Origin of the sequence: Mesorhizobium sp. M0815 (assembly GCF_040319995.1) — a bacterium.
GTDB lineage: Bacteria > Pseudomonadota > Alphaproteobacteria > Rhizobiales > Rhizobiaceae > Mesorhizobium.
Genome location: NZ_JAMYOU010000033.1, coordinates 1 through 54143, shown reverse-complemented (window position 1 = coordinate 54143; position 54143 = coordinate 1). Strand labels below are relative to the sequence as shown.

The window sequence follows — 54143 nt, the reverse complement described above, 5'->3', positions numbered from 1 at the left end:
TTGGCCACGAGATCCTGCACGATCTGCACCTGCTCGTCGCCGCCGCCATGTTCGCCGGGGCCGATATACATGCACTCCACAGCGCCTTTGGATTCGGCTTCGGCCTTCTTGCAGCCGTCGCGTGCCTGGTCGAAGAAAGGATTGTTCATGTTCTTCGGCACGAGGGCGAAGGTGTATTTCGCCTGGGCGCCGGAAACGGCGAGCACCATTGCGCCAAGCGCGACGGCGGCCGTGAGCAGATGTTTTTTCATGTGACGTTCTCCTCCTTGGTGTGATGTCCCGCAGGCCTCCCGCCGGCGGGTTTCTAGCGGCGTTTTTTGGGCATCAAGACTGCCAGCGACGCGGCGAGAATCGATTTGCCGCCGGTTTGCATGCCCAAGAGAACCGCAAGAACGATGAAGGCGCCGACGAAGGCACCCTGCCAGTTTGAATCGATGCCGGCCATCAGCAGCGCATTCCTGATCACCTCGAGAAAGGCCGAACCGATGATTGCACCGAAGGCCGTGCCGGCGCCGCCCATGAGGCTGGCGCCGCCAATGACTGTCGCAGCGATCACCCGCAGCTCATAGCCTTGGCCCATGGCATTGATGGCCGAGCCGTTATAGCCGAGGAGCAGGAGCGAGGCGAGCGCGGCGGTGAAAGCCGAGAAGACATAGGCCTGGAATTTAATCCAGTTGACCGGAACGCCGGTGAGCCGTGCCGCCTCCTCATTGCCGCCGATGGCGAAGAGATGCCGGGCCCAGGCTGTGAAGTTGAATACGAAGCCGACAATCAGGGCCAAGATCACCATGGTCCAGAATTGCGACGACAGTTCTGGTATCCAATGCGGTGCCCAGTCGTTCGGACCATGCCGCGGCCATTTCCACTGACCGATCGCCTTCACGATCGGAGCATCGGGCCCGAACTGGTAGAGCATCTGGTTGGCCGAGAATACGACCGCCAGCGAGCGCGCGACGGACAGCATGCCGAGGGTGACCACAAAGGACGGCATCCCGACATAGGCGACAAAGAATCCGTTGACCGCGCCGCAGGCCAGACCGGAGAAAAGGCCCATGGCGAAGGCGACGTACCAGGGGTAATGCCAGGTGAGGAACAGGCCGGCGACGATGACCACGAGGCCCATGACGGAGCCGACCGACAGGTCGATACCGCCGGTTATGATGACGATCGTCATGCCGAGCGCCATGATACCGAAAGGTGCGAAGTTGCGCGTTACATTGGCGACGTTTTCAGAGGTGCCGAAGCTCGGCTCCATCGCAGTCATCAACATGACGAGCGCGATGAGCGCGATCGTCACCCAGAAGGGCTGACTTGAAATCACACGTTGGAGAACTGTTTTTTCCTTGGTCGGGACGAAATCCGATATGGCCGGCCTGCCATGTTCTTCGACTGAGCCCTGAACGCCAACTGACTCCTGAACACTATTCGCCACGGATGGCCCCCGTTATCAGTCCAGTGATTTCCTCGGGCGATGTTTTGTCGGCTGGCTTGTCGGCAACTTTCGAGCCCCGCCTGAGGACGATAATACGATCTGCCACGGCGAACACGTCAGGCATTCGGTGACTGATCAGCATGACGCCGACTCCTTGTGCTTTGAGGCGTCGGATCAGTTCGAGTACTTCCGCCACCTGACGCACTGAGATGGCGGCCGTTGGTTCGTCCATCAGCACCAGCTTGGCATTTGAAAGCCGGGTCCGCGCAATGGCGACCGCCTGGCGCTGCCCACCCGACATCTTCCTGACGAGGTCGCGCGGCCGGGTTTCCGATTTGAGTTCCTTGAACAGTGCTGCCGAGCGATCGATCATCGCCTGCTTGTCAAGAATCCTGATCGGCCAGAAGCCTTTCTTGATCTCGCGCCCCAGAAAGACGTTCTGCGCGGCCGTCAGATTATCGGCGAGCGCCAGGTCTTGATAAACGACTTCGATCCCCTTGGCGCGGGCCTGCACGGGCTGGTGGAAGTGGCACACCTCGCCTTCGACTACAATTTCGCCGTCGCTCGGAGGAAAATTCCCGGCCACGGTCTTGACTATCGTCGACTTGCCGGCGCCGTTATCCCCCATCAGACCTACGACCTCGCCTCGTTCCACCTGGAAGCTGACGTCGGTCAGGGCCTGGATGGCCCCGAAATTCTTGGAGACGTGGCGAACCTCAAGCACCGGCATCGCGGTCCTCCCGGGACAACATTTGTCTGTCTTGTCCCTGGTCTATGCACAGCAGCTAATCAGCGAAACGTATTCAACACAATCATTTATTAGGTCCGGCATTTATCAGGTCAGGCCTCCCGGCAGTGACACGCGTCGTCTTAGACCGCGACCTTGTAGCTGCTGCAGAACAGCGAGGCGCTCGGCCGGGCCTTAAGACAATCACCAGGCGATCCTCAGGCTTGCGCCGCTTCATATCCGTTTCGGGTGAAATGAGTGGGCATTTTGCGAGCGGTGCCAACGCCTCGGGTATGGAGCGCGGCAGAACACGTCATTCAAACACACGAGGACAGTGGCCAAGCCTGTCCCTAGCGTGCGTCGGCCAGAGCGCATGTCAGGAGATGAACCCGCATCCGGGGGAGGCGAGGATCAAGTGTTGAAAGTCCGCTCCTTACCGGCGCTGCACGAGAGGGATATCCGGTCATGAATTTCAAAGGTTTGATCAAGCGTGCCGAGACTGTGGAGAAAGCGTTCAAGGAGCTCGAAACCGATTTGGCGGATGCGTTCAGCGAATGTCTCAACGTGGACGATCAGTCGCCGTTGAACGACCTCACCGTGCCGGACGAGAATCTCGCAGCAACGGATGACAGCTCGCAGATCGAGGACAATGCGGACGCTTTCGAGACCGCGCGACGGCTGACACCCCATACGCAAACCCGGCTCGCTGCCTTAAGTGCGGTCGATGGGCTCTTTCACGACGCGCAGGAGTATCTTGGGGAGATCCATGCGAAACTGTCGGAGATTGCGACCTCGCATCATCTGACAGGCGAATTCCTGAAACTCCTCCACGGCGACATTCTTCGCGCCAACGAATTGGAGCTGGCAAATACCAGCTTGACCGCGCAACAAAGAGCACTATCCGAACAGCTCCACGATGCAACCAGAAAGCAGCGCGAGCGCGACAGCGCTATCGAGGCGCTGCAGCAGCATGAGGCGAGCCTGGTCGAGGACAAGGAAGCACTTCGCGGCGCGCTGGCTGCAGCAAGGCTGGAACTCGTCGTGGCAGGCAATGCGAGCGCAAAACGCGAGGCCGAGTTCGGCGAGCTTGTCAAAACGCTCTCGGCCAGAGCGGTCGAGGCCAACAGACGCTCGCGCGAGAACGAGATGCTGCGGGAGAAACATGTTAGCCTGTCGATCGACCTCGACAAGGCGCTGAAACGGGAGGCCGAGGCCCGGCACAGGCTGGACGAACTCTCGACTGTCCACGCCAATGACGCCGCACAGGTTTCGGAACTGCTGGCCGCGCTTGGCAAGAGCGAGAAAGAGGAAATGCGGCTGCAGAAATCGCTCGACATGGCGCAGGCCAAGCTGTCGGAAATGACGGAAGCGGCCCGCATCAGGGACGGGGACAGGGAAGCCGAACTTGCACGCGGTGTCGCGGAGATGACCGGCCTGCGTTCTGAGATCGAGGATCTCCGATCGCGACTGGAAGCCGCCTCGAACCACAACAGCGAAGCCGTCAGCGAGATCGCCAGGCTCAAGGCTCAAGCGAGCGACGCGGTGGCCGAAAAGCAAATCGCCGAGGAAAAATTGTCTGCTCTCATGAAGGAGAGCGAAAGCGACAAGATGAACCTTTCCGCGGTCAGCGCGAATTTTTCGCAGCTTTCCCTGCAGCAGGCATCCGAACAGATACAGTTCGACGTTCAGCGGCAGGAATGCGAGGATCTGCGTGCCGAAGTCGCGTCGCTTCAAGCCCGGGTCAAGGAACTGTTGCCCTATGAGCGGCTCCACAAGGTCACCAACGCCAGACCGCGTGAAGACGGCGTGGTCGAGATCACCGCTGCGGTGGCGGAGAAGGCCCGCGCCAGCAGGCGGCGCCTTCGCCTGCGCGCGGCATCCTAGCTCAGGCGCGGCTGTCTGAATTTCGACTGGTGCGAAACCGACATCCGTCAATGGATGGCGGGTCGAGCGTGAGGCTGGCCTTCCCTGCGTCGGCCTGCAATAGTGCACGCCGGTGAAGCGGAGGGGGCTGAGCATGCGGCTATTCATAAAGCGGAACCACCTCCGTTGGAGGATGTTGGCCTTCATCGCTATCATGGTGCTTTTGCCGAAAGCGGCGTCGGCCGATACCATCCCACCCGACAGGATCGCCGCGGCCCTTGCGAAGCTCGAACTACTTGCCGAAGGCGTCGTCGCGGATGGTAGCGTGCCCGGTCTGGCCATCGGCGTCGTGCATGGCGACGAGGTGATCTTCCTCAAGGGGTTCGGGCATCGCGAAGCCGGAAAACCGGAGACCGTCGATGCGGACACGGTCTTCCAGATCGCCTCCCTCTCCAAGCCGGTCTCCGCCACCGTCGTGGCGGCGCTGGTCAGCAACGGGGTCGCTTCCTGGGATTCGAAGATCGCCGACCTCGATCCGGCTTTCCGGCTCGCCGAGCCCTATCCGACCAGCGAACTCACGGTCCGCGACCTGTTTGCGCACCGCAGCGGGCTTCCCGGCACGGCGGGCGACGACCTCGAGGACATTGGCTATGACCGCGGGGAGATCCTGCGCCGCCTGCGGTTCGTGTCGCCGTCGTCGAGCTTTCGTGCCGGCTATTCCTACAGTAATTTCGGACTGACCGAGGGTGCCGTCGCCGCCGCGAAGCCGACGGGCAAGCCCTGGGAAGAGGTCGCCGAAGAGAAGCTCTATCGTCCGCTTGGAATGGCCTCGACCAGTTCGCGTCATTCGGACTTCATCAAGCACGCCAACCGCGCCGAACTCCACGCCAAGATCGATGGCGCCTGGGCCGCGAAGGTCCAGCGCTATCCGGATGCGCAGGCGCCAGCAGGCGGCGTCAGTTCCACCGCACGCGATCTCTCTCAATGGATGCGCCTTGTGCTCGGCAACGGGGCCTACGCCGGCAAGAGACTCATTGCCGCCGATGCGCTGGACCAGACACATATTCCCTTGATGGTTCGCGGCAAGAACCCCGTCTCCGGAGGCGAGGCCTTCTACGGCCTCGGCTGGAATGTCGAATTCGGCCGGCACGGGCTGGTCTGGGGTCATGCGGGCGCCTTCAGCACCGGCGCACGCAGTCTGGTGATGCTCTTCCCCGAGGAGAAGCTTGGCATCGTCGTCATCGCCAACGCCTTTCCGACAGGCGTGCCGGAGGGACTGTCCGACAGCTTCGCCGATCTCGTCTTCGACGGAACGCTGGGGAAAGATAAGGTAAAGGCATGGAATGATATCTATGCAGGCATGTTCGGGCCGGTGATTGCGGCGGCCAAGGCCACCTATGCCGTGCCGCCCTCTCCGGCAAGTCCGGCCGGGCCAGCCAGTGCCTATGCCGGCCGTTACTTCAACGACTTCATCGGCGATGCTATTGTGTCGGGCGAAGGAGAGGCTCTTGTCCTCAAGGTCGGGCCCGCCGGTGCGCGGTCCTATCCACTGAAGCATTTCGACCGCGACCTCTTCGTGACCTTCCCCGATGCCGAGATGCCGGACAGGCCCTCGGCCGTCAGCTTTGTCATCGACCCCGACGGCAAGGCGTCGGCCGTGACCATCGAGTTTCTCAACGACAATCATCTCGGCACGCTGCAGCGCGAGGGTGATTAGCCGTCGCGGGGCGGGCGAGCCTTTGCCGGTTCAGGATGCCGGGCCGAACTGGAGCAATTTGAAGCAATCGCCGCTGCCCGGCGTCGCTTGCGTCAGGAAGGGTTTCGACCGGTCGATCCATTCTTGGTGCGACCTGGCATCGGCTTCGATCTCATTGGCCGGTGCAAGCTTGACGAAACCGCGCCCCTTGCTGAACAGCCAGCATGCGCGGCCGAGAAACCGCCTGCTGCGCTGGCGCAGGAGGTCGGCATCATAAAAAATGTCGAGCACCTCCTGCTTGATCTTCCGCTCCTTTTCGGGATTGGCGATCGCAACCTCGATCGCCTCGCCGCCGATCGCATCCTGCAGGTCCTTGTAATCCAGGGCGATCTGAGTGGTGGCATATTTGATGTCGCTCTCGTCCCGGACGATGTTGAACCATAGCGTTGGGTTGAGCTCGTTGACGACGAACGATGCTTCGAAATCGCGTGATAAATTCAGGGTATCGAACCCCTGAACATCGACGTCGCGTTCGACCAGAAGGATCTGCGAAACCTGCTTGGCGAGCGCCGTCCCGTGGGCGCTGACCGCGGCATTGTTGCCGCCGAGTTCCGGACTGACATAGGCGCCGCCATCATCCAGCAGCGCATCGAATTCGCCAAGGGCCTCCACGACGGCGCCGCCGCGGGCAATACGCGCCGCCAGTTTGGCGAGAACCTGCTGGAGCTCCGTTTCGCGTTTACGCTGGTCCTGATAGTTCTGCTGGAAAAAGAAGATGAACAGGGACACGCCAATGCCGATCAGGATCACACCCAGCTGCGAAAAGATGTTGCGATAATATTCCAGCAGCTTTTCACGATGGCGTACGTCGTCACGCACACTGTGCGCCACACGGAGATTGACGATCAGCGAAACGACCAGGAGCCCGGCACCGACCAGGATCAGGCCGCCGATCAGCAGGTAGCCGTAGCCAGAGTTCAAATCCATTCTTTGCCGCGCTCCCGAAACCCCAGACAGCGCAGACTAATACCGTTCGGCTTCAACACCTACGTTTTCATAGGAGCGCCGGCGAAGGATTCCCACCATTCGGCCGCTGTTCTTACAGCCAGGTCTATGCTCGCCGTCCGCCTCGTTTCGTAGCGGTCTTCTCGCAGCCGAATTCAGGCCGCGTGCTTGGAACCAATGACGGGCGAGACTGTTCAGCTATGACTTTGATACGACGCCGAAGTGCCCGGCCGGCTGGGCATGCGGCGATCTTGAGGAGTTCTCATCATGAAGATTTCGTCCAGATTTCGTTCAGTCGCGGTTGCCGTCATCGCCGCCGCGGCAGTTAGCTTTGCCAGCGTCGCGCATGCCGACAGCGGTACGATCCGCTTCGCCATCTACAAGGCGGCCTTTTTCATCGGCGGCTCCGGAGGCGAGGGCACACTGACCTTCCATGGTCGCCGATATCCCATCTCGGTCGGCGGCATCTCGGGCGGCCTCGCCTTCGGCGCCTCCAAGACCTATTTCAAAGGTACCGTGCGCCACCTACGCCGCGCCCGGGATGTGACGGGGGTGTACGGTGCAGCGGGCGGTGGCGGCGCGCTTGGCAAAGGAGCCCAGGTGATCGTCATGACCAATGACAAGGGTGCCCAACTCGAACTCACAGGCAGGCAGGTAGGTCTGCAAGTCAACGCCGATCTCAGCGGTATGAGCATCTCGCTGAAATAAGGGCAGTCATTGCATTCGTCATTCCCTGGATGGGCCGGATTTGGCCGCTCCAAACCGCAGCCCATCCATCAGCAGCGACACCAATCGGCGCGAGCGGTCGCGCCAGTCCTTGGTGTCCGGGGCCGAATAGATGCCGCCCAGCGCATGCAGCACGTCGGAGGCATCGACGTCGCTGCGGATCGAGCCGTTGGCGACCGCGGCATCGATCAGCCGCCGCAAAGCCAGCGTCACCCTGCCCGAAACGTCGGAGAACAGGGTGGAGTTGGTTGTGAGCAGGATGCGCAGGCTTGTCGACAGCCCGCGCTTGGTGGCGATGTAGTCGACGAAGCGCTGCATCCATTGTTCGAGCGCGACGTCGGGCACATGATCGTGGGCGAGTTCGTCGGCCGCCTGGCACAGTCCTTCCACTTCGCGCCGATAAACCACCTCGACCAGATGCTCGCGCGTTGGGAAATGCCGGTAGAGCGTGCCGATGCCGACGCCGGCCTGACGCGCAATCTCCTCCAGCGAGGCATCGACGCCATGCGCGGCAAAGGCTTTCGCCGCGACCTCGATCAGTGCGTCGCGGTTGCGCTGCGCGTCGGCGCGCAGCGGTTTTGCAGCGGCGGCTTCGGCCTTGTCTCCAGATATGACGGGCGGCTCTGCGGCCAATTTTTTCTCCAGTGTTGATCCGAATAGGGCAGGCCCCGTTTCAACAACGGAGACGCCTCCAACTTCGTTACGCCTCCGACAAATATAATCGCAAGTAAATACAATCACAGGATCGAGTCTGGGCCGGCGTTCCGCATCTTGCCTGTCCCGGTGGATGACGACGGAGGATATTTCCTGGCGCGGCCGGCACTCCTCATCTGTTCGGCCGATGCCCTGAGGCAAAAATGAGCCGACATTGAGCACGATCCCCTCAGGATCATTGGACTGTCCTGCCCCTACAGACAGTCCAGAGAGCACCACCGGCTTGGGCCGGTGGTGCTTTTTTACCACCCCCCTTCGGCGCCCCAATGGTCCGCTCGTTGCTCTGTTTCGAGTGTTGCGGCTGAATCCGAGCGATTGTCGGCGCGCGAGCGGTTGCCGCGGCGGCTTCAGGCTTGGCATGACGGCTGCTGCCCTGCCAATTTTTTCAATTTCGATCGATTTCGATCCGGGGCTTGAACAGGGCAGAGCAGGTCCCTACGTAGTAAACGGAGGCGCCTCCGATTTGTGGAGCGCCTTTATCATGTAATCACGGGATCGGGTATGTCACGTCTTTCGACCTCGCAAGCTGCAGCCTTCCCAGGGTCGCGCCAAGTCGAACCGAGCCCTTCCGCCCTGCCGGGCATCTGCCCCGCAAGGGGGAGATTAGCCTTCACCTAGCCATAAGCTGACCTTGCCGCTCGCCGGCCGGGCACCAGATCATCCCCTCCCGCGTCAAGCAACTGGAGCCAGACGCCCCATGACAAGCATAACCCGAACTCCAATCCAACTTCAAATCAATGGACATCGACGTGAACTGGAGGTCGAGCCGCGCGTTACGCTGCTCGACGTCTTGCGCGACCATCTCGGCCTGACCGGGACCAAGAAGGGATGTGACCAGGGCCAGTGTGGCGCCTGCACGGTCCATATCGACGGCCAGCGCGTGCTGGCCTGCCTGACGCTTGCCACTCAGGCTGAAGGCAGGGACATCACCACCATCGAAGGGCTTGCCGGGGAGGATGGCACGCTGCATGCGGTGCAGGCCGCCTTCCTCGAACAGGACGCCTTCCAGTGCGGCTATTGCACGCCGGGCCAGATCATGTCGGCGGTCGCCTGCATTCGCGAGGGCCATGCCGGTTCCGACGAGGAGATCCGCGAATACATGGCCGGCAATCTCTGCCGCTGCGGCGCCTATCCGCATATCGTCGCCGCCGTGCGCCAGGCGGCAATGGAGGCCGCATCATGAGGGACTTTTCGTATCTCCGCGCCGGCTCCGTCGATGCAGCCCGCCAGGCAGCGGCGCTACCGGGCGCCATGCTTTTGGCCGGCGGCACGACGCTTGTCGATCTCGCCAAATGCGGCGTTGCCGAACCCGAGACCGTGGTCGACATCACCCATCTCAGGGGACTGGATACGATTGCCGTCGATGACCGGGGCGCCACGATCGGCGCGCTGGCCAGGATGAGCCAAGTCGCCGACCACGCCGATATCAAGAGCCGGTTCCCCGCCGTCTCGGAAGCATTGTGGCAGGCCGCATCGGCGCAGTTGCGCAACATGGCGACGATCGGCGGCAATTTGATGCAGCGTACGCGCTGCCCCTATTTCCGCGATCCGGCGAATTTCCCCGCTTGCAACAAGCGCTCGCCCGGCAGCAGCTGCTCGGCGATCGGCGGCGTCACCCGTGGCCATGCCGTGCTCGGCACCAGCGAAGCCTGCATCGCCACCTATCCCGGCGACCTGGCGGTTGCGCTCGTCGCCTTCGACGCGATCCTCCATCTCGGCGACCGTCAGGTCGCCGTCGATGATTTTTTCCTGCCGCCGGGCAGCACGCCCGAACGGGAACATGCGATCGAACCCGGCGAGATGATCACCGCGATCGGCATTCCCGCTTCGGCCGCCGCCCGCCGCTCGACCTATCTCAAGGTCCGCGACCGCCAGTCCTATGAATTCGCCGCGGCAAGTGCCGCGGTCGGTATCGAGTTCGAGGCCGACGGAAGGACGATCCGCGATCTGCGCGTCGCGCTTGGCGGCGTCGCCACCAAGCCATGGCGCGCCCGCGCCGTCGAAGAGGCGCTGAAAGGCAAGGTGCTCGAGCCGGAGGTCGTCAGGCAAGCCAGCCTGCTCGCCGTCGAGGGCGCCGTCGACCATGGCGCCAACCACTACAAGATCGAACTGGCGCCGCGCGTCGTCGCCCGCGCCATCCTCAAAATGGGAGAAACGGCATGACCGTTCACGAGTTGAGAACAAGACCTGGCGATGCCAAACGCGGCGACGCTTCGGACGGCGCCGTCCTCGCGGATCAGGTCGGCGGCCGGCTGTCGCGCGTCGACGGACCGGCCAAGATCACCGGTGCCGCCAAATACGCCGTCGAGCAGCAGCTCGAGGGGCTCACCTATGCGGTGCTGGTCGAGAGTACCATTGCCGCCGGCCGGGTGCAGTCGATCGACACGGCAGCGGCCGAAGCCGCGCCGGGCGTGCTGCTGGTGCTGACGCCCGACAATTTCCTGCCGCTGAGAACCGCCACGGACTGGCTGGGCACGCCGCCGCCGAATGTTGCCTATTGCCCGCTGGCGCGCAGCATCACCTTCAGCGGCCAGCATATCGCGGCGGTGGTGGCCGAGAGCTTCGAACAGGCGGTCGCAGCCGCGGCGCTGGTCAAGATCGCCTATGACGAGGCGCCGGCGATCGTCGACCTCAGCGATCCGAAAGCCGGCGACGGCATTGCGGTCGATGCGATGACCAAGGAGTGGGGTGAGGCGGAGACCGCGTTCGCCTCGGCTCCGGTCAGGATCTGCAACGCCTACAACACGCCGCGCGAATACCAGGCGCCGATGGAGCCGCATGGCCTGATCGCAAAGTGGCAGGACGACCAACTCACGGTCTGGGAGCCGAGCCAGTGGCTCGACGGCATGGCGCGGACCTATGCCGAATGGTTCGGCGTGCCGTTCGAGAATGTGCGACTGGTCTCGCCCTATATTGGCGGCGGCTTCGGCTCCAAGGCGTTCGCCTATGGCTACGGCGCGGTGGCGGCAGTCGCCGCGAAAATGCTGGGACGGCCGGTGAAGCTGGCGGTCAGCAGGCCGCAGACCTTCACCGCCTATGGCGGACGGGCGGCGACGCGCCAGACCGTGGCGCTCGGCGCCAACGCAGAGGGTCAGATCCAGTCGATCGTGCATCGCGGCGTCAACGAGACCTCGGTCGACGGCATGTGGGTCGAGCCGCTCGGCTCGGTCACCTCGGTCATGTACGCGACGCCGAATTTCTCGTCGCGGCAGAACGTCGTGCGGGTCAACACGGTGGTGCCGGGGGCATTGCGCGCGCCGGGCGAGAACCCGAGCGCCTTCGGCATCGAAAGCGCGATCGACGAGCTCGCCTATGAGGTCGGTATCGACCCGCTGGAAATCCGTCTCAGGAACTATGCCGAGCAGGATCCGCATGCGAAGAAGCCGTGGTCGACACGGCAGCTGCGCGAGGCGTTCGCGGCCGGCGCTGAAGCCTTTGGCTGGTCGAAGCGGACGCCCCAGCCGCGTTCGATGCGCGACGGCAACCAGTTGATCGGCTGGGGCGTCGCCGCCGGCACCTACCCGGTGCGGCGCGCCTATGGCGAGGCGGTCGTGCGCATTCTCGCCGACGGCTCGGTTGAGGTCGAAAGCTCGTCGATCGACATGGGGCAGGGCACCTACACGATCTTGGCGCAGACCGCCGCCGAGGTGCTGGGCGTGCCGGCGGAAAACGTCATCGTCAAGCTCGGCGATTCCCGCTATGCCCGTGCCGGCGTCACCGGCGGTTCGCGGCTGGCCGGGGTGATGACCGGCGCCGTCCACAAGGCGGCGAGTGCCGCGCTCGACCAGTTGGTCGGGCTCGCCATCAGTGATCCGGCTTCGCCGTTCCATACGCTGCAGGCCAACACGCTCGTCGTCGCCAATGGCCGCATTTCGTCGCCGCGCGGCAACGGCCCTGAAGTTTCCATCGCCGAACTGCTCAGCAGCGTCGGGCGCCAGCATATCGAGGCCAAGGGCGACACGATGCCGGCCAATTCGACGGTCGAGGACCGCTACAAGAACTACACCACCATAGCCATGGCGCTGCCGCACACCGAGGGCGACTATTCCCGCCACAGCTGGTGCGCGCATTTCATCGAAGTGCGCGTCGACGAGGACTTTGGCACGGTTCGTGTGTCGCGCGTGGTATCGGCGCTGGATTCGGGCCGGCTCTATAACCCCAAGCTCGCCGAAAGCCAGTGGAAGGGCGGCATCATCATGGGCATCGGCCAGGCGCTGCTCGAGGAAGGCATCGTCGACCGCCGCCACGGCCGCATCGTCAACAACAACCTCGCCGACTATCTCATCGCCACCAATGCCGACATTCCCGACATCGAGGTGATCTCGGTCGGTATTCCCGACCCGCATTCCTCGGTGCTTGGCGGCAAGGGGGTCGGCGAGCTAGGCATCGTCGGCGTGGCGCCGGCGATCGCCAACGCGGTATTCCACGCCACCGGGAAACGGGTGCGGGATCTGCCGATCACGCTGGAGAAGCTGATTTAGGCGGACGCGGTGGAACTGCCAATCTCCCCCCTCGTGGGGGAGATGCCCGGCAGGGCAGAGGGGGGCGTGAAGGATCGCCAGCGTTCAGTTCAACTTTGATGAGCTGAGAACCTTACGTGGGTGCGCGAACTGCTTGATAGGCTGGAGGGACAGCGCCCCTCTCTGTCCTGCCGGACATCTCCCCCACGAGGGGGGAGATCGGCAGCTTGAACGCCCTGCCTTTTCAGGCTCACCACGACAGACTGAACGCAAGCTTGCCGAAATGCCGGCCGCCGGCCGCCATGTGGGCGTAGGCCTCGGTCGCCTGGTGCTGGCTGTAGATTGTGTCGATGACCGGATCGATACGGGCGGCGCCGATAGCGCGCGCAGCGTCGCGCAGGTCGGATACCGAACCGGTGTTGTTGCCCACTACCTTGAGCGCCTTGATGATGATCGGCAGCAGGTTCGTGGTGGCCTCGGCGCCGGTGACGAAGCCGATCGCGAACACCGTGCCGCCGGGCGCCGCGGCATTGATTGAGCGGGCGAAGGTGGCCGAGCCGCCGGTCTCGACGATCAGATCGGCGCCGAGGCCGTCGGTCAGCTCGAGCACCTTGGCGTCCCAGTCCGGTGTCTCACGATAATTGATGAGATGATCCGCACCCAGGGCCTTGGCGCGGGCCAGCTTTTCGTCCGACGACGAGGTGATGATGACCGTGGCGCCGGCTGCCTTTGCCAGCTGCAGGGTCAAGATCGACACACCGCCGGTGCCGAGCAGGACGACGACTGATCCGGGCCCGGCATCGGCGGCGCGGATCGCGTTCCAGGCGGTGGTGCCAGCGATCGGCAGCGTTGCTGCCGCTTCGAAGGACAAGTGAGCCGGCATCGGCACGACGGCATTGGCCGGCAGCACGACATATTCGGCGAGCGAGCCGGGCAGCGTCAGGCCGCGCATCTCTCTGGTCTCATAAGGCCGCGGACGGCCGCCGATCCAACGCGGTTTTGCATGGGCGATGACGCGGTCGTTGACGGCGAGCCTCGACACACCCTCGCCGATGCCGACGATCTCACCGGCGCCGTCGACGACGGGAATGAGCGGAAAGCTCGGACCTGGGTAGTTGCCGCTCGCGATCGCGACGTCGACAAAGTTGAGGCTTGCGGCGCGCAGGCGGATCAGCACTTCGCCGCGCTGCGGTTCAGGCGTGGGAACGGTGGCCGCGCGAAACGCGTCCAGTCTCGGGGCAGTCAGTTCGATCGCTTTCATGTCTCACTCCGGTTGATGGGCCGATTGACGGGCCGGGATTGAGTGAAACTAGCTGCTGCGCTATTGGTATATAATCCTTGGCTTTTACATTTGAGCTCTGCGCCAGATGCAGCAATCGCACGAACCGGCAGCATTGGCCGAAATGGCCGCCTTCGCGGCAATCGCCGAAGCACGCTCCTTCACCAAGGCGGCGGCTCGCATCGGCCGCGACGCAACGATCCTGTCGCGGCGCCTTGCCTCGCTGGAAGAGCGGTTGGGCGTGCGCCTGCTGCACCGGACGACGCGAAGCGTGTCGCTGACCGAGGCGGGTTCGGAGTTCCTCGTCCGCATCCGCGCTATCCTGGCCGCCGTCGACGAGGCCGAGGCTGTCGCGTCGGCGCATGCCGGCGGCGGGCCGCGCGGCGTGCTGCGGCTGGCGCTGCCCGGCTCGTTCGGGCGCATGTGGATCGGCCCCCTGCTGCCACAGTTTCTCGCCGAATTTCCCGACGTCCGTATCGAGGCCGAGTTCTCCAACCGCTTCGTCGATCTCGTCGCCGAGAATTTCGATGTTGCCGTTCGTCTCGGCGCGCTGGAGGATTCGCGGCTGGTGGCGCGCAAGGTCGCGACACGGCGGCGGCTGCTGTGCGCCGCGCCGTCCTACCTCGCCCGCCGGGGCACGCCGGCTGCGCCGGAAGCGCTGCTGGAACACAGCTGTCTCGGCTTCTCAGGCTTCCAGACCTTTCCGGCCTGGGAGATGACCGACACCACGGGCCGCCGCGTCAGTATCGAGGTCTCCGGCCCGCTGGTCACCGACGACGCCGAGGTCCTGGTCGAAGCCGCCGTGCAAGGCGTCGGGCTGATGATGAGCACGGATTGGCTGGTCGGACGCGAGCTCGCCGACGGCCGGCTGGTGCCAGTGCTGGAGGACTGGACCCTTGCCGACGAAGGGGCCGTCTATGTCGTCATGCCTTCGGCCAAGGGGCAAGCCGCCAAGACACGTGCCTTCGCCGACTGGATCGGCAAACGCTTTGCGCCGGTCCCGCCGTGGCAGAGGTGAGGGTGCTGATCTCCCCACGAGGGAGATTATGCGCTCCTCCCTCACTTCCCGCCCTGCTTGATGAAATGACCGAGCAGATCCATTGGCACCGGAAACACGACCGTCGACGAGCGCTCGCCGGCGATGTCATGGAGAGCCTCGAAATAGCGTAGCTGCATGGCTTGCGGTGCTTCGGCCAGCATCTTGCCAGCCTCGACGAGCTTTGCCGCCGCCTGTTGTTCGCCGTCGGCATTGATCACTTTCGCACGCCGCAGCCGTTCCGCCTCGGCCTGCTTGGCGATGGCGCGGACCATGTTCTCGTTGAGGTCGACATGCTTGATCTCGACATCGGAGACCTTGATGCCCCAGGCATCGGTGCGCTGGTCGAGAATCTCCTGGATATCGCTGTTGAGCTTGTCACGTTCGGCCAGCATTTCATCGAGCTCATGCTTGCCGAGCACCGAGCGCAGCGTGGTCTGTGCCAGCTGGTTGGTGGCGGTCATGAAGTCTTCGACCTGGATCACCGCCCGCTCGGCGTCGACGATACGAAAATACAGCACCGCGTTGACCTTCACCGAGACGTTGTCGCGCGAGATCACGTCCTGCGGCGGCACGTCCTGGACCACCACTCGCAGGTCGACCTTCACCATCTGCTGCACGAAGGGGATGAGGATGATAAGGCCGGGGCCCTTGACCCCGGTGAAGCGGCCGAGCGTGAAGACCACCCCGCGTTGATATTCCCTCAGGACGCGAATGGCCGCGGATAAGAACATGACCACGACGAGCGCTGCTGCCAGATAGGCCACATAACCGATGATCATTGCCTTGCTCCATCGCTTCCCACATTGCGGCGCCGTATCGTCAGCACAAGACCCCTGACATCAGCCACCTCGACGCTGTCGCCCACCGCAAGCGGTTCGTCGGCTTTTGCCCGCCAGCGCTCGCCCCGGGCGAGCACGTGGCCCTCGCTGCCCTGCCAGTCGAGAATCTCCGCCGGCAGCCCCTGCATGGCCTGTGCGCCAACACGCGGAACGTTCTTGCGGGCCGCCCACAGATAGCTGCCGGTCAACAGCGCCAGGCCGAGCGTCAGGACGGCGGCGGTGCCGATAACGGCCCACGACATCTCGAAGCCGGGCCCCTCGATCTTGAGCAGCATGGCAGCGCCCAGCAGAAACGCAGCCACGCCTCCCAGCCCAAGGACCACTGTCGGGTTCAAGGCTTCGACGACGAGAAAGATGATGCCAAGCAGCATCAAGGCAAGGCCGGCATAGCTGATCGGCAGGAGATTGAGCGCATAGAGGCCGAGCAGAAGGCAAATCGTGCCGATCACGCCAGGCGCGACCGCGCCCGGGCTCGTGAATTCGAAGACGAGGCCATAGACGCCGACCAGCATCAGGATGACGGCGATGTTTGGGTCCGTGATGACGGCGAGAAGCCGGATGAGCCAGCCTGGTTCGAGCGTTTCAACCGGCAGCCCTTTCGTCGCCAATGCCTCTTTCTTGCCGGCGATCTCGACGTCCCGGCCGTCGGCCAGTTGAAGCAACTCGGTGGTGTCGCGGGCGACGAAGTCGATGACATGCTCCTGCAGCGCCGCGCCGGCCGACAGGCTGGCCGCCTCGCGCACGGCCTTTTCACCCCATTCGGCATTGCGCCCGCGCAATTCAGCCAGGCTGCGGATCAGGGCAACGGCGTCGTTCGTCGCCTTGGCGATCATCGCATCGCCCGCGGGTGCGTTCTTCTTGTCCTTGTCCGCCTCCGGGCCATCGTTCTTGTCGCCGGGAAACGATGGCAGCGGCCCGCCCATCTCGATCGGCGTTGCCGCGCCAAGATTGGTGCCGGGCGCCATCGCCGCTACATGGGTAGCGTAGAGGATGTAGGTTCCGGCGCTCGCCGCGTGCCCGCCGGCGGGCGCGACATAGCCGATGACGGGAACCGGCGAGGCGAGGATAGCGGCGATCATCTCGCGCATGCTGGTAACCAGCCCGCCGGGCGTGTCCATCTGCAGGATGAGAGCCTGGGCGTTTCGGTCCGCGGCCACCGCCAGCGCTTCCTCGAGCTGCCTGGCACTCGCCGGACCGATGGCGCCGTCGATCTCGACGCGCAACACAATTTTCTCCCGGCCGTTCGCCTCTCCGGTTGCGGAAGAGGGACAAACGGCCGCAGCAGCCACGAAAGCCGCGGCAAGCAGGACCGCACGCGCGAGTTTCACGCTCAAAGCTCCATATCTAGGATATGGGCTGGATTTTGCCGAAATCCATGAGAACGCTCATCAAACCGGCCTGGGTGCGGGGTGATGCTTCGCTCTGTCCTTCAGGCCCGAAGCAGCGCCAGCTCTTCGGCGGTCAGATGGCGTGTCTTGCCCTTGGCGAGGTCGCCGAGCTGCAATGGGCCGATCGCAACGCGCACCAGGCGCAGCACCTCGATATCGTGGGCGCCGAGCAGCCTTCGGATATGGCGGTTGCGGCCCTCGTCGAGCACGATCTCCAGCCAAGCGGTGCTGGTGCCGCCGCGCAGCAGCTCGATCGACCGGGCCGTCAGCAAGTCGCCATCGACTGTCGCGCCGGCGCGCAGCCGCGCCAACATGGCCTCGTCGGGCAGGGCGCCGATCTGCACGTGATAGGTCTTGGCGACATGCGAGGCGGGGTCGAGCAGGCGCTGCGCGAAGCGCGTGTCGTTGGTCATCACGAGCAGGCCCTCGCTCGCCTTGTCGAGGCGGCCGACCGGCGAGACGAAGGGCAGGTCGAGCCCTGCCAGGCAATCATAGACGGTGCCGCGGTCCTGCGGGTCGTCGCGGGTGGTGACCAGCCCGCGCGGCTTGTTGAGCATCAGATAGACCTTGCGCTCGGCAGCGACGCGGTGGCCGTCGACCTCGATGCGGTCGCGGCCGGGATCGACGCGCATCGAGCCGTTGCGCACGATCTTGCCGGCAACCCGCACGCGCCCCTCGGCAACCAGAAGCTCGGCCTGCTTACGCGAGCACAGGCCAAGCTTCGACAGGGCGCGGCACAGGCTGACGCCGGGAGGCTGGGTCCCGGGGGCAGGGCGTTGCCGGGCAATGTTCGGTCGCGGCGACATGGCGTTGCCTGTGGATTCTTGTATACGAGCATCCCACTATAGCCGGCCGCAGGCTATGTCCACGGAAGGGAACTGCATGTCTTTTGCATCGTGCGCAGCGGCTGCGAGGACTTGCATGAAAACAGCCATTCGCCTTTGCCTGCTGCTCGCCTCTCTGCCGGCATCGCCGGCGCATGCCGGCTGGCAGGCAGTCGAGAAGGTCGAGACCTATGCCGTCTCAGGGCAATCCGGGCCGGAGCTCTATGCCTCGATCGGCGGGCGCGGGCCGCTGCTCGGCGAGCGCCGCGTCATCGCGCATACCAATTTCAAGCTGACCTGGGTGAGGGACTACCAGCCGCAAGGCGACGCCTGCGTGCTGGTGTCGGCGCGGCCGAAGCTGATCATCACCTACACCTTGCCGAAGCCGGCCGCGCGGCTGCCGGGCGCCATCCAGAAGAACTGGGAGGTTTTCGCAACCGGCCTCGCCGCCCACGAGAAGGTGCACGGCGCCAGCATCATCGACATGGTGCACAAGATCGAGGCGGCCACCATCGGCCTGACCGTCCCCGACGACCGCGGCTGCAGCAAGATCAGGACCGAAGTGACGAGACGGCTCGCCGGAATTTCGCAGGCACAGCGGCAGGCGAGCCGCGATTTCGACCGGGTCGAATTCGGCCCGGGCGGCAAGCTGCGGCAGCTTGTGTTCACGCTGATGACCGGGGGATGATGCTGCGGGGCGGCGCAGGGCACCATATCTGTCGGCCAAGCTCATGCCTGCTCGGTCGGATAGAGCGTCAGGATGTTGACGTTGACCCGTGGCGGCTGCGTCACCGCATACTGGATGGCGGCGGCGATGTCCTCGCTTTCCAGCTGCTCCATGTCGCCAAGCCTTAGCTCGACCGCCTGGCGCACATCGGCGCGCATATTCTGGGTGAACTCGGTCTTGACGGCGCCAGGCTCGATGCAGGTCACGCGGATGCCGTCCTTGCCGATCTCGCGGCGAAGCGATTCCGCCATCGCGCTTACCGCGTGCTTGGTGCCGGAATAGACCACCGAAGGGTGGATATAACGGCCGGTGCCGGAAGAAACGACGACGATGTGGCCGGCGCCTTGCCGTTGCATCGACGGCAGCGCCGCATGGATCGGATAAAGCAGGCCCAGAATGTTGACGTCGACCATCCGGCGGTATTCTTCCGGCGTCGTATTGCGGAACGGCGCGGCGACGCCGACGCCGGCAACCGCAAGCAGAATGTCGAGCCGGCCGTACTCCTGCAGGACCCGTTCGACCATCGCCGTGGCTTGCGCTTCGTCGGTGACGTCGACGGCAATCGGCAGCGCGGTGCTGCCGGTCTCACGGATCCGCCTCGCCAGATCGTCCAGGCGCTCAGTGCGCCGCGCGGCAATCGCCAGCGTGGCGCCCTCGGCCGCCAGCGCCAAGGCGGTGGCCTCGCCGATGCCGGAGGAGGCGCCCGTCACCAAGGCGATCTTGCCGCTCAGTTTTCCTGTCTGCATCGTTTTCTCCTGACGCTTTGAACACGCCCTGAAGCTAGGGCGCAGACATTCTGGGAACAATGCTGGGAGTTCTTGGGCATGATACTCCGCAGCGCCGCATCCCGCGGAGTACCTCAAGGCATGCGGGACAGCGCCCTCCAGCAAGCCCATGTCTGCGCAATTTTCCTTGAGCGAACGAGCGGGGCTTGACGCGACTGGAGGTGTTGCGTCTTGATATGGGGCTGCGGGGCTTCGCATGAAAACAGCTGATCGACTATGTCTGCGGGTGGCTTGTTTGCATGCGACGCGCTTGCATGCAGCACCGCGATCCTCTGGCGACCGACCGGGCTGAGCGCAAGATGAAGGTCCTCGTCGTCTATTGCCATCCCTGCACCGACAGCTTCAACGGCGCCGTGCGCGATACGGTGCTGGAGACGCTTGCCGAAAGGGGGCATCAGGTCCACCTGCTCGATCTCCATGCGACCGGCTTCGATCCAGTCATGCGCACGCAGGAATGGCGCGGTTACCACGACAAGGCGGCGAACCTGCAACCGGTGCACGAACATGCGCAGGAGCTGATCTGGGCCGAGGCGGTCGTCTTCATTTACCCGACCTGGTGGTATGGCGTGCCGGCGATGCTGAAAGGCTGGCTGGAGCGTGTGCTGGTGCCGGGCTTCGCTTTCGAGATGCCGACCGCACGACGCGGTCCGCGGCCCAAATTGCGGCACATACGCCGGGTGGTGGCGATGACCACATGCGGTGCCACGCCGCTGATGTCGTGGATCATGGGACAGCCCGGCCGGCGAACCCTGCTGCGCGGCTTCCGCTCCGTCTGCCATCCGCTGTGCCGGACCAAATTCCTGGCGCTCTACCGGATGGACAGCGTCTCGGCCGCCGGACGCCAGGCGCATCTGCAGCGGGTCAGGAAAGCGGTTGCCGGTCTTGGCCGCGCTGATGCCATTGCCGCCACGGTGCCTGGCTGATTTGGTCGAGCGAGCCGCCGAGGGCTGCTGGCATCGCTTCGATGTGTCGGATACGATCAGTTGTACAAGTCGGCGCCGCCCCTCATCGCCCTGCCGGGCACTTCTCCCGTATAGTGACGGGGAGAAGGGGCTGGCCGCAGCGTTGGCGTCGTTTCTGCACCGCCGATGTTTGGCGAAATCACCGATGACGAGGCCCCTCTCCCCGTCACTATACGGGGAGAGGATGCCGGCAGGCAGGTGAGGGGCAACGCAAACGCTTAGAGGGCGAATTCAAAACTGAGAGATTGCCTTGGGTCGCTGGCAGAGGCGCGTTGACTCTCTTCGCCATTTCTGGAATCCTGGAATTATGGACAAGACACTCGCCCTTTCGGCGCTTGCCGCGCTCGGCCAGGAAACCCGGCTGGACGTTTTTCGCCTTTTGGTGCGGGCTGGAGCCGACGGCGTGCCGGCGGGCGAGATCGCTTCGCGGCTCGCCGCGTTCCCGAATACGATGTCGGCCCATCTCAAGATCCTGTCGCATGCCGGCCTGGTGCGGACCGAACGGGAGGGCCGCAGCGTGCGCTATTTCGCCGATATGACCGGCTTTCGCGATCTGCTGGCCTACCTGATGGAGGACTGCTGCAATGGCGCGCCGGAACTTTGCCAGCCTGTGATCCAGGCTGTGACCTGCAACTGCTAGAAGGGAGGTGCGCGATGAGCGAGCCATACAATGTTCTTTTTCTCTGCACCGGCAATTCGGCAAGGTCGATTCTCGCCGAGGCGATCCTGAACCGCGTCGGCGCAGGCAAGTTCAAGGCCTATTCGGCTGGATCGCATCCGAAGGGAGAGGTTCATCCCTATGCCCTTCAGCTTTTGAAAAGCCTCAACTACGACACGTCGTTCGCCCGTTCGAAAGACTGGCAAGAGTTTGCGGAGCGGGGTGCCTCAGAGATGAATTTCGTCTTCACGGTCTGCGACAATGCCGCCAACGAATCATGTCCGGTCTGGCCCGGGCAACCGATGACGGCGCATTGGGGCGTACCTGATCCTGCAGCCGTCGAAGGCACCGAGGCGGAAAAGCATCTCGCCTTCGCCGAAGCCTACCGCATGCTCAACAACCGAATTTCGATCTTTGTCAGCCTGCCGATCAATGCGGTCGACAGACTTGCGCTGCAGAAGCGCCTCGACGAGATCGGCCGCAATCTGCCGAAGGCCGGCTGAGGTGGTTCAGCTTTCCCGGCGCCTTGTTGCCGAGGCCCTCGGCACGGCTCTGCTGGTCGCCACCGTGGTCGGTTCCGGCATCATGGCTGACAGGCTGAGCAACGATGTCGCCGTCTCGCTGCTCGGCAACACCTTGCCGACCGGGGCGATCCTGGTCGTGCTCATCACCATATTCGGGCCGATCTCCGGAGCGCACTTCAACCCGGCGGTGACGCTGGTGTTCGCGCTTCGGCGTGAAATCGAAACGAACGCAGCGCTGGCCTACGTCGCCGCCCAGATTGCCGGCGGCATCGCTGGAACGTTCCTGGCGCATGCAATGTTCGAATTGCCGATCCTGGAAGTGTCGGCGACGGTGCGGACCGGAGGCGGCCAATGGATTGCGGAGCTGGTCGCCGCCTTCGGGCTGGTCTTCACCATTCTTGCCGGCCTGCGTTCCCGCCCGGATTCTATCCCTTGGCTGGTTGGGCTCTATATCACCGCCGCCTATTGGTTCACCGCGTCGACATCCTTTGCCAATCCGGCCGTCGCCATCGCGCGTGCGTTCTCCAACACTTTTGCCGGGATCCGCCCCACCGATCTGCCGGGCTTCATCGCCGCCGAGCTTTTGGGCGCGTTGCTCGCCGTGGCATTGGCAGGGTGGCTGTTCGCCCAACCGAAACCAGTCGGACAGATGAAAGCTGCGCAATGACCGTCACCATCTACCACAACCCCGATTGCGGCACCTCGCGCAACACGCTGGCCATGATCAGGCAGTTCGGCGAGGGGCCTGGGGTGATCGAATATCTGAAAACCCCGCCGTCGCGCGAAAAGCTCGTCGAACTGATCGCAGCGATGGGCATGACGCCGCGCCAATTGCTGCGCGAAATGGGCACGCCTTATGCCGAGCTTGGCCTGGGCGACCCGAAGTGGAGCGACGACGAGATCCTCGATTTCATGCTGGCGCATCCGATCCTGATCAACCGGCCGATCGTGGTGACGCCGCTCGGCACCATGCTCGCCCGACCCTCCGAAGCGGTGCTCGATATCCTGCCCAATCCGGATATCGGCCCCTTCACCAAGGAGGACGGCGAGGTCGTCGTCGACGCCAGCGGCAAGCGCGTCGCCTAGAGTATTTCGACATTTCTCGAAATTTGCTTTGACGCCACGACGTATCACGCCTATCTATTTCGATGAAACTCGAAATAAGAAAGCTTTGAAGCCATGAAACCAGTCGATCACGCAGGGTCCCTGCCAAACATAGATATGGAGCAACTCCCGGCAATCGATGCATCTGCGCTGTTCGATGTGGCCGCGTCGGTCCACAAGCCTCGGATCTTGATGCTCTACGGCTCCTTGCGGGAGCGTTCCTATTCCCGCATGGCCACTGAGGAAGCGGCACGTATCTTGACCTGGCTTGGCGCTGAAGTCCGTATCTTCAACCCTGCCGGTCTGCCGCTGCCGGATTCGGCGCCCGCCGATCACCCCAAGGTGAGAGAGCTGCGTGAGCTCTCGCTCTGGTCCGAAGGTCAGGTCTGGTGTTCGCCCGAACGTCACGGTTCAATGACCGGTATCATGAAATCGCAGATCGACTGGCTGCCATTGTCGTTGGGCTCGGTGCGTCCCACCCAGGGCCGGACGCTTGCCGTCATGCAGGTTTCCGGCGGCTCACAAAGCTTCAATGCCATCAACCAACTGCGTATCCTGGGCCGCTGGATGCGCATGTTTACGATCCCCAACCAATCGTCGGTGGCAAAGGCATTCAACGAATTCGATGCGGCCGGGCGCATGAAGCCCTCGCCCTACTACAACCGCATCGTCGACGTGATGGAGGAGCTGATGAAATTCACGCTTCTTCTGCGCGACCGGTCGGCCTATCTCACCAACCGATATTCCGAACGCGTCGAAAGCGCGGAAGAGCTTGCCAGACGGGTAAATCAGCGGTCGATTTGAGGCGGGCGGTTGGCGCAAACGAGACGGCGATTGTCCGGTTATTCGAGAATGTTCGAAATAAGCGTTGACGTCGTGGGCTCTCGGAGCTAAGGTGTTTCCATGATACTCGAAAAAGCAGCCTCGCAACTGGAAGCCCTCGGCAGCCCGACGCGGTTGCAGCTCTATCGGACGCTTGTGCGGGCGGGCGATGAAGGGCTGCCGGTCGGGCGCATCCAGGACAGGCTCGGCATCGCGGCCTCGACGCTGTCGCATCACCTCAAGCGGCTGGTCGACACCGGCCTGGTGACACAGGAGCGGCAGGCGACGACGCTGATCTGCCGGGCCAACTATCCCGCCATGAACGGGCTCATCGGATACCTCGCGGACGAATGCTGCGCCGACGCCACCTGTGCGCCGGCTTCGGTGGAAGCGACGGCCAAGACGGCGGCGTAATTTTTTGGCATTGTAATTCGAAACTACCGGAAGGATGGAAGATATGGAGATGATCGAAAGGCTTCCCGTCGCGGTGATCGGCGCCGGGCCGGTCGGCCTGGCGGCAGCGGTCCACCTCATCGCGCAAGGTATTCCTGTCAAAGTCTACGAAGCCGGCAATAGGGTTGCATCCAACCTCAGGGATTGGGGCCATGTCCGGGTGTTCACGCCTTGGCGCTATTGCGTCGATCAGGCGTCTAGAAGCCTGCTCGAGGCGCGTGGCTGGCGGATGCCGGAGCCTGAGGCATTCCCGACCGCGAACGACCTCGTCGCGGATTACCTCGAGCCGCTTGCAAAGCTTCCGCAATTGTCGCCGTCGATCGAAACCGGTGCCCGGGTCGTCGGCATCTCGCGCTGGGGCGCCGACAAGGTGCTGAGCAAGGAACGCGAAAACCGGCCGTTCATGCTGGTGATCGAAACCGCCAGTGGCACGCGGCGCGACAGCGCCCGCGCCGTCATCGATGCTTCGGGAACCTGGCAGATGCCGAACCCGCTCGGCGCCGGCGGAATTCATGCCGTAGGCGAAGCGCAATTTGCCGATCGCATCGCCTACGGCATCCCCGACATCCTCGGCCGCGACCGCCGCCTTTATGCCGGCAAGACGACGCTGGTCGCCGGCTCCGGCCATTCAGCCGCCAACGCCTTGCTAGATCTCGCCAGGCTGGCGGATATGGAGCCCGGCACGGCCTTCATCTGGACAACGCGCGGCACCGACCTGGTGCGCATCTATGGCGGCGGCGATGCCGACCAATTGCCGGCACGCGGCGAACTCGGCGCCGAAGTGCGCGAACTCGCCGAGAGCGGCGGCGTCAGACTGGTGACGGGCTTTGCAGCCGTTTCGATCCGCGATGCCGACGGCCGGCTGGTCGTCGAAGGCCAGACCAAGGACGGCTTGCAGCGGATTGGCCCGGTCGACCGCATCATCGCCGCGACCGGACAGCGCCCCGATCTGTCGCTGACGCGCGAGCTTCGGCTCGAGCTCGATCCGTGGTTGGAAAGCGTCAAGGCACTGGGACCGCTGATCGATCCCAACGAACATTCCTGCGGCGACGTGCCGCCGCACGGTCACCGCGAGCTCAGCCATCCCGAGCATGGGTTCTATACGGTCGGCATCAAGAGCTATGGCCGTGCGCCGACCTTCCTGCTGCTGACCGGGTATGAGCAGGTCCGCTCCGTCGCCGCGGCGATCGCCGGCGACATGGTGGCCGCCGACAATGTCCAGCTCGTGTTGCCGGAGACCGGCGTCTGCACCGTGCCGCGGATCGGCATTGCCGACACGGGCTGCTGCGGCGGTCCGGCGCCGGTAGCGGTGGATGCCTGCTGTGTCGCCGATGCCGAAGCAAAGGCGATCGGCAAAAGCGGCTGTGGCTGCGGCGTCGCGGCATGAGCCTTCTGGCGCCTTCGCCCACCATCCTGCGCAGCCGCGGCGCAATCATCACCGCGCTTGGCCTGACGCAGATCATGGCGTGGGGATCTTCCTACTATCTTCCAGCGGTCATTGCGCCGGCGGTCTCCTCCGATACCGGCTGGCCGCTGGCATGGGTTGTCGGCGGCCTGTCTCTCGGCTTGCTCACGGCAGGATTGATCTCGCCGCGCGTCGGGTCGTCGATCGAGCGGCATGGCGGCCGCAGCATTCTGGCGTTCAGCGCCGCATGCATCGGGCTCGGCCAGATCGGGCTGGCTCTCGCCCCTAATCTTGCGGCCTATATCGCAGCCTGGCTGGTCATCGGACTGGGCATGGGGGCTGGGCTCTACGATGCCGCTTTCGCGACGCTTGGGCGCCACTACGGCCACGGCGCGCGCTCCGCCATTACCACGCTGACGCTGTTCGGCGGTTTTGCCAGTACGATCTGCTGGCCGATTTCGGCCTGGCTTCTTGGGGAGGTCGGCTGGCGCGGCACCTGCCTGGCCTACGCTGTCTTTCAGCTGGTGATTGCGCTTCCGCTCTATCTCGTGATCCTGCCCCGCGAGGCGCCGCAACCGGCAGTCGGGCCAGGATTGCCGGTCGGGCCAGGATTGAAAGAGGTGACGCCGGCCGGCGAAGGCAATCCCGATCCGTCGATCATCATCGTTCTGGCCGCCACCCTTACGCTTGCGGCGGTGATCTCCTCGACGGTGTCGGTGCATCTGCTCACCATCCTGCAAGGCAGCGGCATGGCGCTGGCCGCGGCCGTCGGGCTCGGCGCGCTGGTCGGCCCGTCCCAGGTGGCGGCGCGCGCGATCGAGATGACCATCGCGCGCTACCACCATCCGATCCTGACCAAGTTCGCCTCGGTTACGTTTGTGGCGATCGGCGTTTCGGCGCTCTGGGCCGGCATGCCAATCATCCCGCTGGCGCTCGGCTTCTATGGCGCGGGCATCGGCCTGGAATCCATCGCGCGGGGGACGTTGCCGCTCGCGCTGTTCGGCTCGAACGGCTACGCGAAGCTGATGGGCCGCCTCGCCATGCCGAGCCTGATCGCCCAGGCGGCGGCACCCTCGGCCGGCGCATTGCTGCTGGAGCGCTTCGGCCCGCATGGGACGTTGGCCGCGCTTTCTGGTCTGGCGCTGGCCAACGTCATCCTCGCATGCGGCCTGGGCTGGCGGATGCTCCGCTGGCGGCAATCGCAGGTTCAAACCCGATAGGATTTCGACCCGCGTTCAGCCCCGTCAACTGGAGAGCGGGAGATCTTCCACGGGATCGACAAGGAAGGATGCGGCAATCAGATCGTCCGCATCGAGGCGCAGTGAGCCTTTGGCGCCGCCCATAATGGCGGCAACCTTTTGAAACGTCTTGATTTCGTGCTCGGTAATCTGGGCAGTTTGCATTCTGGATTTGAGGTCAGCGACGCGCAGCCCCAAACTGTGGGACATTCCGATTTTACGGTTCGACATGGTAAGATGCTCCTCCCCGGCCCATGTTTGTTTTGCCACCCGCCCTTATTCGCATATCCTCCGCCTGCCTAAATATGAGGCAGCGCGAATACAGCGCCCGAACGCCCGATGCAAGGGAAGGTTCCGGCGCGCAGCGGTCACGAAATAATAATACGAAGGAAGCACGGCCGATGGTCCGGCCGGAGATAGGACTTAGGTAGGACGCCCCCCGGACAGAGGGCTCCGGTGGCTTATCGGCTGGCGAGGACCATGCGGTTGCCTTCGCTGTCGCGAAACTCCGCCACCGTGCGCCCCGGCTGCCACGGCGCCTCATGCGGATCGGTGATGATTTCGACGCCGCCCGCCTTCAACGCCGCGCTCATTGCCCCGACATTTTCGTCGACCAGCACCAATACGGGCTCCGCGCCGGGGGCGTCGTCGGCGCGCCTGATGAAATGCAGGTTCGTCACGGCATGCGGAAATGCCAGCTCGATCCAGCGCCAGCCGCCATCGCCCATCTTCTGGTCGGCCAGGACCTGACAGGCGAGATGCCTGGTGTAGAACGCCTTGGCGCGGTCCTGGTCGAATACCGGAAGCTCGGCAAACTGGATATGCATGATCGTCGCTCCTGCTTGATGGCTGCCGCGCAGCCGCCCACGCGGGAAAGACGATGCGGGCAACCGAAAAGATTCTTCCACAAGGAGAATCTTTTCAGCGCAGCCGGTCGTCCTTCGTTCATACCAACCAGTCAGGAGACGACAATGGACTACGCGCTCATTCGATACGGTGTGAACCAAGCCGACCTGGAAGATAACCGCGCGCTGGTCGAAAAAGTGTTCGAAGCGCTGGGCGAGGCGGCACCGCCGACGGTGCGCTATCTCGTGCTCGAGCTGGACGACGGCTCGTTCGTCCACATCGTCGGCCAGAACGGCGATTCGTCGGCGCTGACCGGGCTTGCCGCCTTCAAGGCATTTGCGGAAAACCACGCCGAACGCCGTTCGACCCCGGCAATGCGATCGCCTGTCAAAGTCATCGGCAATTACCGTATGCTGGCGGATCAGGAAGCCGGGTAGCGCCTGCCATGCCGCTCGCGCAGAAACGGGATGCTACGCCGAAAATGAACAGGGCGACGTTGGAGGCGATGCTCGTCGGGTTGCGGCCAAGGCTGCATCGCTACTGCGCGCGCATGGCCGGCTCGGTGATCGACGGCGAGGACATCGTCCAGGAGATGCTGATCAACGCGCTGCAGGCGATCGACGGCGGTGCGATGGTCGAACGGCCGGAGCAATGGCTGTTTCGCATCGCCCACAATGCCGCGCAGGATCATCTGCGGCGGCGCAATCGGGAAAGGTCGCGCATGACCGAGGCCGACATGAGCGTCATCGAGGATCCCTCCGGCAGCGCCGACAGCCGGCTCGCCGCCCAGACCGGCCTGCGCTCCTTCATGCAGCTTTCGGTGCCGCAGCGCAGCGCCGTGATCCTGGTCGACGTGCTCGGCCTCAGCCTGCATGAGACCTGCGAGGTGACCGGCGCGACGCTCGCCGCCACCAAGGCCGCGCTGCATCGCGGGCGGGCGCAGCTCAAGCTGCTGGCGCTGCAGCCCGAGCAGGCGCTCGCGCCGAGGCTCGACGCCGATGACGAGCGCCGGCTGCGGCGCTATGTCGACCTGTTCAACGCGCGCGACTTCGACGCGGTCAGGGCACTGATCGCAGAGGACGTCCGGCTCGATGTCGTCAACCGCGTCCGCCTGCGCGGCAAGGCCCAGGCGTCGACCTATTTCGGCAATTACGATCGTATCAGCGACTGGACATTGTCGCTCGGCTTCGTCGACGGCAGGCCGGCGATCCTCATCCGCGACCCGCAAGCGGCCGACGGCGCCGTGCGCGGCTTCGTGCTGGTTGAATGGGCGGGCGAGGAGGTCATCCAGATCCGCGACTTCCGCTATGCGCCCTGGTGCCTGGTCGACGCGGAGATCAGGGCCGTGGAGAGGTGAGCAGAAGGCTGGAAATGGTGCGGAAATGGCGCGCGAAGGCGACATGGCCAAGGTTGCGCCACCGGACAAGTCTGCCATCGCCTCGATCACTAAGCTGAAGGGCTCCGCCCCCGATTTCGGGGACCGGTATCGTCGCGAAGAGGATCTACGGCCTACACCCGTCATGCTCGATACAGAGCGGTGCCAGCTTTCGGATCAGGCAGCCTCCTCCTGGGTGACCCAAACGCAAATTGTCACACGGCAGCAAGTTCTTAGACTGGTTCCGGTTCTCTGGAACCGGTAACCCGCTCTAACTATCTGTTTTGCCGCATTTATGCGGACGCCAAATGATTCCATTTGGCTGCAAAATGCGCTAGCCGATACGCACGCGGCGCGTCACCTGGCCATTGCTTTCCCAGTATGTGTGTTTCTTGGCAATCAAGGGATCGTCCATCGCCGGTTGAATTTGTCCCGTGGTGCTGACCGCGCGCGAGGTCACCGTGTGTTCTCCAGGAGAGGGATTTGCCCAATCCAGGGACCAAATTTTCCAGGCGTGTTCTGCCTCCTCACTGTGGTCAATGGTCGCTGGTGCCCAAGGCCCCTGATCGATTTGCACTTCGACCCGTTCGATCGGCGCCCCCCAGCCTGCTCCAATGATGGAGTAATCTGAATCTTTCCGGGTAACCTTCGCGGGCGCGGACTTTATCAGCGCTCGCCCGACCGAAGTCTCGGCCCATACGGTCTCGCCGTTGTGGTCCTCCTCCCGGATGGTGACATAGTCACGGGCCATCAGAAGGCTCATGAACCGCGTATCGCGAACCTCGATGCGTTTTAGCCACTTGACGTTGGCGATCCCGTACCAGCCTGGAGCAATGAGCCGTACCGGGAAGCCATTGGCCGCCGGCAAGGCGGCTCCATTCATTTCATAGCAGAGGAGATTGTCGGGGTTCATCGCGTCGGCGAGCGACATGCTACGAGCGAAGTTCTGCTTCATTTTTACGTCGCGTATCGGGATCTCGCCTGTGTCGGTACCGAAAAAGACGACCTCGATGCCCTTCTCCAGAACACCGGCTTCCTCGAGGATCGGGGCGAGCGGCGTCCCTGCCCAACGGGCATTGCCGATGCCGCCGGTGAAAAAGGGAAACCCGTGATTGCCCGAGCACTCCACTGTGAAAACGACCTCCTGCCGCGGTCGCGCCCTGATGTCGGCGAGCGTTAACTCCAAGGGCTTCTTGACCAGGCCTCCGATCTCCATCGACCATGTCTTCTCGTCGATCGTTGGTCGGTTGAAATGCGAGATGCTGAAGAACTTGTCGTTTGGCGTTATCCAGCTGTCCAAATCCTCCCAGACAAGCTGCTTCTGGATACCCACCGGATCGGGATTTTCGGCCGGCTGATCCAGCCACGGAATAACTTCCTCGCTCGGCCGTGTTGGAAAAGCGTAAGCCCGACGCGAGGTATAGAGAGCAGCAATTGCGGCAAGAGCCGCGCTTCCTTGAACAAGAAGTTCTCTGCGCTGAAAATCAGGCATGTTGTTTACCTCCCAGTTGATCCGGAACGGGCTGCAACGTGCCTTAGGCCGTAGCCTGATCACGGATAGGCGACACAATGTGAGGTCTGCCCATCCGGAAGTATCCGGATAGGTCAGACAATCACCGACGCAAGTCAGGCATGTGAAGCGTTGGACGAAACTCTGGCTCGCGTTTCGCATGCCAAGAGTGCGCCTTTGAGAAGGAAGTGTCCACAACTTGGACGGGACATGATGATGATTGCGGCATTCCATGCCGATTTCCGGTCCTGCCAAATCCTTGCTGCTCGGATCGCTGCCGAACGCCCCTTCTGGGGTCATTTCCGGACCTTGGCGGGTTGCGCTCGGAAACGCTTGTTTCGACCCACGTCTGCCGTTCCGATATCGCCCCGCCATCTCCGGGGGGTATGTTCACCCAAATTCGACAAGAAACCGCATTGGCCTGCCGCCTCTTGTCGCGATCACTCTTGGCGCCACAGGATGGCGGCACGGCCGGCGCAGGTGTATGATGATGGTCTAATACTTCGCATCAGGGAGGACAGCATGACGTCTTGGGAAATCAAGGGACGGGAACTCGTCAATTGCACCTGCGAATATGGCTGCAACTGTCAATTCAATGCGCTGCCCGACAAAGGCCATTGCCATGCGGTGGCGGGCATCCAGATTGACGAAGGTCATCATGGCGAAACCGCTCTCGACGGCCTGCGGATCGCCGCGATCTTCAAATGGCCTGGCGCGATCCACGAAGGCAATGGCGAAGCCATCGCTTTCGTCGACGAGAATGCAACCGACCGGCAGCGTCAAGCGCTGCTGCGCATCATGACCGGCCAGGACACCGACCCGTTCGCGACGATGTTCGCCGTCTACGCCTCAACCGTGACAAAAATGAATGAGCCGGTTTTCACCAAGATCGATCTCGACCTCGATATCGACGGCCGCAGGGGCCGCATCTTCGTCAAGGACTACATCGAAACGGTCGGCGAACCAATTCGCAACAAGGTGACGGGCGCGGACTCGCGCGCTCAGATCGTGTTGCCGAACGGCTTCGAATATGCGGTCGCCGAGATCGGCAGCGCTTCAAGCACAACCAGCGGGCCGGTTCAGGTGAATATGAAGGACAGTTACGGCCAGTTCGCCCGGCTGCATCTCAACAATCACGGGGTGGTGCGGGCCTGACGCGCCGCATGGACGGTGGGTCGCCACTGGAACGGCTGCTCAGACGCGACCGCGTCATCACGATTGCGGGCGTGGCGGCGCTGTGCCTGCTGGGCTGGCTTTATATCGTCGCCGGTGCAGGGCTCGGCATGAATGCGTGGGAGATGACGAGGGTCGCGCTATTCCCCCACCAGCAAACCGCCGACATGACCTCCGATATGTCTGGCATGGACATGCCCGGCATGGACATGAGCGCAATGGCCACGGCGACGGAACCGCGGGTCTGGGGGGCGGCGAACTGGGCGCTGATGATCGCCATGTGGTGGGTCATGATGATCGCCATGATGTCTCCGAGCGCGGCGCCGACTGTCCTGCTCTATGCGCGCGTGCATCGCCATGCGCTCGCACAAGGGCAGATCCAGGACAAGCTCGCGCCCACCGGCGTATTCATGGCAGGCTATCTCCTGGTCTGGCTGGGGTTCTCCGTCGCGGCAGCTGCGTTGCATTGGCTGCTCGAACGCGAGGCATTCGTTACCGCGGCGACGATGAGTTCGCAGAGCCGCTGGCTTTCAGGCATCGTCCTGATCGCCGCGGGCCTGTATCAGCTCTCGCCGCTCAAGAACGCCTGCCTGTCGCATTGCAGGAAGCCGACGGCGTTCCTTTCCCGCCACTGGCGTCCCCACACACTTGGCGCGCTGCGTTTGGGCGCGCTGCACGGGGCGTTCTGTGTCGGATGCTGCTGGATGCTGATGGCGTTATTGTTCGTGGGTGGCATCATGAACCTGGTGTGGGTTGCCGGGCTCGCCATTCTGGTGCTGGTTGAAAAGGCGTTTCCTGCCGGCCAGTGGGTCGGCCGGGCAGCCGGCATCGCCCTGATCGCCTGGGGCAGCGCAACGCTTTTGGTGTGACGGCCACGTAAAGTGCATCGCACCGCCCCAGCCAGGCCGGCTCACAACGCGTCGGGGCGGACCGGCGGTGACGTCAAGCTTACGCAGGCATTCAGGCGTCAAGGAACTTTGAATCCTGGCGTCCGTTTATCCGAATGTCGGGTATGAAGGGCTCCGCCATGAATGTCGGCGACGAAAGGACTGTATCCGTTTGGGCGAGAACCGAAGTCGCGCCTGATGCGGTTCCGCTCGAGCGGAGTGAACAGGTCGATGTCGTGGTCGTCGGATCTGGCATTGTCGGACTGTCGGTCGCCTACGAACTGGCCATCGCCGGGCAAAAGGTGGCGGTGCTCGATCGCGGCCGGATCGGAAGCGGCATGACGGCCCGCACCACCGCGCACCTGTCATCGATCTGCGATGACTATTTTTCGGAACTGATCAAATTGCGCGGCGAGGAACTGGCGCGGATTTACTATCAAAGCCAGTCGGCCGCTATTGACCGTATCCAATCGATCCTGGAGGCGGAGGGTATGGCGTGTGATTTCCGCCGCCTCGACGGTTTTCTGTTTCCGGCGTCGGGCAGGAAGGAATCCGTCATCGAGCGCGAACTGGACGCCGCTCTGAAGATCGGGGTCGACGTCGAGAAAACCGCAGGCGTGCCGTTTGCAGGCTTTTCGGATGGACCGATCCTTCGCTACGCCAATCAGGCGACATTCCACCCGCTCAAATATCTCCGCGGGCTGGCTGCCGGCATCCGCGCGCACGGCGGCGCGCTTTATGCGGAGACCATCGTCGATAAGGTCGAGGAGACCGACGGCGGCGTGCGCGTAAGCACGGTCTCGGGCTTTGCCGTGTCTGCCAGGTCGGCCGTTGTCGCCACCAACTCGCCGATCAACGATCGGGTCGCGCTCCATACCAAGCAGGCGCCGTATCGGACCTACGCCATGTCGTTCGAGATCGCGCGCGACGTTTTGCCGGATGCACTCTATTGGGACACGCTGGACCCCTATCACTACGTCCGTCTGCAGCCTGGCGAAGGCAAGACCGACTTTCTGATCGTCGGTGGTGAAGACCATAAGACAGGGCAGGCCGACGACGCCGACCACCGCTTCACGGCCCTGGCGGCCTGGATCAAAAAATTGGTGCCCGATGTCGGCGCGGAAGCCAATCGATGGTCCGGGCAGGTGATGGAGACGGTCGACTATGCCGGGTTCATCGGCCGCAATCCCGGTGATCGGCGAGTCTTCGTTGCTACCGGCGATTCCGGCCAGGGCATCACCCATGGGGTCGTGGCAGGCCTGTTGATTTCGGACCTGATTCTGAAGGGGGAAAGCCCCTGGCGGGAACTTTACGAACCCTCTCGCAAGACGGTACGGGCGATCGCCGATTATCTAGCGGAGAATGCGACAGCGATCAGGAGTTTTGCCGAGTATGTCGCGCCTGGTGAAATCGATTCCGCCGACAAGCTGCGGCCGGGGCAGGGCGCCATCGTCCGCGAAGGTCTTACCAAAGTCGCGGCCTTTCGCGACGAGGACGGCACGCTCTACAAACGCTCGGCCGCATGTACCCATGTCGGCTGCCATGTCCATTGGAACTCGCTGGAACGCTGCTGGGACTGCCCCTGCCACGGCTCGCATTTTGCCGTCGATGGCACGGCTTTGAACGGGCCGGCCGTATCGCCCCTGGCTCCTGCCGGATAATCTTTTTTCGCCCCGGCCGCGCAGCTCACAATTCCTTTTCGGCGAGCTCGCGAAACGCGTCGGGAACGGACCGCGACAGTCCGAGCGCGACCGAGGCGTAGCCGACCGCCTCCCAGCCGAAGCGGTCGCGGATCTTGTCGACGGCGCGATCTGCGGTCCAGCGCGCCGCGCCCTTCCTGGTGCCGGGGCGGCGGCGGTCGTCGGCGAGCCCGAGCGGCAGTTCCAGTTGCAGGCCGGCATGCTGCTCCAGATGCGAGACAGCGATCGCCAGCAGCGAGATTGTCTTTTCGTGCGGATGGTCGATGAGCACCTTGCGCACCAGCGCCTCGGCGATCTCGGCCAGCATGGCGGTTGCCGATATCGGCTGGTCGAGCGTGATCGAGCGCGTCACCGAGCGCAGGTCGGCAAAGCGGACGCGAACCGTCACCGTGCGGCCGGGGCGGGATTTCGCCCGCAATCTTGTGGCGACCCTATCGGCCAGATGCAGCAGCGCAGGCACGAAGACCTGCTCCTCGGCCGGTTTTCGGCCGAGCGCCGATTGCGCGCCGGCCGAGCGCGCCCGGCGCTGCGTCTCCAGCTTGCGCGGATCGCGGTTCCACGCCAGCGCGTTGAGTTTTTCTCCCGCCGCCGGCCCGAGCAGGCGCTCCAGCGCGCCATCGTTGGTCTTCTCCAGCTCGCCGATGGTGTTGACGCCGATGCCGGCCAGCCGCTCCCTGGTGACCGGGCCGACACCCCACATCAGCTCGACCGGCAGGTGGTGCAGGAACTCCAGCTCGTGGCGCGGATCGACCACCACCAGCCCGTCGGGTTTTGCGACCTGTGAGGCGATCTTGGCCAGATGCTTGGTGCGGGCTACGCCGACCGAGATCGGCAGGCCGAGCTCTGCCCGCACGCGGTGGCGGATCTTGCCGGCGATCTCGGCCGGCGAGCCGAACAGGTGGGTGCAGCCGGCGACGTCGGCAAAGGCCTCGTCGATGGAAATTCGCTCGACCACCGGCGTGAAATCGCCCAGCACCTTGATTGCCGCATCGCCCAGCCGCTGATAGTCCTTGAAATGGCCGCCGACGAAAATGAGTTGCGGGCAGAGTTCCCGCGCCCGCCGTCCCGGCATGCCGCCGCGCACGCCGAACGCCTTGGCTTCATAGGATGCGGCGAGCACTACCCCGCCGCCGACGGCAATCGGCTTGCCGCGCAAGGCCGGGTCGAGCAGTTGTTCGACCGAGGCATAGAAGGCATCCAGATCCGCGTGGAGGATGTTGGCTTCCATCCGGCCCGTTCGCCCGCGGCGGTTCAAACGCCGCCTTGTCTAGAGTTTTGATGAGAACATAAAGAGAACATTGTGGGCGGATTGTCAAGCGGCGCGGAGGGCAGGTGGAGGGCAATTGTTTCAGTTTGGCGCCCTCTGTCTGCCTGCGTTCCAGCGTTGGTGGTTGGCGAAAGTCGAAGCAACATCCAATCTCCCCCCTTGCGGGGGAGATGTCCGGCAGGACAGAGGGGGGTGGGACGGATCGCCAACTTCGACTTCAGTTGTTGCCAACTCGAATCAGCCTGAGGGTTTGGCTCCGATTGGTTGACAGGTCGGAGGGACAGCACCCCCCTCTGCCCTGCCGGGCATCTCCCCCGCAAGGGGGGAGATCGGCAGCTTCGCCGACGGCGCCTGCTGCAGCGACCTACAGCGCCATCTTGTAGCCGAGATGGCTGGCGGTGAAACCGAGGCGCTCGTAGAAGGTGTGCGCTTCCCGTCGACTGTTGTCCGTGGTGAGCTGAATGAGGCTGCAGCCGCGCGAACGGCACGCTTCAATCGCCCATTCGATCATCAGCTTGCCGACGCCGCGAGAGCGCCATTGCCGGGCGACGCGAACGCCTTCGATCTGGCCGCGCCAGGCGCCTTTCCTCGAAATGCCTGGAAGGAAGCTGAGTTGCAGCGTTCCGACCAATTGCCCGGCCTCGACGGCCACGGCCAGCAACTGGTTGGGATAGGCATCGATCGCGCTGAAGGCATCGAGATAGGATGGCGCGAGCGGCGTGGACGGGTCTTCCCGGTCTGCGCCGAGCGCATCGTCGGCAAGCATTGCAACGATCGCCGGCAGGTCGGGCGCCTGGGCACGACGGAATTCGATCTCGCTCATCGCGCGGAGACATACGGCGCAGTGTTGGCGATCGCAATATCCGTTTTGACTGCAAGGGGGGCGCGCGTCTTCAGGCGGCCTCCAACGCCCAGAGGCGATAGCCGTAGCGGCGGAAGAAGCGGGCGAAGAGGCGCTGCTGCCTGGCGCGGGCGAGGTCGGCGCTGCGCCTTTCCTGTCGCCAGTGCGGCATGTTGCGGAACATCGACAGGAAGCGGGCGGCGTCCTCGATCGCCTCCTCGGCCGACTGCGCCGGGCGGATCGCCGCCAGGAACAAAGCGCGGCTCGGCTTCATCCGGTCGATCGCCGCCTTGCGCTGGCGATGGCCCTGGCGCGCCGTGCGGATGCCGTCCTGGCGGATGGCCGCGAAGGCGGCAAGCATGGCCGGGCTGTCGCCGGCATAACCGCAGGCCTGGGCGAACTGGGCGAGGTCCATCGTCACTCCCTTGCATTCGGTGGACGGAGCGGCCGCGGCTGCGCCGATTCCAGCTTGCATGGTATAGAAGCATAACTCAAATAAATGAACAAGTGAAACTTTCACGTTGGTGTAAGCGGAACCGACTCGACTCCGCCTCGAAAACCGATAATGTGAACAAAGCAGGAACAACGATGGGGATGGCCATGGCATTAGCGGGCAAGGAAGCGACGATCGCCGATGTCGTCTCGATTGCCGTCGAGTGCATCGATTGCGGCCGCAACAGGTGGTGGAAGCCGGCCGAGCTCAAGCGGCATGGGGTGAGGCCGGAGACACCGCTATCAGCACTTTCCGGGCGCCTGATCTGCAAGGCCTGCCGGGCCGACGGCCTGCCGGGCGCCGCCGTTTCGATCCAGGCTGCCTTCATCGACGACCGGCAGCGAGCCCGCGCCGAGGCGCGCCTGCTCAACGGTCGAGAGCTGGAGCAATCGAGGCGGGCTTGAGGGGGAGGGCGTGCTGCTCTTCCCTTCTCCCCTTGTGGGAGAAGGTGGCCGAGCGAAGATCGGTCGGATGAGGGGTGTTGGACGGATCGCTACCTTGATGGCGTAAGTGCTTAAAATCGCTTCTACATTTCCTCCGCCGCGTTCCTTCCAGCACCCTCATCCGGCTCGGCGCTGTGCGCCGATCCACCTTCTCCCACAAGGGGAGAAGGCAACAAGCGCCCGTCAATACCCCAGCAGTTCCTTGAGCGGGATGACGCGGAAGACGTTCTTGATGGCGTAGCGGTTGAAGGTCAGCATCTTGGGCGGATTGTATTGCTCGACGATCAGCTCGGCGGCGGTGCGCTTGACCAGCTTCTTGATGAAGGCCTTGCCGTTTTGCTCGTTCTCCTCGGGCAGCGTCTCGATCACCACATGGTCGCCGGGCACGGCCTCGCGGCCGCCGCAATAGATCATCTCGCCGGGCTCGTAGCGCGGCACCATCGAATCGCTCAGCACGTGCAGCGCAAACACGTTGCGCAGATGCCGGATCCCCGGCGGCCGCTGGACATAGCCGGCCGGCTGGCCGTTGAAGGTGAAGTCGCCATCGTCGCCGCCGACGGCGGTGCCGAGAAGCTGGATGTCCATCGGCCCGGCGGGCAGGGGGCCGGGATCGGTGACGATCTCGGCATCGGCGACCGGCCCGGCATCTTCGAGGAAGACGACCTCGCCCTTGCCGAGCGCCACCGGGTCGACGCGCAGGAAGGCGGCGGTCTTCAAAAGGTTCTCGGTCTTGGGCAGGTTGCGCCCGGTTTCCCAATTGCCGACGGCAGCGACGTCGGTGTCGTTGTGCTCGGCAATGTGGCGCATCACCAGGCCGCGCTGCTTGCGCGCCCGGCGGATCGCCGCCCCGACCTTGATCGACAGTGCAGTTTTCACCATGGCTCCATCTGAGGCACAAGATTCGGTTTCGTCTATGCAAGAATCGCTTGCATTATGTCTTAAGTTATGCTCTTATGTGGCCATGCACAAGTCGCTCCGCCAGCTTTCGGTCCTCGAATCCGCCCCCCAGCGCCAAGGAGGCGGCCGCGGTAGTCATGTGCCAACCTTTTCCCCTTCGTCCTGGCTGTCCTCCTCCCCGGCCGGGACGATGCCCGAGGCTCGCGCCTCGGATCCGGCAGCGCAAGCGGCCGGAACGGCCGGAGCCGTTCCCCTCACGGCTCCGGCCACGAATTGCCTGCCGGCCGGCAATGCGGATGCCGCGGTTTCCTGCATCCGCACCGAAGACGGCACGGTCATCGCCTTCGACAAGCGGGCGGCCAAGGCAGTCTCCGGCGCAACAAGGCAGGCGGCCGGGATGAAGCTCGATCGTAGCAGGCCACGCGAGGGCTGACCGGCTTTCGAGCCTGAGGCCGGCGAAGCCGGCGCCACACAACCACCTTTGCAGGGAATAAAACGTCATGGCCGCCCGCTATTCCCCCTCCGAATTGGAACAAATCGAGAACTGGCTGATGAGTGGGCTGTCGGCCGCGAAGATCGCCGCCCGGCTGAGTGCGCAGCGCGGCCGCCCGGCCTCGCGCGCGGCGATCATCGGCATCGTCCACCGCACCGCCCGTCTGCACGCCATCGGCCTTGCCAGATCCAAGGGCTGGCGTAGCGGACGGTCGGGCGGCCGGCATGGAAAATCGGCGCCAGAGCCGTCGAACCCTGCCGGCCAGGCAGGGGCAGTACCGGCCGAGCATCACTGCCGCCCGGCAAGGCTGTCGGCCAGGCTGGCGCCGCCGGCCTGGCAGCCGGGTCCGGTTCGGATCACGGGGTCCGATGGCGAGCCGCTCGAAATGCCGGCGCCGCGCCCGATCGCCGCCGGCGGCCGCCAGCCGCACTTCGTCGCCATGCGCTTCATCGATTGCCTGTTCGACCGCTGCCGCGCGCCGCTCGACACGACGCCGCAGGAGGATGCGGGAAACGACGCCCCCGGCAGCCGCCCCGGTTTGGACATGCTGTGCTGCGGGCTGCGCACAAGGCCTTCGAAAAGCTACTGCGCCTATCACGCGGCGCGCTTCCTGCGCACGCTGCCGGCCAAAGCTATTTGAGCCCCGCTGGATACGGAAATTCGCCAGAGCCCGACGACAGACCAGGAGGACAGAGCCGATGAGCAACAAAACCGCCCAAAAGACCAAAGCCAGGCTACCGCGATTGCCGAAGGGCGAGGCCGAGCAGGTGCGCATCCGCAAGGAGATCGGCCATGATTTCGCGCTGCAGGACGACCGGTTCGGCCGCAAGCGGCTGGCCAAGGGAACGCAGGAGGCGGCGCGCCTCTATGAGGTTTCCAATGACGGCCACACCGTGACCGGCGGCATCGTGCGGGTGCGCAATGTCGACCCGCTGACCGGCCTCACCTCATTGTCGCGCCAGCAGCGCGAGGCAGGCATGCGCTACCGCCAGGATTTCCGCAACTCGTCGGAGGCAAGCGCCAAGCCGATGGCCTGGGCCGAGCGCGTCGACGGCGGCCGCACTGGCAGCGGTGTCGCCGATCACATCCTGTCCGCCGGCCGCGACCATGCCGAGGCCACGAGGGCGCTTGCCCATTGGGAGATCGCCGGCATCGTGCAAAAGGTCTGCTGTGCCGACGCAACGGTGAAGAGCCTGGCCGAACAGGCCGGCGAGCCGCGCGACGTGGTGGTGAAACTACTCAAGATCGGGCTCGACATTTTGGCCGTGCACTACGGCATGATGCTGATGCGCAAGCCGCGGTGAGGAGCTCCACCGATCCGGCCGGCACTGCCGGCCGGATCGATCCGTCAACGACGGCAGACACGGATTCGTTCGATAACCCGGTGGTGATGACGCCAGTGCTTGACGACTTCCGTGTGGCAGCGCCGGTGATACCGGTAGCGTGGCCTGTAGTCCTCGTCATAGACGTCATAGCGGTAACGGGGGACGTACTCATCGTCGTAATCGGAATACCGATGATGGCGATAATAATAGTCGTCGTCATAGCCGTTGCCGATGCCGATCGTGACACTACCGCCGGCATTGGCCGGGCCGATCACGGAAGCCGCCGAGGCGATGGCGATCACCGAGGCAAGCAGGAGCTTCTTCATAGCTACCTCCTTCTTTAACGTCCCTCTAATAGAAAAACCCCCGAGGGGCAGGCTCGTTCCACAAATTTGCAAGATGCCACGAACCGAGAGCCCCAAATTAGCGCCGGCGGGGGCGAAAACGCGTCTGGCTGTGCGCCAGGGTGGGGCCGCCGACGCAAGCCCCGAGCGGGTTGTGGTCCGCGCCCTATGTATCCCGTCAAACAGCGACAAATTGGCCAGCGCCAGTCCCGTCACCTTGCCGATCTACAGAACATGGCCCAGTTCCAGCAAAACGAAGGCGGTCGCACCCAGCACAGCGAGGGCGTAGGCCGCATAAAGAACAAGCAGCATCACCTCAAAGTCCCGGACGAAACTTGCGGCAATCCTGGTCTCCTGAGGTTCCGCTTTCTCGATGCTGTCGGTTTCCAGCTGCTCCGTTGCCACGACGAGGCAGACGATCCTGTCGTTTTCGGCCGCCTGTAATATTCGTTCGGTCAAATCGACGGCAATCACTGGATCATCGGCCAACTGATCTCGCGATAGCCAGCTTTCAGTGACAGTCTGGATTTCACGCTTTTTCACGCATGCATAATTGCGCCAACTAAATTAGGTTCCACTAAAATACATGGAATGCGTCGACCCGATCGCGATGTGATGAGGCGTGGCCCTCCTGGGCGGCGAACTGCCGCCTGAGGCCCGCATTTGCCGACCGTCGAGGCGAATCTCGATCCGCATCCTCCGATCAAAGGGCGCCGGCTTCTTCATAGGCTGCTACGGTGCGCCATTGCTGGTAGGTCGCAATGCCAAAGCAGCCAAACTCTCATATCGCGAACGCAGCGCCGACGTCTTCAGTGCCGACCGGCTATGACGAGGATCGCATGCTTACTTATATCCGGCTGCTCGACGCGTCGGCTGAAGGGACCGATTGGCGTGAGGTCGCCCGCATCGTTCTGCACATTGATCCGGAGCAGGAGCCAGACAGGGCTTTCCGGGCGTGGGCGACACACCTGGCGCGTGCACGATGGATGACCAGGAAGCGGAGCGAGTTGCGTCAATTGCATGATGAGTGGTGGGGATGAGCACCATCTAAGCGGAACTGCCGTCCCGGTCTGGCCGTTGAGGGAGGAGGCCAACATGGAAAAGCGCCCAATGACTTCTTGGCGAGCCAATACTTTCGAGCTGTGCTGCCTTCTTGCAGTTCCGCTGTCGCTTATCCTTACCGTTTTCCTCGCGGGTCTCATCCTTAGCTGACCCCGGGATGGTTGCCGTGTCGGTCAACGTGGCACCAAAGCCCACCTGAAGGATTCGGCGGGAAAGGCTGCCGGCACCGTTACTTCACAGCCGCCGCCATCACATCCGAAAACAGCGCCCGCTCCACCGCCGGCTCGAGCGTCTCGGCGAAGGGCGTTGCCAGATGGTGGCGGTCGCGGAAGGCGAGTTTGCCGTCGATGAAGACGTGGCAGGTGGTCTGGTCGCAGAAGCGGTCGGTCATGTCGATATAGCTGGCGTTGGGTGTCGAGCGCACGATGTCGCGCTCGATCGTGGCGATGTCGTCATTTGCCGCCATGATCCTCGGCGTATCGCATGTCGCGGGCGTCTGTCCCCGCCACAGCGCCCGCGCCACGCATTTGTCGGCGTAGCTTGCGTTATAGGGCACGTCCCTGATGACCGCGACCTTGATACCGGCCTGGCTGAACGCTTGAAGCGTCCAGGTCAGGCCCGTCCGCCACTGCTCTTGCCAATCGGCGTGCTTCAACTCCTCGGGCGATTCCTTGATCACATTGCCGATCGAGAATTCTGAGATCACCACCAGTTGCGGGTGGAGCGCGATGATGTCCTTGACCGACTGCTCGCGCCATTGGTCGCACTCGGTGTAGTCGCGCTTCAGCCGCCAATTCCAGGTCGTCACCCGCGAAGCCCGGCAGGAGGATTTGAGAAAGGTGACGACGCGAAAGTTGTTCTTCTCGGCCGCCTTGATCAGCGGCGTCGACCAATGGTCGGCATGCGAGTCGCCGAACAGCACGACCGAGCGCTGGGCGTCCTTGCGGCCGAACATGCAGGGTTTCGGCTTGACGGTCTCGAAATCGAGCACGCAGCCGCCGTCGCTCGCGCGCACGGTGGAGAGCTGCGCGGCGCTGTCGGCGATGACGTGCTGTTCGGGGCTGAGATTGTGCTCGGCAAAGCGCGCATTGCCGTAGGCCGCGACCACGCCGGCGCCGGTTAGGGCGACGGCGGGCACCAGCGCCCGCGCTGCTCCGGCCATCAGCCAGCCGTTGCGGCGGATCGGGTTCTCGATGAAATGATAGGTGAACATCGACAGAACCAGCGTCAGCGCCGCGCAGGCAAGCCGGTCAAGCGTGGACAGGTTGGGAATCATCATCGCCGCATAGACGATGACCGGCCAATGCCAGAGGTAGAGCGAATAGGAAAGCCGGCCCAGCCATTGCAGGGGCGCCAGCGCCAGCACGGCGCTTGGCAGGTTGCGGCCGCTGCCGCTGAGCAGCAGCAGCACGGTGCCGGCGACAGGCGCCAGCGCATTCACCCCGGGAAAGGGCGAGTCTTCGTCCAGCATCAGATAGGCCCACGCGATCAGCGCCAGCCCGAGGCATGCCTGGAGGGTGGCCAGCAGCGGCCGGTCGCGCCAGATCCTTGCTGGCGCCATGGTGGCGAGGCCGCCGGCGGCGAATTCCCAGGCCCTGAGCGGCGAGAAGTAAAAGGCCCAAGGCTGCGACACTTCGGTCAGCCAGGCGCAGGCGGCGAAGGAGGCTAGGCCTGCGACGCCGATGACGATTATAGCGGTGCGCTTGCCTGGGCGCAGCCATGCGGCGGCAAGAAGCAGCGCCGGCCATGCCAGGTAGAACTGTTCCTCGACCGAGAGCGACCAGAAGTGGATGAAAGGGTTGTTGGTGGCGTCGGCGGCGAAATAGTCAAACGACCAGCGGATCAGCCAGAGGTTGATCATGTAGGCGGAGGCGAACATGGCGCCTTTCGAATAGAGCGCCTGTTCCTCCGGCGACAGGATGAAATAACCCGCGAACAGCGTGGCGAGGATGACGAACAGTGCCGCCGGCAACAGGCGCCGGGCGCGCCGGGCGTAGAAGCGCCAGAGATTCAGCCGCCCGGTTTCGGTGATTTCCGTAACCAGGTGTTTTGTAATCAGGTAGCCGGAGATGACGAAGAAGATGTCGACGCCGGCAAAGCCGCCGGGCAGACCGGAGAGACCAAAATGAAAGGCAATGACACCCGCCACCGCCAGCGCGCGCAGCCCTTCGATGTCAGGCCGAAATGATGCCGACACAGTCACCTCGTGCAAGGAATACCCACCTCGCAGAGGCTCGACCCGATGCGCCGATATTGCAATGCAACAAATCTAACGCAGTGCAACATAGGGGGAGGGCGCGGCTCCTCCAGCTTCTGGCGTGGGCGGTTCACTCACATGAGCGATTCAGTCATGAGAGCGATTGATATTGAAGCGAAACGAAGGGTGCCGAGGCACTCACGCCTTTTTCAAAAACTCGGTCATCAGCACCAGGCCCTTTACCTGCCTGGTGCTGCATTCGATCTCGCCGGGATTGCCGGTGAGGCGAATGTTCTTCACCAGCGTGCCGCGCTTGATCGTCTCCGAGGTGCCTTTGACCTTGAGATCCTTGATCAGGGTCACGGAGTCGCCCTCGTGCAGCGCCGTGCCATTGCTGTCTCGTACGATCGCGTCGGTCATGGCAGGTCTTTCGTAGGCTTCGGTGGGGGATGGTTGGGCCAGTCCCGGCCTATCCCACGGTTGGCGGCGAGGTCAAGCGTGCTGGGTCAAGCCGCGTTGCCGGGGTCAGGTGCATCAGCTATTGACCGGCAGCCATTCCGGCACAATTCAAGACGGAGCCGACCATGACAGACAAGACCATCCTCAAATTCGGCGCCGTCGAGAACGCCGAGACCGGCGATCTCGCGGGATGGGTCGTGGTCGAAGGCGAGCCGACCATGAAGACCGCCGTCCAGCACATTACCGAGGACGGCAAGGTCATGTCGGGAACCTGGCAGGCGAGCCCGGGCACCTATCACGCAACCTACAGCGACTATGAGTTCGTGCACATGATAGCCGGCCGTATCGTCATCACGCCGGATGGCGGCGCGCCTGTCGAAGTCGGCCCCGGCGATGCCTTCGTGGTGGAAGCCGATTTCAAGGGGACGTGGAAGATCATCGAGCCGGTGACCAAGCACTTTGTCGTCAGGATCGGCTGACGCCGAATAGTGCGATTGACGCTTGCGCCCGACTGAACCGAGGCTCCCAAAACGAAGATGGCGGGCATCTCTGCCCGCCACTGCGATTGTGCTGAACCGACGTGCCTAGTTGGCGCCGCCGAGTTGCTTGGTCATCTTGCAGAAATCGTCATGCTCCTTGGCAATGGCCTCGTCGCCGCATTCCTTCATCATCATCGCCTGGTCCTCTTTGGACATGGCCATCCATGCGGTCTTGAATTCGGCTGCCGGCTTCATGGTCTTCATGCCGGCATCGGTAAAGAACGGCGACATTTTCTGCGGATCGTCGAGCGCCGAAGTGCCAGTGGCACCGGCGGCAAGCGCTGCGCCGGTCATCATTGAAAGCGCCATCGCGCCCATGCAAAGCATCTTGATGTTCATGATCATTCCTCCTGAGCTGCTGCTTTGAGGTTGTCCATCAGCGATCTACGAAGGAACGGCGTTTTGACCCAAAAGTTCCACGTTCTGGCGCAAGCATGGAACAGGATTGCTGGTGCCGCCATTTATGCAAAAAATTCTACCGTGACGGAGCTGCCGCGCTGCCGGCAGCAAGCCAAACGACGGCAAATCAAAGCTTCGCTGTAGGAGAGGCTGCGAAGTTGCAGGCCGGCTCAATATGCCCGATCATGGCAATGGCGGGGCGGAGGTATCAAGTGGCGGCAAATAGTCGAAACGGCGCGCACCTGTCGGAGACCCGGCGGGCGAGCATTGTTTCCGCGGCCAGGGCGCTTCCGCGCACATCGTTGCCCAGCGTAGCGTCGGTCGTGACGGCCGTCGCGGCGCTCTATTTCGGGCGCGAGGTCTTTCTGCCGATCGCAATCGCCCTGCTGCTTACCTTTGCGCTTGTGCCGATGGTGTCGGCACTCAAGCGAGCCGGCATTCCGCGTCTTCCTGCCGTGATCGCCAGCGTGCTCGGCGCATTCACGGTGCTGGCGCTGTTCTCCTTCATAGTCGCCACACAGGTCAGTGAACTGGCGCAGAACATCCCGCTTTACCAGGCGAATATCCTGACCAAGGTCCGGTCGCTCAAGGAAACCGGCGTCGGCGGAGGCATCGTTTCCAGATTGAGCCGGGTGATCGAACGCGTCGGCCAGGAACTCGACAGACCGGAACCCGCGCAACCCGCCGCCGATCAGCCTCCGCGGGAGCCGATCCCGGTCGAAATCGTCGCGCGCGAACGACCGCTCGAGGTTCTCCAGAATCTGATCGGCCCGCTGCTGAGCCCGCTGGCATCGGCCGGACTGATCGTCGTGGTGGTCATATTCATGCTGCTCGAGCGGGAGGACCTGCGCGATCGCTTCATACGCCTCGTCGGCTACGGCGATCTGCATCGAACCACCGAGGCGCTGCAGGATGCCGGCAAGCGCGTCGGCCGCTATCTGCTCATGCAATTGGTCGTGAACATCGTCTATGCCGTTCCGATTGCAATCGGACTTTGGCTGCTGGGCATACCCAATCCATTGCTGTGGGGTTTGCTGGCGCTGGCGCTGCGCTTCGTTCCCTATATCGGCCCGGTTATCGCGACGCTGCTGCCTCTGTTCCTGGCGCTAGCCGTGGCGCCCGGCTGGTCGCTCGTGCTATGGACCGCCGGGCTTTTCGTGGTGGTGGAACTGATCACCGGCAACGTGATCGAACCCTGGCTCTATGGCTCGCGCACCGGGCTGTCGCCATTGGCTATTATCGTTGCGGCGATCTTCTGGACCTGGCTCTGGGGGCCATTGGGCCTCGTTCTGTCGACGCCGCTCACGGTCTGCCTCGTCGTGCTCGGCCGACATGTGCCGCAGTTCGAATTCCTCGACGTTCTGTTCGGCAACGAACCCGTGCTCGAACCGCACGCCCGGCTTTACCAGCGGCTGCTGGCCGGCGATCCCGAGGAAGCGACGGACCATGCCGAGGAGATGCTGGAGGAAGAATATCTGGTCGAGTTCTACGACAAAGTCGCGATTCCCGCACTTCTGCTCGGCGAGCAGGACCGTGTGCGTGGTGTGTTGAGCGATGAGCAACGACAGCAGGTCGCGGGCAGCGCGCTGACGATGGTGGCGAACCTCGACGACAGCGCGCAGGAGGAGGCGGAAGCGGGCGACACTGCCGCGGCCGAGGACAACGGCTCACGCGAGGACAAGCAGGTTCAGGGGGAGGTTCAGGGCGGGGACGACACCGAACTACCGGATGGCACGGGCATGTCGGTGCTGTGCGCCGGAGGGCGCGGCGAACTCGACGACGCGGCTGCCGCCATGCTGGCACAGGTGCTCGAAGTCCAGGGCGCCACGGTGTTGAGAGCGAGCTTCGCCGATATGGAACCGGGGAGCATTCGCCGCCTTGAGCTCGACGCTATCGATACCGCCGTCGTCGGATTTTTGAACCGGAATTCCGTCAAGCACGGCCGGTTCCTGGTCCGTCGGCTGAAACGCGCCAAACCAAGGTTGCGGGTGGGTATCGTGTTGTGGTCGGAACCCGACAGTGACAACCAGGAGGCAGCCGCCAAATTGGCCAATGAGATCAACGCTGATTTCGTCGCACACGGAATGGTCGGTGCGGTGCTCGGTGCGTTGTCCAGCAATCCGCCGGTGGCGCTGAAGACCACCGCCAAACGCCGCATGCGCCGCCTGGCGCAGGCGCGCAAGAAAGAGCCGCTCGCCGCGGCAAAATGAGCGCGGCCAACGACCGCGGCAGTGGGGTTATTACCGTTTTCGCGAAAACGGTAATAACGAAACGGATCAGGTTATCTTCGCAAAGTCGCGCTGAACCGTCCGGACGGTGCCGCGGCAAACGGCGCCAACCCTCATACTGTCCAGAAATAGCGCACCGTATGAAAGAACACCGGGGCGGCGAAGACCAGGCTGTCGGCACGGTCCATCATGCCGCCATGGCCTTCGATCAGGTGGCCCCAGTCCTTGACGCCCTGATCGCGCTTGATGGCGGAGGCGACCAGCCCGCCGAAGAATCCCATCAGGCAGGCGACCAGAGCGACGCCGGCCGCCTGCAGCGGCGAAAACGGCGTCAGGAACGACAGCAGCGCGCCGAGCAGGCTCGATGCCGCCAGCCCGCCGACCAGTCCCTCCCAGGTCTTCGACGGCGAGACCGTCGGCGCCAGGAGGTGGCGGCCGAACAGTTTGCCGAAGATATATTGCAGCACGTCGCTGCCTTGCACGGTGACGATCAGGAAGGCGATCAGCAACAGGTTGCGGCCTTCGAAACCGGGTACTTCGAGTGTTAGCAGCGCCGGCACGTGGCTGACGCAGTAGACCGAGATCATGACCGCCCATTGCTGCGCCGAGACGCGCTCGAGAAAGCGTTCGGTGTCGCCGTGCAGTGCGGTGATCGCCGGCATCAGCAGAAAGCAGTAGACCGGGATGAAGATGGTGAAGAGCCCGTACCAGGCGGTCCACACCAGCCAGTACTGGAACGGGATGACGATGCCGAACATGCCGAGCAGCACCCAGTGGTCGCTGCGGCGGCTGTGTGTCAGCGTCACGAATTCGCGCAGAGCGGCGAAGGAAATCAGCGCGAACAGGATGGTCATGCCGGGGCGGCCGAAGAAGAAGGCAACGGTGATCGCCACCACCATCACCCACCAGGCATTGATGCGCTGGGTGAGGTTGACCAGCGTCGGCGACAACGGTTTTGGCGCGCGCCATGACAAGACGCCGGCGACGACGCTGGCGCTGATCAGCACCGCCAGTAGGCCGACAATCAGAATGAGGGTTTCGTGCATCATCGGCAGCATTTTGCCTTGGTCCTCAATCGTCTCGTTGCGGCCGGGGGTTCAGCGCCAGCAGCGTTTCGCGGGCACGGTCGAGAAAGGCGCGGCGTTCCTCACCCGGTTGAATAGCGATCGGCGCGCCGAAGACGACACGGCAAAGCAGCGGCACCGGCACGAATTGCCCCTTGGGCAGCACCCGCGACATGTTCTCAATCCAGCACGGGATGAGTTCGACATCGGGCCGCGCCATCGACAGATTGTAGAGGCCGGAGCGGAACGGCAGCAGCGGTTCGTCGGTCATGTTGCGCGTGCCTTCGGGAAACAGGATCAGCGAATGGCCCTGATCGAGCACTGACAGCATGATCGAGATCGGGTGCTGCGTTTCATCCGTCCACTGCCGGTGGATCAGCACGGAAGACAGCATGTCCTCGGCAATGAAACGGCGCAGCCGCGTCTTGCCCCAATAATCGGCGGCGGCCACCGCATGGGTACTGGCGCGTTCCTTCTCGCTGAGGCAGGCCGACAGCAGGATGAAATCGCCGTGGCTGGCATGGTTGGCGAAGTAGATGCGCTGCCGGTCCGATGGCTGGCTGCCGTTCCAGATCGGCCGCACGCCGGTGACCGCCCAGGCCAGCGCCGACAGGCCGACCGAGGTCACCGTCTGCAGCAAGGTATAGGTGCTGACACGAAGCTTTGTCATCGACGGGCTCAAAAGAATGCCGCGACGACCGAGGCCGCCGCGAACAGGCCGAAGGCGATGCGCTGCTTGGCAAGCAGGCGGCGCGTGCCGGCTATCCGCTGGTCGAGCGAGCGGCCGCCGGCCGCCGTGGGTTTCAGCCGCATGCGCGCCAGCACATCGTCGACCGCGGCACCGCCGCCTGCCTCGCTGGCGTGGCTGGCCATCAGCCGGAACAGCAGCGCCTCGAACAAAAGCAGGGCCGAGAGAATGATTGTGGCTATGGCACCCGCGGCGGCGATCAGCCAGGCTACCGCGGACAGCGACGATGTTTGCGGCGCAGCCGCCAGGCCGATGACCGGCGCCGCCAGCAAGGCAGCAGCAACCAGCAGCAGCGGCCATGCCACCTGCACCATCAGCCCGGCGGCGAACGCTTCGGCCTTGTCACGATAGGCGGTCATGTCGCCGCGTCCACGCCAAGATGCACCGGCCGGCCCGCGGCGGCGAGCTTGCCTCGCGCCTGAGCCGGCGTGTCGGCCCGGCCGCTGGCGACCAGCCATTCGGCGACGACGGCGGCGCTGCGCTGGAAGCCAAGCGCACAGCAGACCAGCACAGTGCCCTGGCCCCGCGCCGTCTCGATCGCCGCCACCGCTTGCGCACGCGCCTCGCGAGACGGCGGCAAAAGGTCGACCATGGCCACGCTCACCCAGCGGCTGGAGGCGCCGCGCGGTCTTTCCAATTCGCCGGCAAGGTCGACCACCGTGCCGAAAGCGTCGGCCTCGGCGGCGGTCGGAAAACGGCCGAGGCAAACACCGTCGGCGATGACGATCTGCGCTGGAAGCTTTCGCGTCCACGCCCACACATTGACCCTGGCAACAAGGCGGTAGGGCCAAAGCAGGAGACGGCTGGCCAACGACACGCGGCCATCGGCTGTTTTCTGGAACACTTTGGCGCCGGCGCCGGCATAGGCGAAAGCGACGATGGCCAGCGCCAGTGCCGGCCACAACAGGATGAGCCACAGCGCCGAGGCCAATGCGCCGGCAGCGGCGCCGGCCAGCGCAAGGCTTGCGCCGAGCGCATAGAACAGCGCCAGCCGCCGCGCTTTCGGGTCGGCGCTCATACGGAAGCCGGCGAACGGCAGCTCGCCGTCGCGCGGAAACAGCCACAGAGCGAAAAGGCCGAGCAGCGCGCCGGTCGGAATGTCGATGAAATGGTGCTGCCACGTCGTCAGCACCGAGGCGCCGATCAGGAAACACCAGACATGCCAGGCGGCGCCGGCGATGCCGGTCAACCTGTGACGCCAATGGTCCCAGATGATGACCAGTAGTGCGATGTGCAGCGACGGCGCCTGGTTGAAGGGCTTGTCGAAGCCGCCGAGCACGGCGAACATGAAACCGGGCAGGCCGCTTGTCTGCGGACGCACGAAGGTCGCCGTCAGCGGGAACAGGATAAAGCAGGCGACGGCGATGATCTGCGCCGTCAGATAGCGGCCGGCGAGGCGGTCGACGCCGTTCTTCGAATTGTTCAACAGCAGCGACAGGCCGTAGAATAGATTGATCGACCAGTAGGGCACGATCGTCCAGGCAAGGAACGGGATGCCATGCTCCCAGCCGAAGACGATGCTGCCGACATCGTCGCGCCGCGACGCCAGCCAGTTGGCGAAGCCGTAGGTGGAGTAGAAGAACGGCGCCAGAAATGCCAGCCACAGCGCGGCGCGCAGGACTATCCCGGGATACGGCTCGCGCGGCAAGGCCGGAAGGGCAGGGGCATCGCGAGGCAAGGCAGAGGCAGGCAAGTCCATGCTCAGACGCGCCGGGCGATCGAAACGGTGAAGATGCCCCACTGGTCGATGCGCTGGTCGAGCTTCTCGAATCCGGCGCCCGCCACCAGCTGGTCCATCTCGGCCTGCGTGCGCCGACGCATCACCCAGGCCTGGCCGCCGCGATGCGAGGTCAGGCTGCGCGCGATCATCTCGAGCTGCGGATGCCAGGGCTGGTTGGTGTAGACGAGCAGGCTTCCGGGCTGCATGGCGCCGGCCAGTCCACCGAGCGAGCGGGCGATCATGGCATTGTCGGAAAACAATTCGTAGAGCCCCGAGACGATGGCGAGATCCGGCGCCGGGTCGAGGCCGGCCAGCATCGTGGCGTCGAAGGCGTCACCTTGATGGAACGAGACGCTCGCCGGCAGCTTGCGCTCGGCGATCAGCTTGCGGCCGAGCGAGATGTTGAGCTCGGAGAAATCCTGCAGCCGCACGCTGGCCGGCGGCTCGGCGCATTTCTGCACAGCATCGAGCACGTAGCGGCCATGGCCGGCGGCGATATCGACGATATGGACCGGCCGGCCGGCGGCCTTCAGCGTCTCAGCGGCACTGCCGATCAGCTCTTCCAGATGCAGCTTGCGCTGGCGGATGCCGCGCCAGCCAATAGCATCGAGAAAGGTGCGGTCGATCATGCGGCCGCCGGGGCCGATGCCCCGCGCATCGTTCTCGTAGACATAGTCGAGCGTCGAGCCGGAATCGAAGCCGGTGGCAATCCCGGTCTTCATGCCGGACGACAGCCATGCGCCCATGCGGATCGAGGCGCGGCTCGTTGCCCAGTAGAGACCTTTGGGTGACAGTAGCGGCAGCGGCGAGGCCAGCCGGTCGGCCTCGTCGCGTGTGTAGCCGGCGCGGTCGGCCCCGGTCAGGTCGAGCGGCTTTTCCGGCGCCGCGAACTGCTTTTCGAGGAAAGGCCTGATCAGGTCGAGTGCCTTGTGGCGGTCGCGCTCGCCCAAAGTGTCGTGGAAGAAGCCGGGCAGCACATGCCGCTCCTTGGCCGGGCTCGCCAGATTGACGAAAAACTCGTGCTGCGGTCCATGCCGCACCACCCAGTCGCTGCCGGAGATCAGAAGCTGTGTCGGCACGGTGATGGCGCGGGCATCGGCGACGATGCGCGCTGCGTGGTCGTAGAGTTCGACCAGGATGTTGGAGGCGATCGGCCGGGTGATCAGTGGGTCGGCGTCGAAGGAGGCGATGCGCTCGGGATCATGCGTCAGGAATTTCGCCTTGACGTAGGAATTGACGAAGAAACGGCCCTTCAGCTTCTGCCACAACGCAATGCCTTGCTTGGCGAAGGGCACGTAGAGCTTGACCGAGAAGGCCGGCGAGGCCAGCACCAGGGCGCGAATGTCAGGCGCATAGTCGTGCACCCAGGCGGCGGCAAGCACGGCGCCGAAGGATTGCGCGATCAACGCTATATCGCGCCGGGCAAAGCCGTCACTGCCGATCTCGCGCACGAAGCAATCGATGTCGCGCACCAGCGCGGCAAACGACGGCGCATAGCCGCGCTCGCCGGCGGAGCGGCCATTGCCACGCGCGTCCCAGGCATAGAAGGCGTGGTCGGGCATCTGGAGCTCGTCGACCAGATGCGCCATGCGGCCGCCATGCTCGTGGCCGCGATGGAACAGCAGGATGGCACCCTTGCGATGTTCCGACAGCGCCGGCCAATAGCGATAAAAGATCTCGGTGCCGTCATGGCTCTTGAAGCTGCGCTCCTGCGCCACCCGCTCGACGTTGGCTGGAGCCACGGCGGCAACCGTCTGTTGGTGAAGCATGTTGTTCTCCCTGGCGAGACCGGAATTCAGCTGCCGTTCCCGTTAAGGCCGCCGCGTATCCGGTTGATGGCGGTCACCAGCGAGAGTGTAGCCATGGCCGGAAACACGAGCGGCGTGAGCGCCGGGACCCACAGGCCGGACGCGATAAGCACCGCGAGGATGCCAAGCGCCAGCGCCCGATCGCTTTTGCCGAAGGGGCCGGCATAGTTGCGCCCCGCTCCGGCCGCGATGCCGAGCACGCCGGCGAATTCCGCAATCACCGCCGCGATAGCGAATGCAACGACGCCCCAGGCAGGAAAAATGACGGCAAAGGCCAGGATCAAAGCGAGATCGGAGACAACATCGCAGAGCTCGTTGAGATACATGCCGAGCTTCGAGGCCTGGCCATGTTCCCTTGCCAGCATGCCGTCGATGGCATTCAGCGCCATTCGCGTAAACAGCACGAGCGGCATCAGCAGAAAGACCATGCGGTGGCCGGCAAGGGCTGCCACCACAAGGCCGGTGAAGAGCGAGAGGGCAGCGGCCAGCAGCGTGATCTGGTTGGCGGTGACGCCGGCCCTGGCCAGTCCGTCGGCAAGCGGCCGCAACCTGGCCTGAAAGGCCGGTTTCAGCGCATAAAGCGTCGGCATATGCGAACCCCCCGGCCGCGGTGCAAATAATGTTGGCGAGGATGGTCAATTGGCGCGCAAGACGCAAGGGCGTCGCCCTGCCACTTTTCGACATCCGGATGTGTCGGCGCTAGCTTTCGCTGTTGACATTGTCGCCCGGGAACAGTGCGGGCAAGCTTTGTTCGGCCGCCGCCCAGGCGCGACTGTGGTAACGCCGCAGGATGAGAATGCATGCGGCGAAGACCAGCAGCCCGCAAATCACGCCGAGCGTCATGCCCCCGCCAAACGCGGACTTTACAACGATGCCGGTGAAGACGCCGGCGATGGCGCCATTGATCGTGCCCACCATCCCCGCGGTGGTCATGAAATATTGCAGCGGTGAGGGCCTGAGGCCCTTGTCGACCAGCACCGCCGAGGGATCGTCATGGGTGGAATTGACAAGGTATCTTTGCAGGACGGGCGTCAGCTCGACGAAATAGTGGCGGATCCTGGCCATGCCGCGGGCATGCACCATGTCCTCGATGGCAACCTGCACCGCGCGCACGAAGGTGACCAGGCCGATGAAGAAAAGGCAAGGCAGCAAGATCAGGCTGAACAGCACGAACGGCCTGCCCATCTCCGTGACCTGCGCGACGAAGGACAAGGCAATGGTTGCGCTCGAGACCGAGGTCAGGAACAGATCGGCTCGCTGGTTCGCTTCCTGAATGGTCGCGGCGCGAGCATTTTGCAGCACGAAATGCTCGGTCGTCAGGCACTGCAGGGCTTGCTGCGCCTGGTCAGGCGGAACCGGAGCGTCGGGAGAACGGGTCATCGACAGTTGCCCTCTTCCAAGAGCCGGCGCTCCCGGGGTTCGCCGGCCCCATTTCGGCGACCTGTGCTTTCGATCTGGTGGTCGTCCGCCGCAAGTCAAGACCCGGTGGTTTTCTTGTGCCGGAACGTGGCGCCAATCTCGCAAAGAGGCGCCGTCGGCGAAGTTGCCAATCTCCCCCTCTAGTGTCCCTCTAGTCCCTATGATTGCTGGGCCTGAGGGCGGCCCGTCATCCGATATGCAACGGTACGAGGGTTAAGCCGGCTGGCCGGCGCAGA

58 protein-coding genes (1 of these 58 running past the window's edge) are annotated in these 54143 nt (G+C 63.8%); 29 read left to right on the top strand and 29 right to left on the bottom strand.

The annotated features are described in order from the left end of the window. The 3 genes in view from NKI01_RS26485 to NKI01_RS26475 are tightly spaced (at most 53 nt apart) and all read right to left on the bottom strand, a layout consistent with a single transcriptional unit that may run on beyond the window. Positions 1 to 251, bottom strand: partial view of a sugar-binding protein gene (locus NKI01_RS26485; RefSeq protein WP_352965206.1) — the start only. 754 nt of this gene lie to the left of the window's left edge; only the first 251 of its 1005 coding nucleotides appear in the window; it begins with the start codon at positions 249 to 251; its stop codon lies off the left edge, out of view. Between the two features lie 53 nt (positions 252 to 304). After that, positions 305 to 1432: an ABC transporter permease gene (locus NKI01_RS26480; protein WP_502899474.1), complete on the bottom strand. Its 1128-nt coding sequence runs from the start codon at positions 1430 to 1432 to the stop codon at positions 305 to 307. Next, the gene (locus NKI01_RS26475; RefSeq protein ID WP_254819718.1) at positions 1422 to 2162 is read right to left on the bottom strand and encodes an ATP-binding cassette domain-containing protein; all 741 of its coding nucleotides are present in this window, start codon (positions 2160 to 2162) and stop codon (positions 1422 to 1424) included. Before NKI01_RS26475 ends, NKI01_RS26480 begins: the two co-directional genes overlap by 11 nt. A 462-nt stretch (positions 2163 to 2624) precedes the next feature. On the opposite strand from NKI01_RS26475, the gene NKI01_RS26470 reads away from it, so the two are divergent. Both NKI01_RS26470 and NKI01_RS26465 read left to right on the top strand, forming a co-directional pair. Further along, on the top strand, positions 2625 to 4043 hold the full coding sequence (locus tag NKI01_RS26470; protein WP_352965204.1) for a coiled-coil domain-containing protein: 1419 nt from the start codon (positions 2625 to 2627) through the stop codon (positions 4041 to 4043). A 172-nt stretch (positions 4044 to 4215) separates the two neighbouring features. Then, positions 4216 to 5739, top strand: coding sequence for a serine hydrolase (locus tag NKI01_RS26465; RefSeq protein WP_023722354.1), 1524 nt, complete (start codon positions 4216 to 4218; stop codon positions 5737 to 5739). A gap of 30 nt (positions 5740 to 5769) precedes the next feature. On the opposite strand, the gene NKI01_RS26460 is transcribed toward NKI01_RS26465, so the two are convergent. Further along, positions 5770 to 6705, bottom strand: a complete 936-nt coding sequence (locus NKI01_RS26460; protein ID WP_023722353.1) for a hypothetical protein — start codon at positions 6703 to 6705, stop codon at positions 5770 to 5772. A gap of 285 nt (positions 6706 to 6990) precedes the next feature. Here NKI01_RS26460 and NKI01_RS26455 point away from each other — a divergent pair, with 285 nt between their 5' ends. Continuing rightward, positions 6991 to 7431 (top strand): lipid-binding SYLF domain-containing protein, encoded by a 441-nt coding sequence (locus NKI01_RS26455; protein ID WP_352965202.1) that lies wholly within the window; start codon positions 6991 to 6993, stop codon positions 7429 to 7431. An 18-nt stretch (positions 7432 to 7449) separates the two neighbouring features. Here NKI01_RS26455 and NKI01_RS26450 read toward each other — a convergent pair whose 3' ends face one another. Further along, positions 7450 to 8082 (bottom strand): TetR/AcrR family transcriptional regulator, encoded by a 633-nt coding sequence (locus NKI01_RS26450; RefSeq protein WP_352965201.1) that lies wholly within the window; start codon positions 8080 to 8082, stop codon positions 7450 to 7452. A 778-nt stretch (positions 8083 to 8860) separates the two neighbouring features. Here NKI01_RS26450 and NKI01_RS26445 point away from each other — a divergent pair. From NKI01_RS26445 to NKI01_RS26435, 3 genes are read left to right on the top strand one after another with little or no spacing between them, the layout of a single operon-like run. Then, positions 8861 to 9346, top strand: a complete 486-nt coding sequence (locus tag NKI01_RS26445; protein ID WP_352592701.1) for a (2Fe-2S)-binding protein — start codon at positions 8861 to 8863, stop codon at positions 9344 to 9346. Beyond that, positions 9343 to 10326: an FAD binding domain-containing protein gene (locus tag NKI01_RS26440; RefSeq protein WP_352965199.1), complete on the top strand. Its 984-nt coding sequence runs from the start codon at positions 9343 to 9345 to the stop codon at positions 10324 to 10326. The genes NKI01_RS26445 and NKI01_RS26440 overlap by 4 nt, the downstream gene beginning before the upstream one ends. Next, positions 10323 to 12644, top strand: coding sequence for a xanthine dehydrogenase family protein molybdopterin-binding subunit (locus tag NKI01_RS26435; RefSeq protein ID WP_352965198.1), 2322 nt, complete (start codon positions 10323 to 10325; stop codon positions 12642 to 12644). Before NKI01_RS26440 ends, NKI01_RS26435 begins: the two co-directional genes overlap by 4 nt. Before the next feature lie 229 nt (positions 12645 to 12873). Here the strand turns inward: NKI01_RS26435 and NKI01_RS26430 are convergent, their stop codons facing one another. Next, positions 12874 to 13884, bottom strand: coding sequence for a zinc-dependent alcohol dehydrogenase family protein (locus NKI01_RS26430; RefSeq protein WP_352965197.1), 1011 nt, complete (start codon positions 13882 to 13884; stop codon positions 12874 to 12876). Between the two features lie 106 nt (positions 13885 to 13990). On the opposite strand from NKI01_RS26430, the gene NKI01_RS26425 reads away from it, so the two are divergent. After that, positions 13991 to 14920 (top strand): LysR family transcriptional regulator, encoded by a 930-nt coding sequence (locus NKI01_RS26425; protein ID WP_352549412.1) that lies wholly within the window; start codon positions 13991 to 13993, stop codon positions 14918 to 14920. A gap of 41 nt (positions 14921 to 14961) precedes the next feature. On the opposite strand, the gene NKI01_RS26420 is transcribed toward NKI01_RS26425, so the two are convergent. The 3 genes from NKI01_RS26420 to NKI01_RS26410 form a co-directional block, all read right to left on the bottom strand. Beyond that, a complete protein-coding gene (locus tag NKI01_RS26420; protein ID WP_023722913.1) occupies positions 14962 to 15720 on the bottom strand; it encodes a slipin family protein in 759 nt (252 codons plus the stop codon). Next, the gene (locus tag NKI01_RS26415; RefSeq protein WP_352965196.1) at positions 15717 to 17108 is read right to left on the bottom strand and encodes an NfeD family protein; all 1392 of its coding nucleotides are present in this window, start codon (positions 17106 to 17108) and stop codon (positions 15717 to 15719) included. The genes NKI01_RS26420 and NKI01_RS26415 overlap by 4 nt, the downstream gene beginning before the upstream one ends. A 101-nt stretch (positions 17109 to 17209) precedes the next feature. Further along, positions 17210 to 17974: a pseudouridine synthase gene (locus tag NKI01_RS26410; RefSeq protein WP_352640973.1), complete on the bottom strand. Its 765-nt coding sequence runs from the start codon at positions 17972 to 17974 to the stop codon at positions 17210 to 17212. Between the two features lie 115 nt (positions 17975 to 18089). Between NKI01_RS26410 and NKI01_RS26405 the strand changes: the two genes are divergently transcribed. Then, entirely contained in the window at positions 18090 to 18680 is a 591-nt protein-coding gene (locus NKI01_RS26405) for a DUF922 domain-containing Zn-dependent protease (RefSeq protein ID WP_023722916.1), read from the top strand. 41 nt (positions 18681 to 18721) lie between these two features. On the opposite strand, the gene NKI01_RS26400 is transcribed toward NKI01_RS26405, so the two are convergent. Further along, positions 18722 to 19465 carry an SDR family oxidoreductase gene (locus tag NKI01_RS26400; RefSeq protein WP_023722917.1) on the bottom strand — a complete coding sequence of 248 codons (744 nt, stop codon included), beginning with the start codon at positions 19463 to 19465 and terminating at the stop codon, positions 18722 to 18724. Between the two features lie 293 nt (positions 19466 to 19758). On the opposite strand from NKI01_RS26400, the gene NKI01_RS26395 reads away from it, so the two are divergent. The 9 genes from NKI01_RS26395 to NKI01_RS26355 all read left to right on the top strand — a co-directional run bounded on the left by NKI01_RS26395 (position 19759) and on the right by NKI01_RS26355 (position 26652). Then, the gene (locus tag NKI01_RS26395; RefSeq protein ID WP_352494409.1) at positions 19759 to 20427 is read left to right on the top strand and encodes an NAD(P)H-dependent oxidoreductase; all 669 of its coding nucleotides are present in this window, start codon (positions 19759 to 19761) and stop codon (positions 20425 to 20427) included. Between the two features lie 346 nt (positions 20428 to 20773). Next, positions 20774 to 21106, top strand: coding sequence for an ArsR/SmtB family transcription factor (locus tag NKI01_RS26390; RefSeq protein WP_352640967.1), 333 nt, complete (start codon positions 20774 to 20776; stop codon positions 21104 to 21106). A gap of 14 nt (positions 21107 to 21120) precedes the next feature. Beyond that, a complete protein-coding gene (locus tag NKI01_RS26385) occupies positions 21121 to 21627 on the top strand; it encodes an arsenate reductase ArsC (protein WP_352844617.1) in 507 nt (168 codons plus the stop codon). Position 21628: 1 nt separating this feature from the next. Beyond that, positions 21629 to 22315: an aquaporin gene (locus NKI01_RS26380; protein ID WP_352965194.1), complete on the top strand. Its 687-nt coding sequence runs from the start codon at positions 21629 to 21631 to the stop codon at positions 22313 to 22315. After that, positions 22312 to 22734: an arsenate reductase (glutaredoxin) gene (gene arsC, locus NKI01_RS26375; protein WP_352965193.1), complete on the top strand. Its 423-nt coding sequence runs from the start codon at positions 22312 to 22314 to the stop codon at positions 22732 to 22734. The genes NKI01_RS26380 and arsC overlap by 4 nt, the downstream gene beginning before the upstream one ends. Before the next feature lie 93 nt (positions 22735 to 22827). After that, positions 22828 to 23556, top strand: a complete 729-nt coding sequence (arsH, locus tag NKI01_RS26370) for an arsenical resistance protein ArsH (RefSeq protein WP_502899473.1) — start codon at positions 22828 to 22830, stop codon at positions 23554 to 23556. Positions 23557 to 23655: 99 nt separating this feature from the next. Then, positions 23656 to 23988: an ArsR/SmtB family transcription factor gene (locus tag NKI01_RS26365; RefSeq protein ID WP_023722924.1), complete on the top strand. Its 333-nt coding sequence runs from the start codon at positions 23656 to 23658 to the stop codon at positions 23986 to 23988. 49 nt (positions 23989 to 24037) lie between these two features. Next, a complete protein-coding gene (locus NKI01_RS26360) occupies positions 24038 to 25414 on the top strand; it encodes an FAD-dependent oxidoreductase (protein ID WP_352965212.1) in 1377 nt (458 codons plus the stop codon). Beyond that, complete coding sequence (locus NKI01_RS26355) at positions 25411 to 26652, top strand: MFS transporter (protein ID WP_023722926.1); 1242 nt, start codon at positions 25411 to 25413, stop codon at positions 26650 to 26652. The genes NKI01_RS26360 and NKI01_RS26355 overlap by 4 nt, the downstream gene beginning before the upstream one ends. A gap of 24 nt (positions 26653 to 26676) precedes the next feature. Here the strand turns inward: NKI01_RS26355 and NKI01_RS26350 are convergent, their stop codons facing one another. Together NKI01_RS26350 and NKI01_RS26345 are read right to left on the bottom strand one after the other, a co-directional pair. After that, positions 26677 to 26901 (bottom strand): hypothetical protein, encoded by a 225-nt coding sequence (locus NKI01_RS26350; protein ID WP_031195360.1) that lies wholly within the window; start codon positions 26899 to 26901, stop codon positions 26677 to 26679. Positions 26902 to 27131: 230 nt separating this feature from the next. After that, positions 27132 to 27497 (bottom strand): VOC family protein, encoded by a 366-nt coding sequence (locus tag NKI01_RS26345; RefSeq protein WP_023722928.1) that lies wholly within the window; start codon positions 27495 to 27497, stop codon positions 27132 to 27134. 144 nt (positions 27498 to 27641) lie between these two features. Between NKI01_RS26345 and NKI01_RS26340 the strand changes: the two genes are divergently transcribed. Beyond that, a complete protein-coding gene (locus NKI01_RS26340; protein ID WP_023722929.1) occupies positions 27642 to 27953 on the top strand; it encodes a hypothetical protein in 312 nt (103 codons plus the stop codon). 44 nt (positions 27954 to 27997) lie between these two features. After that, complete coding sequence (locus NKI01_RS26335) at positions 27998 to 28873, top strand: sigma-70 family RNA polymerase sigma factor (protein WP_031195362.1); 876 nt, start codon at positions 27998 to 28000, stop codon at positions 28871 to 28873. 352 nt (positions 28874 to 29225) lie between these two features. Here the strand turns inward: NKI01_RS26335 and NKI01_RS26330 are convergent, their stop codons facing one another. After that, complete coding sequence (locus NKI01_RS26330) at positions 29226 to 30383, bottom strand: sulfite oxidase (RefSeq protein WP_031195363.1); 1158 nt, start codon at positions 30381 to 30383, stop codon at positions 29226 to 29228. A 540-nt stretch (positions 30384 to 30923) separates the two neighbouring features. Here NKI01_RS26330 and NKI01_RS26325 point away from each other — a divergent pair. The 3 genes from NKI01_RS26325 to NKI01_RS26315 all read left to right on the top strand — a co-directional run bounded on the left by NKI01_RS26325 (position 30924) and on the right by NKI01_RS26315 (position 34122). After that, on the top strand, positions 30924 to 31556 hold the full coding sequence (locus NKI01_RS26325; protein ID WP_029351172.1) for a DUF1326 domain-containing protein: 633 nt from the start codon (positions 30924 to 30926) through the stop codon (positions 31554 to 31556). A gap of 8 nt (positions 31557 to 31564) precedes the next feature. Continuing rightward, positions 31565 to 32443, top strand: a complete 879-nt coding sequence (locus NKI01_RS26320) for a DUF2182 domain-containing protein (protein WP_023722934.1) — start codon at positions 31565 to 31567, stop codon at positions 32441 to 32443. A 158-nt stretch (positions 32444 to 32601) separates the two neighbouring features. Next, entirely contained in the window at positions 32602 to 34122 is a 1521-nt protein-coding gene (locus tag NKI01_RS26315; protein WP_352965210.1) for an FAD-dependent oxidoreductase, read from the top strand. A gap of 25 nt (positions 34123 to 34147) precedes the next feature. Here NKI01_RS26315 and dinB read toward each other — a convergent pair whose 3' ends face one another. The 3 genes from dinB to NKI01_RS26300 form a co-directional block, all read right to left on the bottom strand. Then, the gene (gene dinB / locus NKI01_RS26310) at positions 34148 to 35389 is read right to left on the bottom strand and encodes a DNA polymerase IV (RefSeq protein ID WP_352965190.1); all 1242 of its coding nucleotides are present in this window, start codon (positions 35387 to 35389) and stop codon (positions 34148 to 34150) included. Between the two features lie 403 nt (positions 35390 to 35792). Continuing rightward, positions 35793 to 36251 (bottom strand): GNAT family N-acetyltransferase, encoded by a 459-nt coding sequence (locus NKI01_RS26305; protein ID WP_352592737.1) that lies wholly within the window; start codon positions 36249 to 36251, stop codon positions 35793 to 35795. A 70-nt stretch (positions 36252 to 36321) separates the two neighbouring features. Next, complete coding sequence (locus tag NKI01_RS26300; protein WP_031195368.1) at positions 36322 to 36684, bottom strand: hypothetical protein; 363 nt, start codon at positions 36682 to 36684, stop codon at positions 36322 to 36324. Between the two features lie 179 nt (positions 36685 to 36863). On the opposite strand from NKI01_RS26300, the gene NKI01_RS26295 reads away from it, so the two are divergent. After that, positions 36864 to 37166 (top strand): hypothetical protein, encoded by a 303-nt coding sequence (locus NKI01_RS26295; protein WP_023722939.1) that lies wholly within the window; start codon positions 36864 to 36866, stop codon positions 37164 to 37166. 222 nt (positions 37167 to 37388) lie between these two features. On the opposite strand, the gene NKI01_RS26290 is transcribed toward NKI01_RS26295, so the two are convergent. After that, positions 37389 to 38084 carry an XRE family transcriptional regulator gene (locus NKI01_RS26290; RefSeq protein ID WP_352965188.1) on the bottom strand — a complete coding sequence of 232 codons (696 nt, stop codon included), beginning with the start codon at positions 38082 to 38084 and terminating at the stop codon, positions 37389 to 37391. A gap of 208 nt (positions 38085 to 38292) precedes the next feature. Here NKI01_RS26290 and NKI01_RS26285 point away from each other — a divergent pair, with 208 nt between their 5' ends. The 3 genes from NKI01_RS26285 (at position 38293) to NKI01_RS26275 (ending at position 39899) form a co-directional block, all read left to right on the top strand. Next, positions 38293 to 38535 carry a hypothetical protein gene (locus tag NKI01_RS26285; protein WP_352895135.1) on the top strand — a complete coding sequence of 81 codons (243 nt, stop codon included), beginning with the start codon at positions 38293 to 38295 and terminating at the stop codon, positions 38533 to 38535. A gap of 67 nt (positions 38536 to 38602) precedes the next feature. Next, positions 38603 to 39235 carry a GcrA cell cycle regulator gene (locus NKI01_RS26280; RefSeq protein WP_352592743.1) on the top strand — a complete coding sequence of 211 codons (633 nt, stop codon included), beginning with the start codon at positions 38603 to 38605 and terminating at the stop codon, positions 39233 to 39235. Positions 39236 to 39293: 58 nt separating this feature from the next. After that, positions 39294 to 39899, top strand: a complete 606-nt coding sequence (locus tag NKI01_RS26275; protein WP_352895136.1) for a DUF6456 domain-containing protein — start codon at positions 39294 to 39296, stop codon at positions 39897 to 39899. Positions 39900 to 39943: 44 nt separating this feature from the next. Here NKI01_RS26275 and NKI01_RS26270 read toward each other — a convergent pair whose 3' ends face one another. Both NKI01_RS26270 and NKI01_RS26265 read right to left on the bottom strand, forming a co-directional pair. Next, a complete protein-coding gene (locus NKI01_RS26270; RefSeq protein ID WP_352457316.1) occupies positions 39944 to 40246 on the bottom strand; it encodes a hypothetical protein in 303 nt (100 codons plus the stop codon). Positions 40247 to 40489: 243 nt separating this feature from the next. Next, positions 40490 to 40807 carry a hypothetical protein gene (locus NKI01_RS26265; RefSeq protein WP_352481649.1) on the bottom strand — a complete coding sequence of 106 codons (318 nt, stop codon included), beginning with the start codon at positions 40805 to 40807 and terminating at the stop codon, positions 40490 to 40492. Between the two features lie 218 nt (positions 40808 to 41025). Between NKI01_RS26265 and NKI01_RS26260 the strand changes: the two genes are divergently transcribed. Then, complete coding sequence (locus NKI01_RS26260; RefSeq protein ID WP_352592749.1) at positions 41026 to 41304, top strand: DUF2285 domain-containing protein; 279 nt, start codon at positions 41026 to 41028, stop codon at positions 41302 to 41304. Between the two features lie 251 nt (positions 41305 to 41555). Here the strand turns inward: NKI01_RS26260 and NKI01_RS26255 are convergent, their stop codons facing one another. Both NKI01_RS26255 and NKI01_RS26250 read right to left on the bottom strand, forming a co-directional pair. Beyond that, positions 41556 to 43523: an acyltransferase family protein gene (locus NKI01_RS26255; RefSeq protein ID WP_352965185.1), complete on the bottom strand. Its 1968-nt coding sequence runs from the start codon at positions 43521 to 43523 to the stop codon at positions 41556 to 41558. A 198-nt stretch (positions 43524 to 43721) separates the two neighbouring features. Beyond that, the gene (locus tag NKI01_RS26250; protein WP_352965183.1) at positions 43722 to 43943 is read right to left on the bottom strand and encodes an alkylphosphonate utilization protein; all 222 of its coding nucleotides are present in this window, start codon (positions 43941 to 43943) and stop codon (positions 43722 to 43724) included. A gap of 164 nt (positions 43944 to 44107) precedes the next feature. Between NKI01_RS26250 and NKI01_RS26245 the strand changes: the two genes are divergently transcribed. Next, positions 44108 to 44461: a cupin domain-containing protein gene (locus NKI01_RS26245; protein WP_023722949.1), complete on the top strand. Its 354-nt coding sequence runs from the start codon at positions 44108 to 44110 to the stop codon at positions 44459 to 44461. A gap of 105 nt (positions 44462 to 44566) precedes the next feature. On the opposite strand, the gene NKI01_RS26240 is transcribed toward NKI01_RS26245, so the two are convergent. Further along, positions 44567 to 44860 carry a hypothetical protein gene (locus NKI01_RS26240; RefSeq protein ID WP_352481646.1) on the bottom strand — a complete coding sequence of 98 codons (294 nt, stop codon included), beginning with the start codon at positions 44858 to 44860 and terminating at the stop codon, positions 44567 to 44569. A 245-nt stretch (positions 44861 to 45105) separates the two neighbouring features. Here NKI01_RS26240 and NKI01_RS26235 point away from each other — a divergent pair, with 245 nt between their 5' ends. Beyond that, complete coding sequence (locus tag NKI01_RS26235) at positions 45106 to 47130, top strand: AI-2E family transporter (protein ID WP_502899475.1); 2025 nt, start codon at positions 45106 to 45108, stop codon at positions 47128 to 47130. Between the two features lie 131 nt (positions 47131 to 47261). Here NKI01_RS26235 and NKI01_RS26230 read toward each other — a convergent pair whose 3' ends face one another. From NKI01_RS26230 to NKI01_RS26200, 7 genes are all read right to left on the bottom strand, one after another. Next, entirely contained in the window at positions 47262 to 48197 is a 936-nt protein-coding gene (locus NKI01_RS26230; RefSeq protein ID WP_352481711.1) for a phosphatidate cytidylyltransferase, read from the bottom strand. Positions 48198 to 48219: 22 nt separating this feature from the next. Then, positions 48220 to 48882: a lysophospholipid acyltransferase family protein gene (locus tag NKI01_RS26225; protein ID WP_352481645.1), complete on the bottom strand. Its 663-nt coding sequence runs from the start codon at positions 48880 to 48882 to the stop codon at positions 48220 to 48222. 8 nt (positions 48883 to 48890) lie between these two features. Then, positions 48891 to 49319 (bottom strand): hypothetical protein, encoded by a 429-nt coding sequence (locus NKI01_RS26220; RefSeq protein ID WP_352965181.1) that lies wholly within the window; start codon positions 49317 to 49319, stop codon positions 48891 to 48893. Beyond that, entirely contained in the window at positions 49316 to 50659 is a 1344-nt protein-coding gene (locus NKI01_RS26215) for a phosphatase PAP2/dual specificity phosphatase family protein (RefSeq protein ID WP_352965179.1), read from the bottom strand. The genes NKI01_RS26220 and NKI01_RS26215 overlap by 4 nt, the downstream gene beginning before the upstream one ends. A gap of 2 nt (positions 50660 to 50661) precedes the next feature. Then, positions 50662 to 52449 (bottom strand): bifunctional alpha/beta hydrolase/class I SAM-dependent methyltransferase, encoded by a 1788-nt coding sequence (locus tag NKI01_RS26210; RefSeq protein ID WP_023718095.1) that lies wholly within the window; start codon positions 52447 to 52449, stop codon positions 50662 to 50664. 26 nt (positions 52450 to 52475) lie between these two features. After that, entirely contained in the window at positions 52476 to 53078 is a 603-nt protein-coding gene (locus tag NKI01_RS26205; protein ID WP_023718096.1) for a CDP-alcohol phosphatidyltransferase family protein, read from the bottom strand. A 109-nt stretch (positions 53079 to 53187) separates the two neighbouring features. Next, a complete protein-coding gene (locus tag NKI01_RS26200) occupies positions 53188 to 53868 on the bottom strand; it encodes a hypothetical protein (protein WP_036244507.1) in 681 nt (226 codons plus the stop codon). Positions 53869 to 54143 lie beyond the last annotated feature (275 nt).

What these genes read in the sequence shown, in the direction of transcription:
- NKI01_RS26475 (WP_254819718.1), bottom strand. Translation starts at nt 2,162, where the DNA reads ATGCCGGTGCTTGAGGTTCGCCACGTCTCCAAGAATTTCGGGGCCATC.
- NKI01_RS26470 (WP_352965204.1), top strand. Translation starts at nt 2,625, where the DNA reads ATGAATTTCAAAGGTTTGATCAAGCGTGCCGAGACTGTGGAGAAAGCG.
- NKI01_RS26465 (WP_023722354.1), top strand. Translation starts at nt 4,216, where the DNA reads ATGTTGGCCTTCATCGCTATCATGGTGCTTTTGCCGAAAGCGGCGTCG.
- NKI01_RS26460 (WP_023722353.1), bottom strand. Translation starts at nt 6,705, where the DNA reads ATGGATTTGAACTCTGGCTACGGCTACCTGCTGATCGGCGGCCTGATC.
- NKI01_RS26455 (WP_352965202.1), top strand. Translation starts at nt 6,991, where the DNA reads ATGAAGATTTCGTCCAGATTTCGTTCAGTCGCGGTTGCCGTCATCGCC.
- NKI01_RS26445 (WP_352592701.1), top strand. Translation starts at nt 8,861, where the DNA reads ATGACAAGCATAACCCGAACTCCAATCCAACTTCAAATCAATGGACAT.
- NKI01_RS26440 (WP_352965199.1), top strand. Translation starts at nt 9,343, where the DNA reads ATGAGGGACTTTTCGTATCTCCGCGCCGGCTCCGTCGATGCAGCCCGC.
- NKI01_RS26435 (WP_352965198.1), top strand. Translation starts at nt 10,323, where the DNA reads ATGACCGTTCACGAGTTGAGAACAAGACCTGGCGATGCCAAACGCGGC.
- NKI01_RS26430 (WP_352965197.1), bottom strand. Translation starts at nt 13,884, where the DNA reads ATGAAAGCGATCGAACTGACTGCCCCGAGACTGGACGCGTTTCGCGCG.
- NKI01_RS26425 (WP_352549412.1), top strand. Translation starts at nt 13,991, where the DNA reads ATGCAGCAATCGCACGAACCGGCAGCATTGGCCGAAATGGCCGCCTTC.
- NKI01_RS26420 (WP_023722913.1), bottom strand. Translation starts at nt 15,720, where the DNA reads ATGATCATCGGTTATGTGGCCTATCTGGCAGCAGCGCTCGTCGTGGTC.
- NKI01_RS26410 (WP_352640973.1), bottom strand. Translation starts at nt 17,974, where the DNA reads ATGTCGCCGCGACCGAACATTGCCCGGCAACGCCCTGCCCCCGGGACC.
- NKI01_RS26405 (WP_023722916.1), top strand. Translation starts at nt 18,090, where the DNA reads ATGAAAACAGCCATTCGCCTTTGCCTGCTGCTCGCCTCTCTGCCGGCA.
- NKI01_RS26400 (WP_023722917.1), bottom strand. Translation starts at nt 19,465, where the DNA reads ATGCAGACAGGAAAACTGAGCGGCAAGATCGCCTTGGTGACGGGCGCC.
- NKI01_RS26395 (WP_352494409.1), top strand. Translation starts at nt 19,759, where the DNA reads ATGCAGCACCGCGATCCTCTGGCGACCGACCGGGCTGAGCGCAAGATG.
- NKI01_RS26390 (WP_352640967.1), top strand. Translation starts at nt 20,774, where the DNA reads ATGGACAAGACACTCGCCCTTTCGGCGCTTGCCGCGCTCGGCCAGGAA.
- NKI01_RS26385 (WP_352844617.1), top strand. Translation starts at nt 21,121, where the DNA reads ATGAGCGAGCCATACAATGTTCTTTTTCTCTGCACCGGCAATTCGGCA.
- arsC (WP_352965193.1), top strand. Translation starts at nt 22,312, where the DNA reads ATGACCGTCACCATCTACCACAACCCCGATTGCGGCACCTCGCGCAAC.
- arsH (WP_502899473.1), top strand. Translation starts at nt 22,828, where the DNA reads ATGAAACCAGTCGATCACGCAGGGTCCCTGCCAAACATAGATATGGAG.
- NKI01_RS26365 (WP_023722924.1), top strand. Translation starts at nt 23,656, where the DNA reads ATGATACTCGAAAAAGCAGCCTCGCAACTGGAAGCCCTCGGCAGCCCG.
- NKI01_RS26360 (WP_352965212.1), top strand. Translation starts at nt 24,038, where the DNA reads ATGATCGAAAGGCTTCCCGTCGCGGTGATCGGCGCCGGGCCGGTCGGC.
- NKI01_RS26355 (WP_023722926.1), top strand. Translation starts at nt 25,411, where the DNA reads ATGAGCCTTCTGGCGCCTTCGCCCACCATCCTGCGCAGCCGCGGCGCA.
- NKI01_RS26350 (WP_031195360.1), bottom strand. Translation starts at nt 26,901, where the DNA reads ATGTCGAACCGTAAAATCGGAATGTCCCACAGTTTGGGGCTGCGCGTC.
- NKI01_RS26345 (WP_023722928.1), bottom strand. Translation starts at nt 27,497, where the DNA reads ATGCATATCCAGTTTGCCGAGCTTCCGGTATTCGACCAGGACCGCGCC.
- NKI01_RS26340 (WP_023722929.1), top strand. Translation starts at nt 27,642, where the DNA reads ATGGACTACGCGCTCATTCGATACGGTGTGAACCAAGCCGACCTGGAA.
- NKI01_RS26335 (WP_031195362.1), top strand. Translation starts at nt 27,998, where the DNA reads ATGAACAGGGCGACGTTGGAGGCGATGCTCGTCGGGTTGCGGCCAAGG.
- NKI01_RS26330 (WP_031195363.1), bottom strand. Translation starts at nt 30,383, where the DNA reads ATGCCTGATTTTCAGCGCAGAGAACTTCTTGTTCAAGGAAGCGCGGCT.
- NKI01_RS26325 (WP_029351172.1), top strand. Translation starts at nt 30,924, where the DNA reads ATGACGTCTTGGGAAATCAAGGGACGGGAACTCGTCAATTGCACCTGC.
- NKI01_RS26320 (WP_023722934.1), top strand. Translation starts at nt 31,565, where the DNA reads ATGGACGGTGGGTCGCCACTGGAACGGCTGCTCAGACGCGACCGCGTC.
- NKI01_RS26315 (WP_352965210.1), top strand. Translation starts at nt 32,602, where the DNA reads ATGAATGTCGGCGACGAAAGGACTGTATCCGTTTGGGCGAGAACCGAA.
- dinB (WP_352965190.1), bottom strand. Translation starts at nt 35,389, where the DNA reads ATGGAAGCCAACATCCTCCACGCGGATCTGGATGCCTTCTATGCCTCG.
- NKI01_RS26305 (WP_352592737.1), bottom strand. Translation starts at nt 36,251, where the DNA reads ATGAGCGAGATCGAATTCCGTCGTGCCCAGGCGCCCGACCTGCCGGCG.
- NKI01_RS26300 (WP_031195368.1), bottom strand. Translation starts at nt 36,684, where the DNA reads ATGGACCTCGCCCAGTTCGCCCAGGCCTGCGGTTATGCCGGCGACAGC.
- NKI01_RS26295 (WP_023722939.1), top strand. Translation starts at nt 36,864, where the DNA reads ATGGCCATGGCATTAGCGGGCAAGGAAGCGACGATCGCCGATGTCGTC.
- NKI01_RS26290 (WP_352965188.1), bottom strand. Translation starts at nt 38,084, where the DNA reads ATGGTGAAAACTGCACTGTCGATCAAGGTCGGGGCGGCGATCCGCCGG.
- NKI01_RS26285 (WP_352895135.1), top strand. Translation starts at nt 38,293, where the DNA reads ATGCCCGAGGCTCGCGCCTCGGATCCGGCAGCGCAAGCGGCCGGAACG.
- NKI01_RS26280 (WP_352592743.1), top strand. Translation starts at nt 38,603, where the DNA reads ATGGCCGCCCGCTATTCCCCCTCCGAATTGGAACAAATCGAGAACTGG.
- NKI01_RS26275 (WP_352895136.1), top strand. Translation starts at nt 39,294, where the DNA reads ATGAGCAACAAAACCGCCCAAAAGACCAAAGCCAGGCTACCGCGATTG.
- NKI01_RS26270 (WP_352457316.1), bottom strand. Translation starts at nt 40,246, where the DNA reads ATGAAGAAGCTCCTGCTTGCCTCGGTGATCGCCATCGCCTCGGCGGCT.
- NKI01_RS26260 (WP_352592749.1), top strand. Translation starts at nt 41,026, where the DNA reads ATGCCAAAGCAGCCAAACTCTCATATCGCGAACGCAGCGCCGACGTCT.
- NKI01_RS26250 (WP_352965183.1), bottom strand. Translation starts at nt 43,943, where the DNA reads ATGACCGACGCGATCGTACGAGACAGCAATGGCACGGCGCTGCACGAG.
- NKI01_RS26245 (WP_023722949.1), top strand. Translation starts at nt 44,108, where the DNA reads ATGACAGACAAGACCATCCTCAAATTCGGCGCCGTCGAGAACGCCGAG.
- NKI01_RS26240 (WP_352481646.1), bottom strand. Translation starts at nt 44,860, where the DNA reads ATGAACATCAAGATGCTTTGCATGGGCGCGATGGCGCTTTCAATGATG.
- NKI01_RS26235 (WP_502899475.1), top strand. Translation starts at nt 45,106, where the DNA reads ATGGCAATGGCGGGGCGGAGGTATCAAGTGGCGGCAAATAGTCGAAAC.
- NKI01_RS26230 (WP_352481711.1), bottom strand. Translation starts at nt 48,197, where the DNA reads ATGATGCACGAAACCCTCATTCTGATTGTCGGCCTACTGGCGGTGCTG.
- NKI01_RS26225 (WP_352481645.1), bottom strand. Translation starts at nt 48,882, where the DNA reads ATGACAAAGCTTCGTGTCAGCACCTATACCTTGCTGCAGACGGTGACC.
- NKI01_RS26220 (WP_352965181.1), bottom strand. Translation starts at nt 49,319, where the DNA reads ATGACCGCCTATCGTGACAAGGCCGAAGCGTTCGCCGCCGGGCTGATG.
- NKI01_RS26215 (WP_352965179.1), bottom strand. Translation starts at nt 50,659, where the DNA reads ATGGACTTGCCTGCCTCTGCCTTGCCTCGCGATGCCCCTGCCCTTCCG.
- NKI01_RS26210 (WP_023718095.1), bottom strand. Translation starts at nt 52,449, where the DNA reads ATGCTTCACCAACAGACGGTTGCCGCCGTGGCTCCAGCCAACGTCGAG.
- NKI01_RS26205 (WP_023718096.1), bottom strand. Translation starts at nt 53,078, where the DNA reads ATGCCGACGCTTTATGCGCTGAAACCGGCCTTTCAGGCCAGGTTGCGG.
- NKI01_RS26200 (WP_036244507.1), bottom strand. Translation starts at nt 53,868, where the DNA reads ATGACCCGTTCTCCCGACGCTCCGGTTCCGCCTGACCAGGCGCAGCAA.